This is a genomic window from Rhodopirellula maiorica SM1 (assembly GCF_000346295.1).
Lineage (GTDB): Bacteria > Planctomycetota > Planctomycetia > Pirellulales > Pirellulaceae > Novipirellula > Novipirellula maiorica.
Genome location: NZ_ANOG01001062.1, coordinates 1 through 47,732 on the forward strand (window position 1 = coordinate 1; position 47,732 = coordinate 47,732).

30 protein-coding genes, 1 pseudogene and 1 riboswitch are annotated in these 47,732 nt (G+C 55.1%); of the genes and pseudogenes, 19 read left to right on the forward strand and 12 right to left on the reverse strand.

Annotation, left to right across the window (positions count from 1 at the left end):
- Nucleotides 1–155 precede the first annotated feature (155 nt).
- Nucleotides 156–1,034: a hypothetical protein gene (locus RMSM_RS34370; RefSeq protein ID WP_008708608.1), complete on the reverse strand. Its 879-nt coding sequence runs from the start codon at nt 1,032–1,034 to the stop codon at nt 156–158.
- Between the two features lie 369 nt (nt 1,035–1,403).
- Between RMSM_RS34370 and RMSM_RS37705 the strand changes: the two genes are divergently transcribed.
- From RMSM_RS37705 to RMSM_RS34400, 5 genes are all read left to right on the forward strand, one after another.
- Complete coding sequence (locus tag RMSM_RS37705; protein WP_008708610.1) at nt 1,404–2,036, forward strand: DUF4332 domain-containing protein; 633 nt, start codon at nt 1,404–1,406, stop codon at nt 2,034–2,036.
- Nucleotides 2,037–2,119: 83 nt separating this feature from the next.
- Nucleotides 2,120–2,884, forward strand: a complete 765-nt coding sequence (locus tag RMSM_RS34385) for a (Fe-S)-binding protein (RefSeq protein ID WP_008708612.1) — start codon at nt 2,120–2,122, stop codon at nt 2,882–2,884.
- 20 nt (nt 2,885–2,904) lie between these two features.
- A complete protein-coding gene (locus RMSM_RS34390; RefSeq protein WP_008708615.1) occupies nt 2,905–4,290 on the forward strand; it encodes a lactate utilization protein B in 1,386 nt (461 codons plus the stop codon).
- 2 nt (nt 4,291–4,292) lie between these two features.
- Entirely contained in the window at nt 4,293–4,910 is a 618-nt protein-coding gene (locus tag RMSM_RS34395) for a LutC/YkgG family protein (protein WP_008708617.1), read from the forward strand.
- Between the two features lie 30 nt (nt 4,911–4,940).
- Complete coding sequence (locus RMSM_RS34400; RefSeq protein WP_008708619.1) at nt 4,941–6,317, forward strand: MATE family efflux transporter; 1,377 nt, start codon at nt 4,941–4,943, stop codon at nt 6,315–6,317.
- A 13-nt stretch (nt 6,318–6,330) separates the two neighbouring features.
- Here the strand turns inward: RMSM_RS34400 and RMSM_RS34405 are convergent, their stop codons facing one another.
- Nucleotides 6,331–7,335 (reverse strand): transglutaminase-like domain-containing protein, encoded by a 1,005-nt coding sequence (locus tag RMSM_RS34405; RefSeq protein ID WP_008708621.1) that lies wholly within the window; start codon nt 7,333–7,335, stop codon nt 6,331–6,333.
- A gap of 197 nt (nt 7,336–7,532) precedes the next feature.
- A complete protein-coding gene (locus RMSM_RS34410) occupies nt 7,533–8,063 on the reverse strand; it encodes a hypothetical protein (RefSeq protein ID WP_236622420.1) in 531 nt (176 codons plus the stop codon).
- A gap of 224 nt (nt 8,064–8,287) precedes the next feature.
- Between RMSM_RS34410 and RMSM_RS34415 the strand changes: the two genes are divergently transcribed.
- From RMSM_RS34415 to RMSM_RS34450, 8 genes are all read left to right on the forward strand, one after another.
- Nucleotides 8,288–9,349: an alpha/beta hydrolase gene (locus RMSM_RS34415; RefSeq protein ID WP_160168437.1), complete on the forward strand. Its 1,062-nt coding sequence runs from the start codon at nt 8,288–8,290 to the stop codon at nt 9,347–9,349.
- A gap of 262 nt (nt 9,350–9,611) precedes the next feature.
- The gene (locus RMSM_RS34420) at nt 9,612–10,571 is read left to right on the forward strand and encodes an aminotransferase class IV (RefSeq protein ID WP_144058167.1); all 960 of its coding nucleotides are present in this window, start codon (nt 9,612–9,614) and stop codon (nt 10,569–10,571) included.
- Between the two features lie 157 nt (nt 10,572–10,728).
- Nucleotides 10,729–11,751, forward strand: coding sequence for an ABC transporter substrate-binding protein (locus RMSM_RS34425; protein WP_081614447.1), 1,023 nt, complete (start codon nt 10,729–10,731; stop codon nt 11,749–11,751).
- Nucleotides 11,752–13,263 (forward strand): sugar ABC transporter ATP-binding protein, encoded by a 1,512-nt coding sequence (locus tag RMSM_RS34430; RefSeq protein WP_008708635.1) that lies wholly within the window; start codon nt 11,752–11,754, stop codon nt 13,261–13,263.
- 65 nt (nt 13,264–13,328) lie between these two features.
- Nucleotides 13,329–14,384, forward strand: coding sequence for an ABC transporter permease (locus RMSM_RS34435; protein ID WP_008708637.1), 1,056 nt, complete (start codon nt 13,329–13,331; stop codon nt 14,382–14,384).
- A gap of 196 nt (nt 14,385–14,580) precedes the next feature.
- Nucleotides 14,581–15,891 (forward strand): hypothetical protein, encoded by a 1,311-nt coding sequence (locus RMSM_RS34440; protein ID WP_008708640.1) that lies wholly within the window; start codon nt 14,581–14,583, stop codon nt 15,889–15,891.
- On the forward strand, nt 15,888–17,510 hold the full coding sequence (locus tag RMSM_RS34445; protein WP_236622421.1) for an ABC transporter permease: 1,623 nt from the start codon (nt 15,888–15,890) through the stop codon (nt 17,508–17,510). Before RMSM_RS34440 ends, RMSM_RS34445 begins: the two co-directional genes overlap by 4 nt.
- A gap of 52 nt (nt 17,511–17,562) precedes the next feature.
- Nucleotides 17,563–18,279, forward strand: coding sequence for an ankyrin repeat domain-containing protein (locus RMSM_RS34450; RefSeq protein WP_008708645.1), 717 nt, complete (start codon nt 17,563–17,565; stop codon nt 18,277–18,279).
- Nucleotides 18,280–18,306: 27 nt separating this feature from the next.
- Here RMSM_RS34450 and RMSM_RS34455 read toward each other — a convergent pair whose 3' ends face one another.
- Nucleotides 18,307–19,509: a S1C family serine protease gene (locus RMSM_RS34455; protein WP_144058168.1), complete on the reverse strand. Its 1,203-nt coding sequence runs from the start codon at nt 19,507–19,509 to the stop codon at nt 18,307–18,309.
- A gap of 227 nt (nt 19,510–19,736) precedes the next feature.
- Here RMSM_RS34455 and RMSM_RS34460 point away from each other — a divergent pair, with 227 nt between their 5' ends.
- The gene (locus RMSM_RS34460; RefSeq protein ID WP_040771072.1) at nt 19,737–21,017 is read left to right on the forward strand and encodes a thymidine phosphorylase; all 1,281 of its coding nucleotides are present in this window, start codon (nt 19,737–19,739) and stop codon (nt 21,015–21,017) included.
- Between the two features lie 225 nt (nt 21,018–21,242).
- Here RMSM_RS34460 and RMSM_RS34465 read toward each other — a convergent pair whose 3' ends face one another.
- A complete protein-coding gene (locus tag RMSM_RS34465) occupies nt 21,243–22,445 on the reverse strand; it encodes a DUF1559 domain-containing protein (protein WP_008708650.1) in 1,203 nt (400 codons plus the stop codon).
- 475 nt (nt 22,446–22,920) lie between these two features.
- On the opposite strand from RMSM_RS34465, the gene RMSM_RS43925 reads away from it, so the two are divergent.
- Both RMSM_RS43925 and RMSM_RS34475 read left to right on the forward strand, forming a co-directional pair.
- On the forward strand, nt 22,921–23,106 hold the full coding sequence (locus RMSM_RS43925) for a histidine kinase (protein WP_008708653.1): 186 nt from the start codon (nt 22,921–22,923) through the stop codon (nt 23,104–23,106).
- A gap of 294 nt (nt 23,107–23,400) precedes the next feature.
- Entirely contained in the window at nt 23,401–25,905 is a 2,505-nt protein-coding gene (locus tag RMSM_RS34475; RefSeq protein WP_160168438.1) for a right-handed parallel beta-helix repeat-containing protein, read from the forward strand.
- Nucleotides 25,906–26,108: 203 nt separating this feature from the next.
- Here the strand turns inward: RMSM_RS34475 and RMSM_RS34480 are convergent, their stop codons facing one another.
- The 3 genes from RMSM_RS34480 to RMSM_RS34490 form a co-directional block, all read right to left on the reverse strand.
- Nucleotides 26,109–26,552 carry a TadE family protein gene (locus RMSM_RS34480; RefSeq protein ID WP_144058169.1) on the reverse strand — a complete coding sequence of 148 codons (444 nt, stop codon included), beginning with the start codon at nt 26,550–26,552 and terminating at the stop codon, nt 26,109–26,111.
- A 6-nt stretch (nt 26,553–26,558) separates the two neighbouring features.
- Nucleotides 26,559–27,719 carry a pilus assembly protein TadG-related protein gene (locus tag RMSM_RS34485; protein ID WP_081614448.1) on the reverse strand — a complete coding sequence of 387 codons (1,161 nt, stop codon included), beginning with the start codon at nt 27,717–27,719 and terminating at the stop codon, nt 26,559–26,561.
- A 26-nt stretch (nt 27,720–27,745) separates the two neighbouring features.
- A riboswitch (cyclic di-GMP riboswitch) is annotated at nt 27,746–27,821 on the reverse strand.
- Nucleotides 27,822–28,077: 256 nt separating this feature from the next.
- Complete coding sequence (locus tag RMSM_RS34490; protein ID WP_144058170.1) at nt 28,078–29,844, reverse strand: hypothetical protein; 1,767 nt, start codon at nt 29,842–29,844, stop codon at nt 28,078–28,080.
- A gap of 467 nt (nt 29,845–30,311) precedes the next feature.
- Between RMSM_RS34490 and cdd the strand changes: the two genes are divergently transcribed.
- On the forward strand, nt 30,312–30,728 hold the full coding sequence (gene cdd / locus RMSM_RS34495) for a cytidine deaminase (protein ID WP_008708664.1): 417 nt from the start codon (nt 30,312–30,314) through the stop codon (nt 30,726–30,728).
- Nucleotides 30,729–30,734: 6 nt separating this feature from the next.
- Here cdd and RMSM_RS34500 read toward each other — a convergent pair whose 3' ends face one another.
- The 4 genes from RMSM_RS34500 to RMSM_RS34515 form a co-directional block, all read right to left on the reverse strand.
- Nucleotides 30,735–32,981: a site-2 protease family protein gene (locus tag RMSM_RS34500; RefSeq protein ID WP_008708666.1), complete on the reverse strand. Its 2,247-nt coding sequence runs from the start codon at nt 32,979–32,981 to the stop codon at nt 30,735–30,737.
- A gap of 103 nt (nt 32,982–33,084) precedes the next feature.
- Nucleotides 33,085–34,473, reverse strand: a complete 1,389-nt coding sequence (locus tag RMSM_RS34505) for an efflux RND transporter periplasmic adaptor subunit (protein ID WP_008708668.1) — start codon at nt 34,471–34,473, stop codon at nt 33,085–33,087.
- Nucleotides 34,470–35,462: an efflux RND transporter periplasmic adaptor subunit gene (locus RMSM_RS34510; RefSeq protein ID WP_008708670.1), complete on the reverse strand. Its 993-nt coding sequence runs from the start codon at nt 35,460–35,462 to the stop codon at nt 34,470–34,472. The genes RMSM_RS34505 and RMSM_RS34510 overlap by 4 nt, the downstream gene beginning before the upstream one ends.
- Before the next feature lie 2 nt (nt 35,463–35,464).
- Nucleotides 35,465–37,402: a TolC family protein gene (locus tag RMSM_RS34515; protein ID WP_008708672.1), complete on the reverse strand. Its 1,938-nt coding sequence runs from the start codon at nt 37,400–37,402 to the stop codon at nt 35,465–35,467.
- A 584-nt stretch (nt 37,403–37,986) separates the two neighbouring features.
- On the opposite strand from RMSM_RS34515, the pseudogene RMSM_RS34520 reads away from it, so the two are divergent.
- Nucleotides 37,987–43,983 (forward strand): annotated as a pseudogene (locus RMSM_RS34520) (DUF4347 domain-containing protein); the annotation flags it as partial.
- A 470-nt stretch (nt 43,984–44,453) separates the two neighbouring features.
- Nucleotides 44,454–47,732, forward strand: a 3,279-nt coding sequence (locus RMSM_RS43250; RefSeq protein WP_144058171.1) for a LamG-like jellyroll fold domain-containing protein, incomplete at its 3' end; no start/stop codon positions are given.

Sequence of the window (47,732 nt, forward strand, 5' to 3'; positions counted from 1 at the left end):
ACCTTAAAAAAAACGATGCGAGTTGTTAGAGTCACCCTAAGCCGGACGTTCTCTTACGGCCCACGGCTCACCGTTGTGATTTGGATTTCAATTAAATCAACAAGCCGTTGGCGATTTTTCTCAACCGTGGCCGGTTAGAAGGACTCGCCGAGAAACTAGATATACCAGCGCTGCGAGATCGCACTGTTTTGGCTTTCGGTGTGCCGTATTGGAAACACATGGTGCTTGCCATGAACCGTCGCACTGGTGGGTTGCAGATCAGCTCGCCCGGCGTTGTTTTCGAGTTCGCGTAGCCATCGCGATTTCATCGTCCCCACGCTATCGAATAGATCGTGGCGGAACAGCGACATCACCGCATCGGCGACCCGTTGGTTCGCTCGCGGCAATCCCGGTTGATCCGACGTTCGTTGTCGTAACATGTCGTGCATCGCCGTGTTGAACAACCAACAAGCGGTTTCTCGTTGCGCCAAGGTTTCGTTCTCGGCACTCTCTTCGGCGTACGCAGACGCTCGCGTCGGATCCACCGCATAAGCGATCGCCGTGTCGCTGTAGGGGATCATGCGTCCCAGCAGTGCATCCGTCCACCGTTCAATCCCTTGACGCAATCGATTCAGTCGAACGGTGTTGCGAACCGAGCTGCCGCGTCCAAACAGCATCAAGTGATGGACGCGTGCCGAGACTTCGAGATGGGATCGAAACACGGTATCGGTGACCGGCGAGATATCATCGATCCCTTTTTCGGCATCCATCGCCTTGCCCAGAGCAGCAACAACACGGCAGAGGATCTCGCTGACCAAAATCTCTTCGAGCACGACGCTGTGTCGATTCCACCAAGCACGGATGGCGACTCCCTCGTTCCCTTGTTCGGCGCGGCGATAGCGGCTGATCACATGGTGCCAAAGTTCGAAGCGGCCGCGTGATTGCGTCCAGTATCTGGTCACCGCCGAGCTCATTTCATCGTTGGGTCGAAATGCGATGGCCGAAGCGTTTTGCGAAATGATGGCAGCAAGGTCGGCGAGCAGAACAGCATGCATAAAAATCAGTCCCTAAGCATCACGAGTGAGTTGTTTGAATGGGAATTGCATCCGCCGTGCCAGCCCTCGTTCCGGCCATGCAAAGCAACCGCTAACTCATTACGACAACGGCAGTTGCGTCCACGAGTCGGATGCGGCGACACGTCCGCGGCGATGACTGCAGTGGAGAATCCACATCGTGATGTTGCACCGAAGCAACAGCGAGGTTGGGTTGGTGCGACGGGGGGCGTGGAGGGACATCTTGTGGCGTTCCAGTCGCGACTTCCCGCATAAAACGAAAAATCTCTCTAGCGACGAAGTCCCGCGGTTGGCTAACACCGGTTTATCGCGTGCTTGGCGTCTCTTCTCTCTTCCACTCGGAAAAATGCTATGCTGAAAACCCTCTTCAAACTGCTCTCTCGCACACCACAGCAACCCGTTCCTGTTGACCCGCAATCGCAAAAAAACGCGGCGTTGTTTGCCTATCTGCAACAACCACCGCCGCCACTGAATCACACACCGACATCCAAACCGGCCATGGTCGCCGCTCACCCGGTCCCTAAAGCGAGTCACCGTGAACGACTCTTGAGCATGCGAATCGAACACCTCCAGATTTGTTCAGAGAGCCGTGCGAATCAATTTTCCGAGTTTGGAGTCGATACCGCTGGCGATTTGATCTCGGCCAACCTGCGAACGTTGGCCGAAAAGTACCCATCGCCTCGCAAGGCGGTTCGGGTGCTGAAACGTTACCGTCAAGCGATTCGTTTAGCGGCCCGCGTTCCCGGCATGATGCCGCGTGACGCGTTGTTGTTGATCAGCATCCATCGCCGCAGCGTTCGTGGATTGGCGATGGAAACGCCGATGTCGCTGTATCGCGATTTGCAGCGGTATGCGGAAAGCACGCCTGGCCGAAAACAGCTGCGGGGGCGTCGTCTACCCAGTGTCAAGCGAATTCGCCGCTGGATCACGGTTTCAGCGAGCGAATTGAGCGTTACGGGCAATATCTACGCCGACGCCGCTTAACTAATCGCCTCGAGAGTGACTATACTGCCACCATTCCGCCGTCCATAGGTTTCGACGGCTAACGCACGTTCGTGGCAAGTTGAATGTCTGTCGCTCTGTTTATCCCCTGCTATCTCGACCAATTTTATCCCGATGTCGCCATCGCTACGCTTGAGCTGCTTGAGCGACTCGGAGTGGATGTTGTCTACCCCGATGGACAAACCTGTTGTGGGCAGCCGATGGCGAACACCGGTTGCACCGCCGATTGTGCTCCGGTAGCGAAGCGGTTTGTCGAATTATTCAGTGAATACGATTCGATTGTTTGCCCGTCGGGATCGTGTACCGCGATGGTACGCCATCACTACGACGAGTACTTTGCGGACGACGATCCGAAATTCAATCACGTCAAAAGCCGGACGTTTGAGTTGTGCGAATTTCTGCACGACGAACTGCAGATCAAAGAGCTCGATGTGCAATTCCCGCACAAGGTGTCCGTTCATCAAAGCTGTCATGGATTGAGAGAATTGCGGCTCGGATCGTGCAGCGAAAACATGACGGTTCGCGAAGACAAGGTCCGCAATGTGTTGAACCTTGTCCACGGAATCCAGTGGTGCACGCCGACGCGGTCGGACGAATGCTGTGGATTCGGGGGCACCTTTGCCGTCAACGAAGCCGACGTGTCTGCGGCGATGGGGCGTGATCGCGTCGCCGACCATGTCGCATCGGGCAGCAGCGTCCTAGCGTCTGCCGACATGAGTTGTTTGATGCATTTGCAAGGCATCATCCGTCGCGAATCGGCTCCGATCGAAGTGATGCACGTCGCACAGATCCTGGCGGGTCGCAATCCAAAACGAGTTGCCAACGCGTAACAAAATTTCGCATTAAAACTATGAAAACGCTTCCCATCGTCGATCATCCGACCAAGGCACGTCCGTTTGTCGCCGACACCGAACGCTTCCATTGGCACGACCAAGCATTGTGGTTTGTCCGCAGCAAACGTGACAAGCAAGCCGCATCGGTCCCCGAATGGGAATACCTCCGTTCGCTCGCTTCGCAAATCAAAACCGAAACGATCGCTAATCTCGGCGACTATTTGACCGAGTTCGAACGCAACGCCACCGCATTAGGGGCGACCGTGCACTGGGCCGCCGACGCCGCCGAACACAATCAAATTGTGCTCAAAATCCTGCGTGATCACGAAACGCTACGGATCGTCAAAAGCAAATCGATGCTGACCGAGGAATGTGGGCTGAACCACTTTCTCGAAGACAACGGCATCGAAGTGGTTGATACCGATTTGGGAGAACGGATCGTTCAGCTGCGAGAAGAAACACCGAGTCACATCGTTTTGCCCGCGATCCATATCCGTAAAGAAGAAGTCGGCGATACGTTTCATGAACATCTCGGAACGGACGCGGGTGCATCGGACCCGCAATACCTGACCGAAGCCGCACGACAACATTTGCGTGACAAATTCCTTGCCGGCGAAGTGGGAATTACCGGAGTCAATTTTGCGATCGCGGAAACCGGCGGCTTTGTCGTTTGCACCAACGAAGGCAATGCGGATCTCGGCGTTTCGTTGCCTCGCGTGCACATCGCTTGCATGGGGATCGAAAAATTGGTTCCCCGTTTCCAAGACTTGTCGGTCTTCATCCGTTTGTTGGCACGCAGCGCGACGGGACAACCGATCACCACGTACACCTCGCATTTTCACGGACCTCGCGATCCTAACAGCGAGTTGCATATCGTGTTGGTCGACAATGGCCGCAGCCGACTGAGAAACAGCAACGAGTTTCGCGAAGCACTGCATTGCATTCGCTGCGGTGCCTGTATGAACACATGTCCGGTCTATCGTCGTAGCGGTGGACACAGTTACAGCGCCACCGTGCCAGGACCGATCGGTTCGGTGTTGTCGCCCACACGGGATTCGTCGCGATACAAAAGTCTGCCGTATGCGTGCAGTTTGTGCGGATCCTGTAGTGACGTTTGCCCTGTGAAAATTCCGCTACACCATCAATTGCTGGCTTGGCGAAAGGAATTGGTCGGCGAAAACCTGCTGCCGTATTCCAAACGGATCAGCATGAAGGCGGCTTCACTGCTGTTCCGTAGCCCTCGTTTATTTTCGATGGCCGGTTGGATGGGACGCAAATCGCTCAAGATCCTGCCGCACTGGGCAACCCATAATCGATTGAATACTTGGACGATCGCACGCGAATTGCCCGAACCTCCGCGCGAGAGTTTTCGTCATTGGTATGCAGAAAACCGGAAACGTTAACGATGCTAAAAAAGACTCCCGCTACCACCACCAGCCGCCAAGCCGTCCTCGATCGATTGACTGGAAAACATGTCGTCGGTCCGGGATTGCCAACGGTCGCGTTTGACCAGACGGTGCAATTTGACGATCCGGTAGCCAAGTTTATCGAGGTGTTGTCCACCGTGGGTGGTCAAGCCCATGTGATCGATGATGTTGAACAAATCGGCCAAATCCTGGGTGAAATCCCGGTCTACGCCAACGCGAAACGGGTCGTTTCGTTAGTGCCCGAGGCGATCGCAGGAAGTTTGGACGTAGCCACGATCGATGATCCGCATGCATTGGCATCAGTCGATTGGACGATCGCAAGAGGCGAATTCGCGGTCGCCGAAAACGGTGCGATTTGGGTCGAAGGGGCGACGATGCCGCACCGTGTACTGTTATTTATCGCTCAATATTTAGCCATCGTGGTGTCTCGTAGCCAGATGGTTCACAACCTGCACCAAGGTTACGCGCGAATCGGTACGCCGAAATCACCCTTTGGTGTTTTCGTCTCGGGCCCCAGCAAAACTGCTGACATCGAACAGTCGTTGGTGCTAGGGGCCCACGGTTGTCGCGCGCTGCAGGTGTTTCTGACACCGTAGTTCATCCGCAGCAACGGACTGCATCGCATCGTGAACCAGCACAACCTGCCACCTTCGGAACACTCCTTTCGCTTTATCTTTGCGGAACTGCTGGTCATCGCCGTGCCCTTGATGGTCAGTGCGGGGACTTTTTCGTTGGTGCTGTTTGTCGATCGCACGTTATTACTGTGGTACGACGGCGCTTCGATGAGTGCATCGATGGCGGGTGGCAATTTCTTTTGGGTCAGCATCTGTTTGCCGATCGGGATCGCTTCGATGACCGGTGCGATTATCAGCCAATACGTCGGGGCGGGCGAAGAACACAAGATCGGTCGCTTCCTTTGGCAATCCGTTTGGTTGACACTGCTTTCCACTCCGTTTTTTGCCTGGGTCGCCTACCAGGCTGATGATTTGTTCCGCTTGACCGAGCAACCAAGTGAGCTGATCGAGGCCGAGACGACGTATCTGCGTTGGCTGATGGTCGGCGGCGTCGGTGCGGTATTGGAGAACGCGCTGAGCGGTTTTTTCAGTGGTACCGAACGTACTCGCGTGATCATGTGGGTCAGCCTGTTATCGGGGCTGCTAAATGTGATCTTAGACTTGTTGTTAATTTTTGGGGCAGGCCCGATTCCCGAAATGGGGATTGCCGGCGCCGCGATCGCCAGCTCGCTGGCATTTTGGTTCAAAGCAATCTGCTTTGGGCTGTTGATCTTTTACTACGACCGAGACAATCGATACCAAGTCCGCAGCAGCATTAGTTTCAGCGGCGCGTTGTTGACCAAACTGCTCTTTTTTGGCTTCCCCACGGGGTTGATGTACGTCACCGAAGCGGGTGGATTCACAGCAATTGTGTTGCGGATTGGTCGACTCGGCGACATACCGTTGCGAGCCACCACGATGGCGATCAATTTTAATATGGTCGCCTTCATTCCATTGGTCGGCGTGTCGATCGCCGCTTCGGTCTTGGTCGGCCGTCACTTGATCGAAAGTGGGCCGGGTCGTGCGGCCAAAAGCGTTTTCGCAGCGTTATTGGTCGGCTGGGGCTATTCGCTGCTGTGGTGCGTCGCCTACCTAATTTTCCCCGGCGTGATGATGCAGTTGTACGAGTTCAACACGCCCACCGCCGATTCAGCGTTGGCGATTTCGATTGCCAAAGGGCTGTTGAAATTTGTCGCCTTTTACGTCGTGATGGACGCGACCCAATTGATCTTGGCGGGCGCATTGCGAGGTGCCGGGGACACCTGGTTCGTGCTGGGCACCGGTTTGATGTCGTCGGTGTTGGCGTTTGCGATTGGCGTGGGCAACGAACCGAGCGAAGGGCAACTGCATTGGTGGTGGTGGATGATCACGATGTGGGTATGGCTGTTGGCCGTTTGCATGGCTGCACGTTTCCTGCATGGCAAATGGAAAACAATGCGGATGGTGTAGCCGCGACGGAATACTAGCCTTCGATCTGTTCGCGGACGAACCCAGGATCGGGATTGCCTTTGCCCTTGCGATCGCACTTGAAGTACTCGGCGACGTACCGTACGGGTTGTCGTTTTTCAGGAACTTTGAATCGGTCACCTTTTTGCAAGACAGGGCGGTATTCGTCCATGCGACCGAATTGCCGAGTGCCGGCTGCTTGGCAGGGGAACCAGAAACCATTGCCGTCGCCGTCTTCGAGATAGAATTCGGGATAACAGTGGCCTGGGATCCAAACCATCCGCGCGGGCACACGGGCGTTGCGGCACAGCGCCACCACTAGGCTGGTCATTTCTTCGCAGTCGCCCTTGCCATCGCGAAGTGCCACCGATGCGTTTTTCAGCGGACCTTCGACATACTCGACTTTGTCTCGCACAAAGTCATAGATCTGCTCGACGCGTTGCCAATCATTCTCGGCTTCCATGGCGGCCAATTCACGAGACGCCGATCGGATGGTGGAATTGCTGGCGTCGATATTCGGGCTGTTGCCAAGGTAGTTACGCAGCTCACGTGACGGACGCTGCGGGATGACCAAATCATCGGTCTGCGTCGGAGGCAAGATCCGCGAACGTTCGATCTGGAACACAAACGTCATCTCGACTCTCGCACCGGCCGGGACTTGGGGAATTCGCAGTGCGACTTGCTTCGCGCTGCTGGCCAGATCACGCACCTCCCAAAAACGGACGATCGGATCGATCACTTTGCTGACGAGGGTGACCTTTTGTTCGGGCCATTCGGTCGGTACCGGGAACGTCGCAATCACGTTGGTACACGTCACCGGAGTGGTTAACACCATCCCGATCCGCCACTGTTGGGTTTGCGGTGAATCAAAGCTTAGTCGCGAAGGGACCGCATCCGATTCGTCCGACGGATCGGGCGTGTCCGTATCGTCGGCGAATGCGAGTTGTGAAAGAGCGAGTCCCCCCACGCTGCAAGCCCCGACTCGGTGCAACGTTTGTCCCAACCAACGTCGGCGATTCAATTGCAGGGAACTCGGAGGGGGAAGTTTCTTATTCATATCTAATCAAAACGCTGAAAAAGGGGTAACCGAAACGATCGCAGAAGCACCTGGTTTTGACACCGGCACCTCTGCGATCGTCGCTCACTTTTGTTTCATTGTAGTCCGCGAATCGGACTATTTCTGATTGCCAAGACGATTCCGCTTGGTGCTGAGGGGCCCTAGTTAGCGGGTACGGCACCAGGTGGCAGCGGATCGCGGCTGATGATGCGGTCGCCACGTGCATCGAAGTCATCCGAGATAATGTTCCCAGAGTCTCCGTAGATCGAACTGCCGACAATTTCCCCTTGCAAATAGGGGTCATTCACGACATTCCCGTACTGATCGAGCGACGTTCCATAACCAAGATTTCCGCCATAACCACTGCTGACCGAATTGCAGCTGGGACATTTTGCGGCAACTTCCGAACCACATCCCAGCTCAGGACCGGTATAGGTGTTGCATTCGCACCCTGGCGTGGGTGCCACAGCCAATGGAACTTGCGGCTGAGGAGCCACCGGTGCATAGGGCGTTTGGGTACATGGCGCAGGCTGAGGCAACACTCCAAGATTACCTGGCAAAACCGACTGAGTGCGATTGCATAAACCGCATCGAGCGCCACGTCCAAACCAAAATTGTTTTAGCGTTCCACATCCAGAACTGACAAGTAGCAGCGTCATAGCTGCGACAACCGACATAAAGCGAGTATTCATTTCTTTTTCCTTCACGTGCATAGCGAGCGTATTCGGAGTTCTCGATAGGAGAACCAGTTAAAAGTAGGACGCTATTTGTGATGTGCAAACGCAACATCGTTATTTTTCGGCAACAATTTGTTGCACCAAGTCAACACATCACGCGAACACGCCCCCAATCAATTCAAACCGAGATGCAAAATACAGCCCGATCCTTTTGTTCTTGTTTGACCATCGTTTTATTGGTGGCATCCCCGTGCTCGTTTGCTGCGGACGCTGTCGTCGTGGATGCGATCGATTCCGCATCGGTCAAATCCTCGTTATTAAGCAGTGCTTCAGTACTTGTCGATTCAGTACCTAGTGATTCGGTACTCATTGAAACTCCGCTTACTGCGGACATCGCCGATTCGTCCTCGATCGAAGAATCGCTCGAGCAGGATCGTATTTGGCTGGTAAGTACGCGGCGAATTTCACGCAGTGTTTGCTGCGCCGATTTCGAACAACCTCAGTTCTCGGTATCACGTTTGTCGCCCAATGGATGCCAAACCCCGTCGTCCATGGATGAATACCTTGGCGAACTGCTGCCGGGTCGCCCCACCGTCGTGTATGTCCACGGTTACCGATTCACGTCGACCGAAGCAATTCGCCGAGGGTTGCGAATCCATCGCGAGATTGCATGCCGCCGCTCTACGGGCCCGATTGATTGGGTGATTTGGAGTTGGCCTAGTGCAAAGGAGAAATTCATCAGTCACGATATTCGCGAGAAAGCGAAATTCACTGACACGCAAGGGCTGTATTTAGCGTGGATGTTGAAACAGCATCTTCGCAGCGGTGTGCCATCGACTTTGATTGGTTACAGCTTTGGCGGTCGTGTCGTGACAGGTTCTCTGCATGCGTTGGCGGGCGGTTCGTTGGGCGGACGTTCGCTGCCATGCGAGCCCGTCGTCGACGCTCGCATCGACGTCGGCTTGGTCGCCCCGGCGATCGAAAACGATTGGTTGGCTCCGCACGACTATCATGCTTTGGCAACAAGCAACATGGATCACCTGTTGCTGCTGTACAATCAAAAGGATTCGGTGCTTAAACGTTATTGGTTGCTCGATAAGGTTCGAGGCGCGATGGCGATCGGTTTTGGGCGTTTGCAGTCCTTTGCCCCACGTGCGGACGGCAGCCGAATTTGGCTGCGAGCGCGTGAGTGTTCATCTTGGATCGGGCACACTCACGACGAACTGGACTATTATGAATGTCCTTGCCGTGCGGGCTCCGAGATGGCTCAGCTTGTCGAGGACGCATGGGTCCATCACTGATGCAAAGGACCTTTGCAGGGGTGCGTCAGATCAATGCCCATCCACAATGACACTCGATACGGTTGGCATTTATCGCGACGCGGCGGAGTCCTGTTACCTCTGCCAAACGCAGTTTGGCAGAGGTCGAGCAGAGCCTTCGGCGATGCTCGGGTGAGGGCTGACCGAGCACGTCCGCGACACGCAACACTAGGGTGCGCGGTCGCCCCTCAACGGAACGCGGCCTCACACACACATTCCACGGACATTCACAACTTGGTGATTGGTGAGTTCAGCTAACAACACGACCGTGGATTCACTCGGTAGCGGCGATTGCGTCGCCTATTTTTGTGGCGATTGGATTCCCGCCCATTCAATGAAACTTTCGATCCATGACGTCGGATTTCGCCAAGGGGTGACGGCGGTCGAGCGGATGCGGACCTACGGCGGGCACGTCTTTCGTCTGGCGGATCATTTAGAACGGTTTGACGCCACGACCAACTTTCTCGCAATCCATAAGCTTCCCGATCGAGCGGCGATGGTCGATTTGGTCTGTGAACTCTTAGCGAGAAACCGTGAAGCGATCGCACGACAACGCGACGTCGGCATCACGATCTTTGCGACGCCGGGAGCCGTCGGCTCGGCCGACCCCACGTTGGCATTGCATCTGAACCCGCTGAACCATTCGCTGAATCAGCAACGACAAACCCAGGGCCAATCATTGGTGATCACCGACGTGGTGCAACCTCCGGCCGCCTCGTGGCCTCGGTCGATCAAAGTCCGAAACCGTTTGCATTATTATCGTGCTGACATGTTGGCTCGATCTGCCATCCAAAAAGTCTCGTCGTATGCCGCAAATTCGGACGTGATCGGTGTCCTGGTTGACGATGACGGCAGCGTGACCGAAACGAGCATCGCCAACGTCGCGATCGTCGAAGGGCAGACGATCATCTCGCCCGAACCAGACCAGGTACTCGGCGGCATCACTCAGACGGTGATTGAGGAATTGGCTGCATCGGAATCGCTGACGTGGAAAAAAGAACGTCTATCGCCCGACCGATTTGCTGCGGCGGACGAGATTCTGTGTATGGGGACCGATGCCGGACTGTGGTTTGCCAATTCGGTGATCGTGGCTGGAAAAAAAATCGAGTCGAAAATGACTCGCAATCCTGCGAAAATCTACCCTCTTCTGCTCGCCGGATTCGCAAAACAGACGAGCGAGCCAGCGTCGTTTGATGTATCTTAACGGGCCTGGCTTACTTAACAGACATGGCTTAAAGGATCGCCGATCCCCCTTGCGGCTTCCCGGCGGGCGTGGACTCCGCAATCCCAGCCGGTATGGCGGTTGTTTTTGCCAGCGGGTGCCCTTCGTTTCCATTTTCAATCAAAGGACGACTTTTCCGATGTCATCGTTTCCAAGATTCGGTTTCCCCAGATTTGGCTCGCTTGCCGCGATCGTTTTGTTATTGATTGCCGGATGTGGACGAAGCGACACACAAACCGCTGGAAATTCGTCTGGGAGTGGCGATCAAGAAACGCTTCGAATCGCGGTCATTCCTAAAGGGACGAGTCACAAGTTTTGGAAGTCCGTGCATCTCGGGGCCAAACGGGCGGCGGACGAAATCGGCAACATCGAAATCATTTGGCGCGGCCCGGTGGTAGAAGATGACACCGGCAGCCAAATCGAAGTCGTCAAAAATATGATCACGATGCAGGTCGACGGGATCGCGTTGGCGCCGAATCAAAAAGGGGGATTGGTCGATGCCGTTGATGAAGCGATTGGCGAAGGCATTCCGGTGGTGATTTTCGACAGCGGTTTGGATGAAGGCCCCGAAATCGTCAGCTACGTCGCGACCAATAATTTTAAAGGAGGCGAACTCGCCGCCGACCAGATGGCCAAAGCGATCGGCGAAAAAGGAGACGTTATCCTGCTGCGTTACTTGGCGGGCAGCGAAAGCACGGAACGACGTGAAGAGGGATTTTTGCAGGGGATCAAAAAATATCCCGACATCAAGGTCGTTTCCTCCGACGAATTTGCCGGCGCCAATGCGACCGGGTCCAAAGAAAAGGTCGACCAATTGCTGCAAATCCATGGCAAAGATTTGAGCGGTATTTTTGCCGTCTGTGAGCCGAATGCCAACGGGACTCTCGAATCGCTTCGAAATGCGGGTTTGAACAAAAAGGTCAAACTGATTGCCTTCGATCCAAGCGACGCATTGATCGAAGGACTGCGTGACGGATCCTGTAGCGGGATCGTGTTGCAAGACCCGATCGAAATGGGCTACCAATCGATCATGTCGTTGGTCAAGAGCATGCAAGGCGAAGAGGTTCCGGAATTTCAATCGACGGGCGAATACGTGGCGACGCCGCTGAACATGGACGAACCAGAAATCAAAAAACTCTTGAATCCTGAAATGGTCCAGTAGATGACCGCGCCGCTGCTAGAAATCCAAGGAATCAGTAAACGCTTTGGTCCCACGATTGCGTTGAACAATGTATCGCTGTCGGTGTATGGCGGTGAAGTGTTGGCGTTGATCGGCGAAAACGGTGCCGGCAAAAGCACGCTGCTGAAAACGCTCAGCGGTGCCCATCTTGCCGACAGCGGAACGATGTCGATCGATGGCAAACCGTATTGTCCGAGCGGTCCGCATGACGCTCGCACACGCGGTGTGGCGATGATCTATCAAGAGCTGAATTTGGCGCCCGACTTGAGCGTCGAAGACAACATCTTGTTGGGACATCGCGGCAGCGGCGGCGGTTTGCTGATGCGGTCGACGCAGCGCGACAAGGTGACCAAGATCCTGGCGACGGTCGGATTGTCAGGATTGGATCCCAAAGCGATCGTCGGCGAACAATCGGTTGCGACGCAACAATTGATCGAGATTGCACGGGCCTTGGCCAGTGATGCGAGAATCATCCTGTTCGACGAACCGACCAGCTCGCTGCCGCAAAAAGACGTCGCTCGGTTGTTCGAGATCATCAACACACTGAAGCAATCCGGCTACGGGATTGTTTACATCAGCCACTTTCTCGAAGAAGTTCGCGAGGTAGCCGATCGCTACTCGGTGTTGCGTGATGGTAACAATGTCGGATCGGGGATGATCGACGACATCACGGACGATCAAATCATTTCGCTGATGGTCGGCCGCGACGTCGAGGATCTCTATCCGGTCGTTCCGCACACGATCGGCGAACCGTGGGTCGATGTCAACGAATTGACAGGATCGCCGTATCCGCAGCAAGTGAATTTGTCACTTCGGCGGGGCGAAATTTTTGGCGTGGCCGGTTTGGTCGGATCGGGTCGCACTGAACTGCTGCGGTCGATCTTCGGGCTGGATGTCATGGATGCCGGATCAGTCTGTGTCGCCGGAAAAAAAATCAAAGACACCATCCCGGCTCGGATGAAAGCTGGTTTCGGGATGCTTTCGGAAGATCGCAAACGAGAAGGACTGGCCCAAGAACTATCGATCATCGAAAACACGACACTGGGTTCACTTGCACCGTATACCACGTTCGGCTTTCTGAATTTGCGGCGGCGGTCGGCGGTGGCAACGGAATTGATGAAACGGGTCGAGGTCAAGGCGGTTTCAGGGCACCAACAGGTCTCGGATCTTTCCGGCGGCAATCAACAAAAGGTCGCGATCGCACGGATCCTGCATCAAAAGGCCGACATTCTGTTGCTGGACGAACCGACCAAAGGGATCGACGTCGGGACCAAGGCCGAGATTTATCGTATGATGGGGGAATTGGCGGCAGCAGGCAAAACGGTGGTCTTTGTCAGTTCGTACCTGCCCGAGTTGTTGTCGGTTTGTGACCGCATCGGAGTAATGTCTCGAGGCGAGCTTCGCGAAACTCGCGACGCCAAAGATTGGACCGAAGACGATATCATGACCGCCGCGATCAGCAGCGACGAATCGCACGAAGCGCCCGCTAGCTAGTAACAACGCTAGCTAGAAATCATTGCCGCGCGTCTTATTTACCAACGTCTGAACATTTTCTGCAAATGCTTAAAAAGTTATTCCGCTCTCAACTTGGTCCGCTCTTCGCCCTGTTGGTCATCGTCCTTTTATTCACGTTGGCGGACTACGCGTTCAGCGAAGGCTATTTCTTTTCGGCACGCAACTTTCGCGTGATCATGAGCTCGGCGTCTTTGATTGCGGTGCCCGCGTTCGGAATGACCATCATCATCATCGCAGGCGGTATTGATTTGTCCGCTGGCACGGCGTTGACGCTGAGCGGCACCGTGTTGGCACTGTTATTGAAAAACTCGACGGTTGCCGCGGGTGATCCCGGATTTGCCTGGACCATGTGTCTGGCGTTGGCGGCAACGGTATTCACCGGCGCTCTCTGCGGATTTCTCAATGGCGGTTTGATCAGCGCGACCAAAGTCGTCCCGTTCATCGTCACGCTTGGCACGATGACAATCTTTCTAGGCGTCGGCCAAATCATTGCCAGCGAATCGACGGTGTACGCGCCGAAAGAAAATATTCCGGTTTGGTTGCGGTATCTGTGTTACACCGGATCCAACGGCGACAACTATTTGATCTCGGGGCTTCCGATTTCGACCAGCGTTATCATTGCCGCCGTGCTGGCGATCTTGGTCGATTTGTTGATGCGGTTCTCAGTATTTGGACGCAATGTGTTTGCCATCGGTTCGAGCGAATCGACGGCTCGATTGTGTGGCATCAATGTGCCATGGACGGTGGTCGCGGTTTACACGCTGTCGGGTTTCTTTGTTGCGATTGGCGGGCTGCTCTATTTTGCCGACGTCAAAAATGGCAACCCCAGTGACGGCAGCGGCAAAGAACTCGAGATTATCGCCGCGGTGGTGCTTGGCGGAGGAAGTCTTAGCGGCGGACGAGGCTCGATTTTTGGAACGTTGGTCGGCGCGTTGATCATCACTGTGATCCGCAGCGGATGTTCGCAATTGTCGATCCCAAATACCTACACGCACATCATTATCGGCGGCATCATCATCGTAGCGGTGATCGTTGACCAACTGCGTCATGGATCCCCCGAGTGGTTTTTCCGAATGTTGCCAAAATCCGATGATCGGTAAAATAGAGATGGCGTCGATGGGTGAATAACTTTAGCGCGCCCTGAGTGGGTCGAGAGTGTGCCGTGGTTTCTGAGCGTTAGGCCGGAGGCCGACACAGTGGCAGCGAGTGTGTCGCCCGCTGGCCTGAAAAAAAAGAACCGCTCGCAACTTCGATACGATAACCGCGTGTTCCTCTTCAAAGGCAATTTTCAGCTCCGTGAATCGAACCCGCAAACGCATTGCTGGAGTGTTGTTTTGGATCGCCACATCGGTGGTGACGGTGGTTGCGATCGCGCGGGTCAATTCGCCAATACAAACTCGCTCGGACGAACCTCATCGGACTCCGCTTGTTCGTTATCTCACATCGAACCCCACTCGAGTCAGCGCGATTGACCTTTCTGGTCGATTGCGACAATACGATCCCGTTTTCTTGATGGGCTCGAGCGGTGAGTACCGGCAAGTCGGGCATGTGGTTGATCGCACCCCCGATCCCTCGGTCCCGATCACGGAACCGCCGAGTGTTACGATCGCTTGGTACGATCCCCGTTTTGCCGCCCACGAAGTTCAATTTGTCCAACATCACAACGACGGACGACTCGAGGACGTTGCTAAATTGATGTTGCCTGAACAGAAACGAGAACGGATTCGTCAACAACTCGCTGACGCGATGCGGTTGTATGGAGACGAGTTTTCGCTTGCCTTCAAACCATTGGTTCAACAGTCGATTCAGCAATCATTGCCGGTGATTGAGTCCGAATTGCAACGGTCGATCGCTCGTCATCGCGGTGACATTGATGCGTTGGCAAAACGTTGGAACGACGAAGTGGTCCGCCAACGATTGATTCCGTTGGCACGGCAAGAGATCATGCCGATCGTCAAAGAACACGGCGGTCCGACAGCGGAAAAGATTGGCCACGAGGTTTGGGAACGCGCGTCGCTGTGGCGGTTTGGTTGGCGTGCCGTCTATGATCGTACGCCGCTGCCCGAACAAAATTTGCTGAACGAAGAGTGGCAACGGTTTGTACAAAAGGACGTCGGACCGGTGCTGGAGCGAAACATGGACGAAATTGTTGCGTCCGTGCAAAAAATTCTGGTACAAACGGCAGCCAACCCAGTCGTCCGAGGCGAGTTGGCGGATGTTGCCAATGACATTGCCCGAGACCCCGAGGCACAGCAACTCGTCAAAGATATCCTTCGCGAAACTCTGGTCGACAACCAACGTCTGCGTCAAGTTTGGTCCGAGGTTTGGCAGAGCGAAGAAGCACGCCGCGCGATCGATATGGCGTCGCGACGAATGGAACCGGTCCTGCGAAAAATCGGTGATGAACTGTTTGGCACGCAAGACGAAGGGATCGATCCCGCGTTTGCCTTGGTGCTGCGAAATCAAATTTTTGGCAAAGACCGCCGCTGGATCATTGCGACACCAAATCAAGCTCCTCAGGATGCTTCACAACCACGCGTGATTCCGGTCTCGAGTCAATGGATGGCGTATCCGATCGTGTATCTTGCGGAAAAGGACGCCAAGTGAGTCTCGACATGGAAACCGATCCGCTCGCGGAATCCGACGATGGATTGCCGCTGCGATTGATCGATCTGCAGATCCAAGTCGCCGATCGCGTGTTAATTCGCGATACATCGTTGACGATTCCTGCAGGAAAAATCACCGTCATCGTTGGCGCCAGCGGTGCGGGAAAATCGGTCTTGCTGCGAACACTGGCCGGATTGATCGGTCGCGATCACGAGGCGATTTCATGGCAAGGCAGCATTGCGATTGGACACGACGATTCTCCACAAACTCGGCGTGCTGGGTTGTTAACCCGCGTCGGCATTGTGTTTCAACAATTTGCATTGTTCGACGAATTGTCGCCGACGTCCAATGTTCAATTTGCCATCGACCATCGCAGCGATCCATCGACACCGCCGTCGCAATCAGCTCGAGCTTGGGTCGACGAACTCGGCGTCCCCGCGCATACGTCGGTTGCCGCGCTCAGCGGCGGCCAGAAACAGCGTTTGGCGATCGCTCGGACGCTTGCCGCCGCGCCCGACATTCTGCTGTACGACGAACCGACCAGCGGGCTTGATTCCGCCAGCGGACGTAAAGTCGCCGAATTGATTCGGCATACTCAAACGATTCACCGCACCACCAGCATCGTCGTCACGCATGATTATTTGACCCTGCTGCCGATCGCCGATGAAGTGCTGTTGCTCGATTCGCAAACCAGTCGATTGGTGCGAATTGAAAAGGAACAATGGGATCAAATCCCCACGCGGATGCAGCCGGTTGCGCTTGCCGATACCGCCGTCGACGACGAAACAGCGACACGAATGTCACGCTTGGCAAACCTCGCTCGCCGAAGCGTGGACGATTTTTTTACCACGACCGGATCGGCGATTTGGACTGCGATCTGTTTGCCGTTTGAGCTGCGTCCCTATTTCCCCCACTTTCGCTGGGGGATGCGTTTTGTCCTGCACTACTTGCGTCTGGTGGGCGGTCCGTCGGCTTGGTTTTATCTGATCTTGGCAGGGATGATCATCGGATTTACCAGCACTTATTTCACGTTTGAATTCCTGCCTTTCCAAGCCTACACGCAGCCGCTGTTGATCGATGAATTACTGGCTTCGATTGGTTTTGCGTTGTACCGTATTCTGGTGCCTGTGTTGGCAACCATTTTGATTGCTGCACGCTGTGGTGCCGCTGTCGCCGCCGACGTCGGGGTGAAGCGGTACGGCGGTCAAGTCGATGCACTGCAAACGCTCGGTGTCAAACCGCGAACGTATTTGTTGCTGCCAATCGTGATCGCGTTTGTGATCGCCACGCCGATGTTGGAATGGATGTCGCTAAGTGCCGCGAAGATGATTAGTTTGGTGACGTTCCTGGCTACCCATCCCAACGAAGGTCCCTATTTCTGGCAGCAGAACTTTTATCGCAATCTCGTCCCGATCGAAGGTGCGTTGCTGCGAGGTTGGCGATGGGTGTTGGCCAAGAACCTGATCTGTGGATTTGGGATCGCCTGTATTGCCTATTATCAGGGTCTGGCCCCCAAAAAGTCGGCCAACGACGTCAGCGGCGCGATCACGTCGACCGTGCTGTGGACGACGCTGTATGTGTTGATCGTGCATTTCGTGACAGCGTTGATCGAATTTTAGGATCCCAAGGGCTCGTTTCCCGGCGACTGGATTTTCGATTACAATTCGCAACATGAAAAACACACAACGCTTCGCGATTTCTCTTTCGTTGACACTTGCCTCCCTTGCTGCAATCAGCGGGTGTAGTCCGGCGCCGCAAGAGGCGGAACCAACCGCCAAGACGGAGACCCCGGGCGCGGAGAACCGGGCTCATGAGAACGCAGCCTCTGAAACAGCGGACACCGAAAAACTGCCGGTTCATCAACCGAAGTTCAGCGATGACGCATTCCTGATGGCGGCACACGACGGCAACATGCAAGTGATCGAGATGGCGATCAAATCCGGCACCGAAATCGATGTCAAAAACGAACGAGGCCACAACGCGCTGCACCTGTCGGCCTACAACGGGCACAGCGAAATCGTAAAGTTCTTTTTGCAAAACAAGATTGACATCAACGAGCGAGATTCAGAAGGCAAATCCGCTCTGATTCATGCCGCCTCGGGCGACTTTCCCGAAACGGTCGAACTATTGATCGACAATGGGGCCGATGTGAATCTGAAGGATGAAACCGAAGGCTTCACGGCGCTGATGATGGCGGCAGCCGAGGGGCAAATGGACGTCGTCAAAGTGCTGTTGAAACACGGTGCCGACAAAACAATGAAGGATGTCGATGGCGACACCGCCGAAGTCTTTGCCCGCAATAACGGCCATTTTGAGATCGCCGATCTGTTGGCGGACAAAGACGAAGAAGCGACCGACGAAGAGAAGGGATCAAAGGATTCCGAGTAGGGCGAACGAAACTCTTGGCGAGTTTCGCTACTGAGCTTCTGCTTCGCTCTCGGAATTGTCGCTCTCGGATTTTTCACTCTCGTCATCTTCACTTTTCTGTAACGTCGGATCTTCGATCGACGCCAATTCGACTTGAACGGTCATCTCTTTCCCGGCTCGGTAGATTTTGACTTCCTGCATCGAACCGATCGGTTTGCGTTCAACGACTTCTTGCAAGCTGCTTGGTTTGCGAACGCGTTCGCCTGCGAATTCGAGAATCACGTCCAGCGGTTTCAAACCGGCGCGTTCGCCTGCGGATCCCGAGATTACTTGATAGACCAACACCCCTAGCCCGACGGGCAAATTGACTTTCTTGGATACTTTCGGGTTCAGCTCGGCCAAGCTGATCCCCAACGCAGCACGTCGAACGCGGCCATATTCAGCGAGTTCATCGGCGATCCATTTGGCTTGATTGATGGGAATGGCAAACCCGATGCCTTGATAGCCCCCGTTGCGAGTCGCGATCGCGGTGCTGATCGCAATCATTTTCCCATCCAAATCGACGAGCGGACCGCCCGAGTTGCCTGGATTGATTGCCGCATCGGTTTGCAACAGCCGGCCGCGGCGAATCCGTTTGATCGTTCGATTCTTGGCGCTGATGATTCCTGCGCTGACAGTGGCTTCCAATCGAAACGGGCTGCCGATGGCAAGCACCCAATCGCCGATGTCCATTTGATCCGAATCCCCCAGCGTGGCGACGTCAAACGGTTCGTCACGCTCGATTCGCACGATCGCCACGTCGCTGTCGGGATCCCCATGCACCTCAACCGCCTCGATCTCGGTTTCATCGGCCAGCTGGACCACCACTTTTTTTGCCCCGGTGATGACATGATTGTTGGTGATGATCAATCCGGTTTCGCTCAGAATCACTCCGGAACCTAAACCGGTCAAAGGAATGGCGTCGCCGTTGACGCTTTCTTTCTTGGGCGGAGTGGGTCCAGGACGCTCGGTTTCGGCTTCTTCCTCGTCCGTTTCGACGTTTTGGCCGTATGCAAACACAGTGACGACCGAGGGCGTCGCACGCCGCGCAGCAACACGAAATGCCTTGGACAACGCCCGTGGTCCGGCTTGAATTTCGCTGCTCGACTGCGTGTCCTCGGACGCAGCCGCGAGCTCGTCGGCCAGCACGGGATTGGCTAGAGAAGCGAACAAATAGCCAAGAAAAACAAGACAGGCAAATCGATGGTTCATCGCGTTTCTTTGACGTTTTGTGGGGGAGAGAGAGGTTTTGGCAGAGACCAACGGGGAAAACAACCCAAACGGCGGGCACAAAGGCACCCATTGTTTCAGCGTCGCAAATCGATTCACCCAAAGCGATGCAAATCGAAACCCCGCAGCCAGTATCCTACACCTGCTGGATCGTCTATTGTCACTATAGCGGTTTGCAATCTTTTTCGTCACCAAGAAGGTTTTTGGCAATGCTACCTGCAACCCTATTGGCAAAAAAACGTGACGGCCAAGCGTTAAGCGATGCCGAAATCCATTATTTGGTGGATGGATTCTGCAGCGGCAAAGTCGCCGATTACCAAATGGCGGCGTTTGCGATGGCGATCTGTATCAACGGCATGCAGTCAGGTGAGGTCAGTGCGTTGACCGAGGCGATGGTGCGCAGCGGCGACAAGCTGCCGCGCTGCAGCGACCGGCCACGCGTCGACAAACACAGCACCGGCGGACTGGGCGACAAAGTTTCGCTGATCCTTGCGCCGCTACTAGCGACCTGTGACGTCGACGTGCCGATGATCAGCGGACGTGGACTTGGGTTAACCGGAGGCACATTGGACAAGTTGGAATCGATTGCAGGATTCCAAACTCAGCTGTCCATGGATGAATCGACCAAAATTCTTCGCAAGACTGGTGCGTTTATCATCGGTGCGGGACCCGATATCGCTCCCGCCGATCAACGACTGTACGCACTGCGTGATGTCACCGGGACGGTGGAATCGGTGGCGCTGATCACGGCCAGCATCCTTAGCAAAAAGCTTGCCGCACGACTGGACGCCTTGGTGATGGACGTCAAAGTCGGTGCGGGCGGTTTTATGAAAACGTTGGACCAAGCGAGAATCTTGGCCGATTCATTGGTCCGCGTCGGTGCTGAATCCGATTTGCCGATCTCTGTGATCCTGTCGGACATGGATCAACCGCTCGGTGCAGCAATTGGTAATTCGATCGAAGTCAATGAAGCGGTCGATGTGTTGCAAGGTATTGGACCGCCGGAAGTCCGTGAGTTGACGATTCAGCTTGCCGCGAACGGTTTGGTCGCGTGTCACGAAGGCATGTCACGAGAGGATGCGATCAAAAAATTGACTAGCAACCTTGATTCAGGAATCGCGATGGAGCGGTTTGAACGGATGGTCGTCGCGCAAGGAGGACGCCCCGATTTCCCTCGGCCAATCGGCAGCGAGTTGATGATCGAAAGTCCCGTCGATGGCTGGGTCGAAAAAATCGACTGCGAATTGCTCGGGCAAACCGTCGTCGAACTCGGCGGCGGCCGACGTCAGAAACAGGACCGCATCGATCCGAGCGTGGGGCTGCAAGTGCATTGCCGCGTAGGGCAACGCGTCCGGCGTGGGACACCGATCCTAAGCGTGCACTGTGACAAACGTCAGCATGACGATTACAAGACGCCGTTACAAAACGCGGTGAAGCTTTCAGATCAAAGCGTTAAAAGTGTCCCGTTGATCATCGAACACATGTCGTGACTGGCAGCTGTCGTGGCGGGCAACTGTCGTGACTGGCCGCTGTCGTAAGCATCCGTAACGGAACCGACAAAGAGCTGGCGTAAAAGACGGTAAAAGAGAAAGGGGGACGTTGCCGAAAAGAGGTTGCTCTCTTCAACAACCGTCCCCCGTTCCATGTTTTCGTCATTTAACTTCGCGATCGACGCAACTTAGCGATCTGCGAATGGCGAACGAAGCAATGCTCGCTTAGAAATCGCTACTGATAACTTCTTTGCTGGCACGCGTTCCGAGCGAGCCCCACAAACCGTAGGGGCTTTGCTGGCCAGGAGCCGCCAATCCGCTTCCGCCCAAGCGAACCATACCGCCGCCGCCACCGGTGTTACGACTGCTTCCTGCTTCGATCGAATCGGTAATGAATTTTACTGCTCCGTCGCCCATTAGAATGTGGCATCCACCTTGGTGGTGGCTGCTTGGCGTCGCCACCATCTCTTTGAAGTGGTTCTCACCCGCAGGCAAAGTCGTTCCAAAGGTTGCTTTCGTTGGCGCTGGCAAGTCGCCACGACAGATTTCTTGGTTCGGCGGCAGGATCGTCGTAAATCCAGTGAACAGCGGTCCAAAGTCCGCCCAGCGGTAACCACGGGCCAAACCGTTTGCTGCTGGTGGCGAGGCCCAGAATCGAGGACGCGTTGCAGAGACCAATGGCAGACACATGCTTGGATTGTCGTACAGATCCGTTCCCGCGACTTCCTGAGCCTGCGTCGAGACGCTTCCGTCACCCAAGTCCGTCATAATTTCGCCAACGATGATGGTGTTCGCCAAACCGTCCAGAATGTCACGGAATCGAGCGGTCTGGTGCGCAACAAACGCACCGCGACAGGAAGCCCGTGCCTCTTGTGCAAAGTTGGAATTGGACACTCCATCTTCGTTGACGGGACCAAACGACATCATCACTGCGGAATCACCGAGACAGGCGGCAATGTTTGTCCGTCCCTTCGCTGGCAATCCCTGGCCCGGATCGCTGGGACAGCGGAGTGCCGGAATATCGTTGTTCCATGGGTCATAGTTTGTATTGGGTGTAGGTCCCATCGCATTGAAAGAACCTTGCGGGTTACTGATCTGTTCCCACAATGCTTGCTGCTCGAAAAATGGCAACAAACCAACCAGAAAACTCAGTCGCGAGTTATTTCTGAGATTCGAGTTGTTCCACACCTTCTGTCCGGCCCCCGTCCCCGTGCCCGAACCGTGCGTCGGAATTTGGTTGTACGCGGCGTGGTAGTTGTGAATCGCCAATCCGATCTGTTTGAAGTTGTTGCTACACGACATTCGCCGCGCCGCCTCACGTGCCGCTTGTACTGCCGGCAAAAGCAAACCGACCAGCACGCCGATAATGGCGATCACGACGAGCAGTTCCACCAACGTGAACCCTCGTTTGACTCGTAACTTGTTCATAAACACCCCTTTTGTAGATAAGCCAAACTGTAGAAAAGCCAAAAATGACAAATTCGAGACACATCGAAGTTTCCGTTTGGTAAACGGCAAGGCTCCCGATATCGTCAAGGTCGACCCAACTATGCTTTATGCAACCATCCTTTACGACTGTTTTTTGCGACATTCCATTGATAAATTGCGACAACCGATGCGGCTAATAAGGGGACAGTCCGCCATCCAACCATTCCAGCCGTCACAATCCCCAAAAAGAGAGCGATCAACGGCGTGATGACTAATCTGAGACAGGCCGCTTTAGCCGCCAACAAGGTGACAGAAATTAGTTGACAGACGCATTTTCCACCTGCCAAAGTACCACTCAGCGTCAAGCGATTTGCAATCGCCTTAAGTACAATGGAGATTCTAGAAATCACCATCCGTTGACAATCAAAACAAGGCCGCAGAACTGCAACGTGCCAGTCAACGCGAGGACGAGTTCATGGCGATGTTGGCGCATGAGCTACGTGGTCCCTTGGCGCCATTGACCTTTGCGGCGTCGCTATTGCAGATGGATCCGCTAGACCGAAACGTTTTGCAGGACGTGCGTGAGACAAGGCATCCAAATACTCCGACCAGCGGGGATCGATCTGGCTTTCCTCGGACCGAATTGACGAACATTTTGTAATCACGGTTCGAGACAACGGCATTGGGATCCGCCAAGGGCAGCGATCCAAAGGCCAGGCAAAAAGATGGGCCAGGCAAAGAAACGGCGGCAGCCGAAGCTAAGCCGAACGCGTCTGGTAGTCAATTAGCGACGCCAGACTTTGCATTGCAAACTGCTTCTAAGTCCCCAGCCTCCGCTCCGCAACACGAGCGCCATCGAATCGGCTACGATGGTTACCCAATGGCAACTGCCGCGCCATTCCCGCGGATTTAGCGAACCAAGACTCACCTTTAAGGGGGCAACTCGAAGATGACGATGTTTCAACGCAGCTCGAAATCCAAGCACAATAACCCATCGCAGCGAAAAAATCGCCGCAGAACGCTAAAGGCTGAATCCTTGGAAAAGCGGATGGTGTTGACGACCTATTTCGTGGACGCTGACTTTGCAAATTCGCAAAACGAGGGTACTGAAGAGAATCCATTTAATACCATCAACCGGGCAGTGGTGGCTGCCAGACGAAATGCTGGCGACGATGAAATCATCGTTGCGCCGCGAGCTAACGGTCAGCGATACGATCGGCAGATTTCGTTCGCAAACATCGGTGGTGACAATGGCGCCATCCTGATTCGGGGTGCTACTGGCGAAGCAAACGATGTCGTACTGACATCGGGAAATGGATACACTTTCTTGATCGACATGCCATTGGACATCACGATTCGCGACCTATCGATCGAAGACTCGTATCTAGCCGGCGTTCGTGTGACATCGCCTGCCAATGTCCTGCTGGAAAACATTCATATCAATGGACGACGCAATAGCAGCGGTGTCGTTCATCAAAGTGGTGACTTGGTCATTCGAGATAGCGTGCTTGAGAATCATCATCAAGGAATCTTTTCAGCTGAACTTCGCGCGTCTGGCGACTCAAGTGTCATTGTTGACAAACCGAGATCTCTTACCGTTGACAATGTGACCACAACGGGCAATACCCAGTTTGGCATTCTTACCCGTAACGCGACGGGTGCGGTACAACTGAATGATGTAACCGCGACGGAGAACGGCATCAGTGGCATACGTGTTTTTCAACAGGAGTCGATTACGATTTCTAATGCCATCTTAAATTCGAATGCCTCCCACGGATTATCGATGCAAGACACTGCAAACGCTTGGCTCGTGGGCGGAACATTTAGCAACAATGGTGAGTCTGGATTACATGCGTTGGCATCCCCCAATCTTGCTGTCAATGGCGGTTCATTCGCTGGCAACGGAGAGCACGGACTTCGCATCGAAGGAGCCGATGGATTGACAATTGCTGGCGTCCTTGCCACAGACAACGGCGACATGAATGGCACCACCCAAACCGGAGGCGGAGGCATTAGCATCGTCCCCGCTACATCCACCCCGATCACGATCTCGAACAGTGTTGTCAGCAACAACGAGACCCGCGGCACCGGAGGTGGCATCGATATCAAGGCGACCGCGTCGATCAACCGGGACTTCCCAGCTGACATTAGCATTGTGGACACAACGATTTCAGAAAATGTGGTCGCGACCGAATTGGCGATGCAGGGTGGCGGCATCGCATTTTTCGGACACGGCGACCTTCATTTGCAACGGACCACAGTATCAGACAATTCTGCTCGACGCTCTGCTGGCGTGCATGTCAACAACTATGGCTTTAGCACGGATGGCCTTCCTTCAACACTAAGAATCTCTGATTCCACGATCGCCGATAACACAGTGGTACTTGAGGGGTCAGAAAATACCGTGGGCACAGCGGGACTGTTGCATTTCGGAGGCATTCTCGAAATCAACAATAGTACGATCAGCGGCAATGTAGGTGGGAACACGGGTGGAATCTTGGCCATTCCCTACCTCGGAGGCAGCATCACGAATAGTACGATCACTAACAATCGCGGAGCCATTGTTGGAGGTCTGAACTCTCGCGGCGGTCAGACCGAGTTCAAGCTAACCAACGTGACGATCTCCGACAACGTTGGCGGTATCGTCGGAGGTTTACGTTCGGCCGATCGTGTCACGATATTGGCCAATACCGTTGTCGCGCGAAACCAGAAAGGAAACCTGAATGATCCAGCGGAAAATTTAGTGGTAAGCGACATTGATGGGACCGCAACGACTTTGGGTGGAAACTTTTTTGGCGAAGGCGATAACGTCACCTTGGTTGGAAATGGATCGGGACCGGTCACTGATTTCCAAGGCACTGTCGCGAACCCTCTTGATCCACGGTTAGGCGAGTTACAAGACAACGGCGGCGCAACATTGACGCGGGCTCCGCTCGCAGACAGTCCTCTGCTTGACGCTGGCAACGGTGACATCACGGAGCTTCCTTTGCTTGATCAACGCGGCGTGGATCGGGTTCTTGGCCAGGGTATTGATATTGGATCCGTCGAGAGGATCGCACTGAACTTCCAGGGCGAAACCGATGCCGGCAGCATCAATTTGAACTCCGCCGACAAGAGTGGAAAGTCACTTAGCATTGTTCTGTATTCAACGCCAACATCGGATGCGTCGCAAATTGAAGTCGAATCAATCACATGGGCCGGAGCGAGCGTGCATCGCAGCAAATTGGTTGACGTCGATGGCGACGGAAGGCTGGACTTGGTGTTGAAATTTCGATTGAAAGACACCGATTTACTGACGCAATACACCGAGGCTTTGCGGGAAGATCAAGATAACAGCGTTCAGCAGCTTGACATCGAACTAACCGGAAACACCCTCGATGGCACCGGCTTTTCCTCTCTGATATCAGTCGAAGCGGAAACGACGGGCAAGAAATTGCGAAACTTACTACGTTCGTTCTAGCAATTGAAGAAACGTCAATGAGCTAGCAACACTCAAGAGAAGCTAGCTCCGGTGGCGTCGTGCGAGAGAAGAGGATCTGAAAGGCACCTCGCTGGATGTCCGATCATTTGCCCGCCACTTGCAGCGCGACGTCACTTTGGAGTTGACCGTCATCGCGTCGTGTCGTTCCCCAACTGATTTCAGGACCGAGAGAGCTGTCGACACTAATCGAGTTTTTCCGATTTCATTGTCGTTGCTGCGCTTAGATTATCGTCATAGATCATCGGAGGCATCCAGCTGACATCAGAAAACTTGACCGCGATACTGACCGTGATTTCCTCGCGACTTTTCGCCTTGGACGGATCTGGGGATACAACGACATCATTGGCTCCGCTCTTAATCGAGCAGCCTTTGAGATAGTCTTTCACAATCTTCTGAACACTAGCCTGCGTGGCACCCTCGACTGCGGCGGCACGTGCCCCCTCTCGGCTTGCATTGACCAAGATCTGTTGCACCATGACGACGCGTCCGAATTCAATGATCCCGAAAACCAGCAATAGAAAGATGGGTACGACAAGTGCAAACTCGACAGCGGCGGCACCGACGCGATTGGGGCGGTTGCGAGCAGCAATAGGATTCACGAAGGACACCCGAGTTGTGTTAGACATGTTGAATCAGTGAACAATTCGCGGTGACGAAAAGACGCCCGCACTCGTTTGAGCGCCGTCGCCCTGGATCAAGCCCTCGAGCGTCAGCGACGCCGGCTGAACGTTAATCGCTTTTTCACCTCCGGTCAGTTTTACCGCCATGATACGTACCGCAACGAACTTTACGATCTCGAACATGGCGTTGTTGCCGTTGCCCCAAACACTACGATAGACCGGGACCACTCGCACTTCGCCAATGATGGATTCGAGATCGTCTTTCATGGCTGCGCTTAAGCCTGGGTTTCCCGAAAGATACAGGGTCCCCAATGGATTTAATTCAAGTGAGCCTCCATGAAACTGAAGGTCTGCACGACTAAGTCCATTACGAATCTGTTTTGAGATATACGAAGTCGAATTGTTGGTGACACCGATGTTGACCGTCCCTAAATTCCCTGAGCTTCCGGTCTCATTAGGGAATAGTCTCAACTCGGGAATTCCATCCGCCTCGGCGGTGACCTGCCCGGTCTTGGGATCGTAGCCCCAGACGTCAGCGTCCGATTCGTGCGATTGATCCCAATAATCTTCTTCGATGGTGATGGGAAGCATTGGAACGTTTTTACCCGAAGGAGGGATTTTGAATCCCTTGACATCACGCACGAGCGCCGCCGTGGCTTCCGCATCCACATCTTGTTCACTGCGATTTAAAATACCACCAAAGAAAAGGGGAACAGCCCCGTTCTGTGAGCTGGTTCGACGAATCCTTACTTTGACGGCATTATATTTTGTGGGGTCGTCGAATTTCAGTTCCGATTGCCCTGAACCAAATTCGTAGTGCCCAATACTTACGTCAACGTTTGGCGCGACGGACGCAACTTGTCCAAGCACGGGGTTTGATGACGTAAACTCCGAAGCGACACTACGAGCACGCTTCGTAATTTCATTGATGTCTTGTGAGCTGGCAAACTCGACGACAGCAGCGTGTGCGGTGGCATCGGCCGTACGCTGAGTTTCCGTTCTTGCCAAAGCTAAATAGCCTGTGTCGATGGCAAATGCCACCATGCCAAACATGATGACAATTAACACTGCGGCCAAAACCGCAATGGCCCCCTTACGGTTTCGGCGATTGCAGAATTTTCTTTGCGAGTTTGATAATTCCGACGCTGAGTTGTACCTATTTGTGGGCATCATACTACAGAGGAATGTTCGTCTTCACTGTTGGCGGCCTGGCGACCTCGCGTGAGGCCCATGGCTTTGCGAACCAATCTCACGATTGGGTTGCCGGGGTCTTTGAAAAGACGTGTAAGGAAAGTGTTGTTATCAATGACATAGCTTTCCTATCCCCCCCCTGCTTGAGTTTTTCTGCTTCGAATCCGCCTGATCCAGATTTAGGCGTGTGCAAAATCAGCACACTTAGCACAACCATACGCGCAACAACCAGGAACAACCATACGCGCAAGCCATCTAGACGAAGAAGCCAGCGTACGCCAAACCAAAGTTAGCGTGGCGAATTGCACCACCGGCGTGACGCGTGATGCATCGGACGGTTTCACCGGTGATCGTCTTCATCGCAAACCTGGATGGTGGCCAACTTTGCCTCTAGCACGACGAGTTTCTTTCGCAGAGATTCGACTTCCGTCTGGACTTGCACAAGCCGCTCGTGGACCGCTTTGGATTCTTCTGCGGTGACGATTCCATCGGCTTGTAACCCGAGTAACCTGCGGTATTCTCCCTTTCGCAGTGATTCGATCTGCGTCGCCGTCATCCACTGCGTTCGCACGCTTTCGGTTTGCAACCGCAATCGATCTCGGTCCGCTTTGGCTTTCGCCAGCAAGTCGTGGTATTGCGCTAGGGCGACTCGAGCTGCCGTGCGAAGATGATAGTCGGGACTTCTCCAATTCGCTCTTGGCAGATCGGCAGCATCAACGAACGCCGAAAGAGCATTATCGAGTCGTTTGTCGTCGTGTTTTTCCTCAAGAGCTTCGGCCACCATTTCGGCCAGAAATTGTTTTGCTGCACACGACTTCCAATCGCCAAGAGTGGAAAAGACCAAACTGGAATTGGAGGTACGATCTCTTTCGAACAACCGTTTGATTTTGGGAAGTGCCGCATCGGGCTGGGATTCGCGGAGTGCACAGGCGGCCGCGATTGCGACTTCCACATTGGGATCATCGATATGATCCAACAGCAAATCCGTCGCTTGATCACTAGCCCCTTTGTTACCGGCCCCTTTGTTACCGGCCCCTTGTCCACCGGCCCCTTGTCCACCGGCCCAGCGGAGCGACAGCAATAGGATCAAACGCCGCTGCAATCGTGTTTCCGATTTCAAAATTTCGATCAATGACTCCGCACGTAATTCTCCGCCCGCCCGAAACAGCGAATAGATACACACCATACGGACCGTCGCGTTTTGTCGTTTGTCCTCGGCGATCTTCGCGATTTCGTCGCGTTGGCCGTTGTTGGCCAGATCCGCCAGGATTGGAATCGCTTCGTAGGGAAACATGTCAACGACAAGCGTATTGTCCGTGCTCGGCGTTACCTGCTTTGCATTGATATCGGATTGGTAACCGAAGGGTTCAAGCAAATAGGGTACGATGCCTTGGTGCAATTCATTGATTGGCAACCGGTGCTCGGATGAACTGGACGAGCGAATTCGATAGTAGACGTTGTGATAGGCACGATACGCAGTGTCACGTCCTCCCCCCGATCCACTGAAATCACCATTTCGGCGTGACTCTTCGAGCAAAGTCTTTGCGATGACTCGCAAATCGTCTTCAGTGGTTTCTTTCGTTTCTTTCCATGCCTCGTCGGCCCAGTATCGATCGACAAAAGCTTGAACACGGAGCCGAACCGCGGCTTCGGAGTAGTCTCGCGAGTCGGGTTTGGGATTAAACACTTTTCCGCTGATCAACATCAGCGTTTTCTCGTATTCAGGCACCATGATGTGCCTAGAGCTTCGCTTGGTATGCAGCACCATGTAACGCAGCAGCAACGGGATCGCTGCTTTGTCCGGCGCCAGACGGATAATCGACGTGGCCTTGGAGTAATTAGTCCAATGCGTGTTGTCGTTGGTCTCTGCAAGTAACGATTCTGCTTCGAGCAATCGGTCGGGATGGCGAGCTGTTTTCAGCAACCGAACGAAGTCGGATTCCAGCCGGTAAAGCAATTCGTCTTCGGCCGAGGTCCTTAGTGTTTGACGTTCCTCCACCGCGCTGCGGGTACCAGAGTCCTCGGCGGGGGACTCTCGAGCGACAAGGATTAGCGCCGCACCAAGTCCACACAGTAGGAGAACCGCAGAAAGAAGGGTCGTTTTCATCAGTGGCTCCCAAATGTTCCCGGCTTGCCTTGCGATTCAATCGCGGACTTATCGGACAACGATCCACGACGCGTTTTCTTAGCCGAAAACCTTAAATTAACGCGAAACCGTGATTCGATGGGGATGCGAGCGAATAAAAGACGCTCGATAGATCAAAACCGTTATCGCGGTTATCAGGATGCGAACAACGCCATGGTGTAAGTGGGGGGGTGAGGACGAAGCAACGCGGCATGCTGTACAAGTCAGGAAACATTTTCCATCGCCGGGTCAACGGGAAGCGTTGCGTTTGGCAGACATTTGCTTGCTTTACATCCCCAAACCGTCTAAAACATGAGCAGAGTCCAAGGTGTCAGCATTGCCCTATAGTCAAGCAAAAACCGACACGAATCTTATCTTCTCCTTGGTCACTCGTCCGACATTGCTGCTTTTCACGACTAAACACTTTTCACGACTAATCGAGCACAACGATGGTGGATCTAAAGACCAAAGAGATTGACCGACTGATCCTGTCCGCGACCACAGCGCGTGACCAGGCGTATGCTCCCCACAGTCACTTTTACGTCGGCGCCGCACTGCTGATGAATGACGGCACGGTCGTGATCGGATGCAATGTCGAGAACGCCAGCTATTCGATGTGCTTGTGTGCCGAACGCGTCGCAGCATCGTCGGCAATCGCCGCGGGTTACCGCGAGTGGCGTGCGATTGCCATTGCCAGTGTGGGCGGCGTGGCCCCCTGTGGTGCATGCCGCCAATTTTTGTCCGAGTTCGGATTGGATCTACCGGTGATCACCACCGATATCCTGGACGGCAGCTACAAGATTCGAAATCTGAAACAGCTGTTCCCCGAAGCGTTTGACGAATCAAGTTTGCCACATCACGCGTAGACGCGGCTATTGCGAACGACCGAGCCGGCGAAAGTCGGTTGCGATGGCATCGTAAACGCGTGCGAGTACCGGACGATTGTCGCGAATCGTCATACTGCCGAGCTGACCCGATCGCACCTCGGCACTGGTGATTGGATCCAATTTGGTGATGCTTTCCAAATAGGGTTGTGCCAATCGCATCTCACCGGAACCATCCAACGTCGGTTCCACCACCAATGGGCCGCCGACATTGGCCGCCAGCGCGGGATGCACCAGCATGCGAGAGGCGCGAGGACGCAGCGATGCCGGTTTGGCTTTGATTGTCAAACCGCCTCGTAATCGGACGCGCGACGATGAATCGTTTTGGCAGGCCAATTGGTACGCATCCACGTCTTGTTCGGGAACCACGGCAAGCAGTTCCTTTTCTTGCGGATCCGATACTCGCAACAACTCTTGTCCCGCGGCAACAAAACGTCCTGGCAGCGACTCGACTTGATTGCCAACGATGTACCCCGAGCGATTGGCAACCACCGTCAATTGAGCGATCTGTTCATCCATTTCGGCAATTTGGCGTCGCAGGGCATTGGCGTTTTCGAGAGACGTGGCGGCCTTGGACAATTCGCCTTGTCGACGATATTGAATCGCTTTCAGCTCGGCGATCTCGAGGTCGTCTGCTTTCTTTTCGCGTTTGATCCTTAGTTCAGGATCCTTTAGCCGCATCAACAATGTTCCCTGCTCGACATGTTGGCCGCGCTCAACGAACAGCGACTCGACGAACGCGTCACTCGGTGAACGGGCGATTTGTTCGTCTTGGAACCGAACGACCACGGGCACGCGACGATCAAACGGCGAAGACACCGTACTGAGCTGTTGGAACAGAGCGATCAGTAAACTGGCGTAGAACAGCATTCGGCGACGATAAAAATTCAGTCCGAACCGTTCGCCCGGTTCCAGCATCCAAATCTTCCACACCCAGCGAACTGCCGGAATCAGGAACCACATTAAGACACCGGCGATGGCAAGCAGGATCCCCAATCCACGCGCCCACATCGCAACCCCTAAAACCAGCCCGCCCATCCAAAAGACTTGGAAAACAACGCTGCAAGCCGCGTGAATCGACGCAAACCATACTCGCCATCCCGACAACAATTGACGCGTTTGCGGGATACCAAAGAACAACCGCTGCAGCACCGACCCTAGTTGCCGGCGTCCGTGCATCCGTAAATTTGGGATCTCGGTCAGATCCGACAATACGTAGTATCCGTCGAGTCGCAGCAGTGGATTGGCGTTGACCAACAGCGTGGCGGGACCGGAGATCAAAAAGAACTGAGCGGTGATATGTTTTGCGTAACCTTCCGGTAAAAACCACCATGCCCAAGCCGCAACGGCGGCCACGGCAAGTTCGAAGTAAACTCCGCCAAGTGCAATCTGAACTCGATAGAACCGTCGCCGCAGTTTCCAGGCGTCGGTGACATCGACGTACGCCAAGGGTGCGAGCAGAAAGAACATGATGCCAACCTGGCCAACTCGCACACCATGGTGTTTTGCCGCGACCGCATGGCCCGCTTCGTGGACCAGTTTTGCAACAATCCAAATCAAAAACAGCATGGGCCAAAGCCCCGGATCAAACATCCGTCGCAATTCCGCAGCAAATGCTTCGAAGTGTCCATAGACCACGCAGAGACCGCTAAAAACGAGCAGCATCCAAATCGAAAAACCAATCGGTTCGAACGCAGGCCCCAGATACCGGGTCAACCGCGTCGCGATGCGGTCACCGCGAAACAGTGGAAAGCGTTGGCTGATCAACCACGGCAAAAAACGCAGCAGCATTGTCAACAAACCAGGCCGAGGCGGTTCCGGTGATCGGGGTGCTGCGTCGGTGATCGCGTCGTACGATGCGGGATCGGTTGAGGCCTGATCTGGATTTTCACCGGTCGCCGCCGCGTCCTCTATGGGTGATTCGGTCGGCTCGGCCGATCCCTGTTTGATCACCGCGACATTGGCTTGGACCAATTGAGCGATGAATTTCGCTAGATCTTCGGTCGTCCACTCGACCCCTTCGCTATGCAGCGCATTGAACAATTCGGGAATGCCTCGAACACCATCCAACAATGATGCGACGCGATATTCCTCGGGCCCAAGCTGAAAGAATTTTCCCGTCGCTTCGTGATGCGACACATAGGTCGTGCGTCCGCCGATCTCGCGCGCGATGAAAGTCACCTCGGGATCCAGGATTACGGTCGGTATCGAAGGAAGATCGGCGTCACTGCTCATGATTTCACTAATAATGTGGGATAGGCGTCCAGCCTGTCATCGTCGCTGCTGTTTTCGAGTAGCGACAACACGCACTCAATTACCTGTTCTTCTCTGTCTAATACTAATACCCAACCCACCACAACACGCGTTCAAAACCGCCTCGAATCCAAGACCAGATCCAGGGCCGCAAGGGGCCATAGGTGGTTGCGTCTCCTTGCATCCCTGGTCGTAATTTGCCGTTGGTATTTTCAACTTCCACCCGTCCGATAAACACATTCTTGTCGTCACGGATCACCGATGACGGATAGAGGTCGTCGAGTTCTTGTTGGATCGAACGGCCGCCGATCGAACCAAAGCGAATCCGTGTGGGTGAATGAGCGCTGACAAAATCAATTTCGTGTGCCGGTATTTCAATTTCAATCGCCATCTGATCCATCGGCGAAATCTCGAACATCGTCTGTCCCAGTTCCAGTGGGGATCCGATGTATTGGCTCAGATCGCCGCTGATGATCACGCCATCGATGGGGCTGACCACTTCAAGCCGTTGCAGACGATCCGAAAGTAACTGCAATGTGCGGTTGAGTTGCCGTTCGCGCAATCGTGCTTGTTGGGCATCCGCGATCCGGCCGGTGGCAAGTGCCGTGTCATGCTCTTTGGATGCTTGTTGTATTTCCGCCAAAATCGATTCGCGTTCAAGCCGAAGCGGACGCCCATCGAGCGTGACTAACAGTTGGCCCGCCTTGACCGTTTCGCCGGGTTTGACATGGTTGGATAACAACGTCGCTTCGAACGGGGTCGCAACCAAACGCTGTTGAATCGGTTGCACCCGGGCCGTGCAAGCGACGCGGTAGTGGACGGGCCAAAACGCCGAAAGCAGCCCGACGAGCATCAGCCCACCGACAATCGTTAACGTACGGCGGGTCACATTTCGTATTGCTTTGGGCGCGGCATATTTTGGACGACTCCAAAACACGTTGGACAGCGTCCGGATGATCGTCCGCAACCATTCGCCAAAGACCGACTTGTTGGCCACGGGGTAAATCCAAAGCAAACAGCGTTGGTCCGAGTCGGTTTGCGGCATACACAAAATCATCGCCTGATCGTTGATCAAAACACCACATTCGGCGTCGACCAGTTCTGTCCACTGCTGGGCTGCGGCGATGCGAGGACCGCTTTCGGGGCCGAGCCATCCCAGTCGTTGATCATACAAACGTTTGAGCTGAGCGTTACCGATGCCGCAACGAACGGTGGCGTCGGGAAATCGACGCGAAATCTCTTGGGTCAAAATCCGCATCGCATCGACGCGAGTTCCGGCCGAGGCGATCGCGCCAATGATTTCGAACAATTTCCCCAATTGTTCAGGTGGACTAGCTTTGGATTCCGAACCTGAGTCGGGTGAGTTTTGGCTCGCTTGATCAGCAGCAGGCCGCGGTTTGACCTTATTTCCGGTCAACGAGACGTGCAGCATTGCATCGGGATTTAACGAATCGGTGGGCGGTACAATGCTCATCTTGTCGCTCCCTGCGGCGACAACAGATCGCTTCGGTCTGGCCGTTGAGAAACCGATTGCTTCGCCTTGGCATGATTTCGTTGCGAGCTCGACAAAATGCTCAGAGTGCAACGATCACCGGCGCGTAATTGGTGCTCGATGTTATCCAGTTCGACTCGCACTTGCACGGTTCCACTTTCGCCATCGATGTCCGGTGCAATCGAACTGATTTTGGTATCGATCGTGTTGCCGTTGCTGCGCAAGAAAACGCGTGCGGGTGTCCCCACGCTTAGCCGCCCAATTTCTTCGGCGGGAACATTAAAGACGCCAATCAATCGATCCATCACGAGCAATCTCGCAATCACCGGATCACTCGGTGAAACATATTCGCCGGGTTCGCGGAAAAGTTCGGCAATCACGCCACTGACCGGAGCCACAATTTTTCGCCGCTGCAATTGCAATTGATACCGTTCCAATTCCAAACGACGCAGACGCGACTGCTCTTGCGCCGCCACCAATCGGGCTTCGGCGATCTCCAAGTCAGCTTCGGTGCGACGCAGTTCATCGGGTCGAGCCATATCCTTGGCTGCCAATGTACGCACCATGCCGACGCGTTGTCGCTGCAATTCGGCTTCGACTCGCGCCGCGTCCTCGTTGCCTCGCATGTTGGCCTGCAGTTCCGCCAATTTGACGGCCGACACCTGAACGTCTTCATCCAGACGTCCTATGATTTGCCCGGCTTTGATCGCATCCCCAATCTCGACTTCCATTGACAACAACAATCCAACTTCGGCCGCAGCCACCATGATGTCATGCTGGGGTTCGGTAAAACCGTCATAGATCAATGTTTGCGGCTGCGAATAGGCAGGCGATTGCGAAAACGCTCGGGGGGCATCGACAATCGAAATGATGCTGACGCTGCAGACCAAGGATGTCGAAACGACGAAACACTTCATGTGATGTCTGAACATGGACATCATCCCCAATTCGTCTTTGTTTGATTGTGTCATGCTTAGGGCCCCTTATTGTCATTGGTTTCGATCAACCCCGAATCTCGATTCCCGAGTCCGAGCCGTGTCGGACGCGGAGGTGTCGCAGGTGAGGCGACACGAATCTCTACCGCGGCGGCGTTCGGGATCGCCGGTCCTGGTGGTGCGGTCCGCCATGGCAGGATCATCTCGCCCACCGATTCTTCGGACGACAAGATCGCAGCACTCGCGGGGGCATCGTCCGATGGATGCTGGAACGAGCCAAATTCGCCACGTGGGACCATCGCGCCGTCACCGTTATCGGATGTACGGACAATATCGATATCGGTGCGTCCCGGAACTCGCATCGTCTCGATGTTTTCGTGAATCAATAGATTGCCCATTGCACGCTCGAGCTCAATCAACGACACCAAGTAATTGACCTGCGTCGACACCCACTCGCGTTCGGCATCCGAGCGGCGTTGTTGAGCATCAAGCAGATTTTCAAGCACCACCCCGACACGCGTGCCATCGCCGCCGAGCATCCGGTAGCGTTCGGTTAACACATCTTCTTCGTCAATGGTGGCCATCACGGTTTGGCGTTTGCTTTGATGCTGGGCAATCGAGGTGTCGACATCGATCAGCGCGGTTTCGATCTCGGCACGTGTGACCTGCATGGTTTCACGCAGTTCTTCTGATTTTTGACGATACCAATGAACGGCTTCACGATGACGGGCGCGGGCATAGCGATTGCCTTGAGGCATTTCGTACTGCAGGGCCGCACTCAACCCTGGCCCTCCTGCGGTAAACTGTTTCCCAAAGGAACCGAAGACGTCGTTATGTCCATTCAAACCTGCCAAGTAGGCATCAAACACGGCGTTCAGTTCGGGCAGCAATTGGTTTCGTGTGATCCGCATCGAAAGGGCTGCCGATTCCAACTCTTTCGCCGCGGCACGGACCTCGGGTCGGTTCTCTAGCCCTTTGATCACCGCATCGCGAAGTGTCCACTGCAGCGATGCTGCCAACGGCGGATCCAAGGGAATCATCTCAAGCGTGTTTTCCGACGAAACAAGCTCGGGGCGGCCGATCAACATCGCCAACCGGGCTTGTTGACGCCGCACATTGGCTTCGGCCGAGATGATTTGGTCCATCCGGCGTGCTAAGCGTCCGCGGACCTTGGCCAACTCGATTCGGCTGGAATCAAAATCAGCACGTCCAACAATGACACGCTCGATCTCTTGGCCACGCTCAAGTAGCTTTTGCTGCTGCAAGAAATGACAACGCGCTTCATAGAGATGCCAATACGCCGTCATCACGTCGGCGATTCGTTTCTCGACCTGCCGCCGCATCTCTTGCCACGAAACGCCGGCATCAATTTGGGCCTGAGTCAACAATCGCTCGGTATAGACCTGTCCGCCACGCGCCAACAACGGCCGGGTCAGACTGAGACTTAGTCGCGAATTGCCTTGATGCTTGGGATCAAAGAACAAACTATTGCTGTTCAGCGTGCCCAATTCTTGCGACAAATCCCAAGTCGATCCACCTCGTGTCGTCCGGGCAACGCCCGCCGAAACGCCAAACGTATCTTGCTGCAGCCGGCTTGGCCCCCCGGTGGTCAACGTGTTGCCGACCGGATCGTTGGTCATTCCCGCATTGGATTCCAACAAGATCTTGGAATCGAATGCTGCATCCTGCTGGGTGACCTTTTCCAACGCCACACTGGTTCGACTCGAAACACTCTTGATTCGCGGACTATGCGTCAACGTGTCGAGCAAAACGGTGTTCAGATCGAACGAAACCCAATGTGGTTGGGGCATGATCGGACTCGCGATCGACGCATTCCACCACTGAAAGTCATAGGGATCCGCTGGGATGGCGGGATCGGCTGGGGCGGCCGTGACGGACGTCGCTTCGCTGTCCTGCTCGGCCTTGGCAACAGACAGAGTGCCAGCGAACGTTGCGTAAGCAACGATAGCTAGCACAAGGCCCAGCGACCAGGAAAAGCGACTACGAAACATGTCTTGTCTTAAATACCATCAGAGGGGCAATCGGGTACCGGCGTACACATGCCGTATGCGTTGTATCGGACAGACAGCGGGTCACGTTGTGATGACTAACGCGAAAAATGTGGCGTCTTCATCGTTGCAATCGGGTAATCGTTGCGGCCGAAAAACTTGACGCAATCGTCAAACTCGCCCCATTCGCAATAGGCGGTCTATCTTGATGAGATTTTGGGGGAAATACGAAGGCACGTAGCAGATTACGAACGCATACTTTTATTGCGAATCTGCGGGTTTCCGCACAGCATGAACGCAGAACACCGCGAAACTCGCCTGTGCCTATCCGGACACCTTTCTGGGGATACGTTTCCCAAACATCAGCCACCGCGCAACCGGTACGGGCAACGCAACCGTCATATTTTCAAGCGGGAATGAGTGTGGATAGCCAATAGACCGATGACAGCAATGCAGCATTCTCGGAGATGCGGGAGCCATCCGGGGTGCCCACACCTTTTCCACGGGAATCTCCGTCCAGTGCAACTCAATGTGCAAGTTGGTTTAGTTTCATGGCTCGCGAATTTGATTTCTATCCTTTAGAAGACCGCATCCTCCTTAGCGGCGACGGTCTTGATGCGAGCGACGGCGGCGGTGAGATCGATCTCGATTTGGCAGCCGCACTATTGCAACAACTCGATGACGCGGATGGCGAAGCCATCGATCCGACGACACAGGTGGCGTCACAGCCAAGTAATAATGACGACACTCAGGGAACCGAGTCAACTCATACGATCATCGATGCGCCGGACCTTGATCCCGCCAATCCAATCGAAGTGGTTTTTGTTGATGCGAGTATCGAAGATGCGGACACCCTGATCGCAACTCTTCGCGATGGTTCGCAAGAGCAAACGCAGTGGTTGATCATTCGACTCGATGCAGACCGTGATGGTATCGAGCAAATTAGCCAAACCATGGCATCGCTGTCGGGCGTCGACGCCATCCACTTGCTCAGCCATGGCGATGGCGAGAGCATTGCACTGGGATCGACGCGGCTTGATGCGCAAACAAGCCAAGCTTATGTGAGCGACATTGCACGCTGGGGAGTTTCGCTCGATGCAGATGCGAGCATTTCAATTTACGGATCCGATCTAGCCAGTACTGAGTCGGGTCGCGAATTAATTGAAGTGATGGCAGCGGTGTGCGATTGTGACATTGCGAATCGCGACGGATCGCTATCCGGCCCAGAAACGGTGATCCCGCGTCAGGAAGTTGCCTTTGTCGATACATCGATTCAGGGGTACCAACAACTTGTCGACGACCTGCTGAGCAGTTCCGGTGCATCGCGACAAATCGACGTGTTCTTGCTTGACGCCACACGCGATGGTATTTCACAAATCAGCGAAGTGCTGAGAAGCTATGACGGTTTAGACTCGATTCACGTCGTCTCACACGGACTTGATGGCGGGATCCAGCTAGGCAACACTTGGGTTGGTAGCGACACCTTGGCGATCCAAGCGGAACAGGTCCGCAATTGGGGCAACGCACTGACTGCCGACGGCGACTTGTTATTCTATGGCTGTGATTTCGCGAGCAACGCCGATGGCCAGTTGTTGGTGGGGCAGTTTAGCCAGTTGACCGGCGCGGATGTCGCTGCCAGCGTCGACTTGACGGGGCACCAATCGCTCGGTGGCGACTGGGATTTGGAATACCATGTCGGTGCGATCGAAACCAACGTCGCGTTTAGCTTGGACGTGCAACAAGCGTGGACCGAGGTGTTGGAAGCCGCAGTGGATACAACATCGACGGGAACCAGTACCGGCGGAACGGTGACCGTATCGCACGCTACCTCGGGGACCAACCGTTTGATGTTGGTGGGGGTTTCACTAAATCAAGCTGCCGGCGAAACGGTGACATCGGTGACCTACGGCAGCCAGAATCTGACGCTGGTGGGTGTTGAGGAAAATGGCGATGCGAGAATCGAGATTTGGTCACTCGTCGCGCCGGATATCGGTACTGCAAACGTCCAAGTGAATTTTAGTGGCACGACCGACGGCAACACGGTTGGGGTCACCACGTTTACCGGGGTCGATCAATCCACCCCGCTGGGAACGTTTGCATCAAACTCGGCAGCGAGCGGCGGGACGGCGACCACCACCGTCACTTCGGCTGCCGATGAAGTCGTCTTTTCCGTGGTCGCGGTTGACGACACTGTCGACTACAACTTGATTCCCGGCACCGGGCAAACCGAGCGGTGGGATTTGCTGGGCGGTGGTGACATCAGCGGCGGGGGCAGCACGCAAACCGGTGCTGCGTCGACCAACGTCGAGTGGACTTGGAGCGGCAATGATAATTGGGCACTCGGTGGCGTTTCCATCAAGAGCGTTGCCAACACCAGCGGATTGCAAGGTCACTGGACGTTTGACTCCGGCGTCGGTGCATTGGACAGCAGCGGGAACAGTTATGACGGCACGTTGGTCGGCAATGCCGCCGTCGATACCACGACATCGACCAACCAAATCGGCGACGGAAAATTAACACTTGACGGTACGGGCGACTATGTCGACGTGTCGGCGCATGTGTCGAATTTTGCGTTGCTTAGCGAGGGCACTTTGTCCGCGTGGGTCAACGTGTCGTCGACTGACTTTGAAACGATTTTTGACATCAGCAACGGTGGCACGAGCGACTTTGCAACGCTGGGGGTTGAAAATGGCCAATTGACTTGGACGCTAAACGCATCGACGGTATCGCTGGTGCGTGCCACATCGACGGCGCAAATCAACGACGGCAATTGGCATCATGTCGCCGTCAGCACATCGGCCAGCGGCACGTCGCTGTACATCGACGGCGTCGAATTGACGGGGTCAGCGGTCACCTACGCATCGGGATCGGCGGCATCGACGCAGTTCCTAGATGATTTGACCGGTTTGACCTCGATGCAAATTGGTGCCTTCAACACCGGTTCGCTCGGTGGCGAATTCAATGGGTTCATTGATGACGCTCGTGTCTATGACAATGGCTTGACCGCCAGCGATGTGGCGGCACTTGCATCGGTCACCACCAATACCTCGTTCCAGCAAAACGTTGGTGGCTACACCGGCACGCAAGATACAGAAATTCGGCAAGCCTCCGCGACCAGCAGCTATGGTTCAGCCACATCGATTGCGATCGACACCGAAAATTCGGGGGCGAATTCCGAATCGCAAGGCTTGCTCCGCTTCGACAATCTGTTTGGCAGCAACGGGGGCCAAATCCCCTACGGTGTCCAGATTGTATCGGCGTCGTTGACCGTGGAAACCACCGGCGACACGTCGGGCACCATCAGTCTGCACCGGATGCTGAACAATTGGAATGAGAGCTCGACATGGGACTCGGTGTCCGGCGGATTGTCAGCCAATGGATCCGAATTGGCATTGGCCGCTGACAGCCAGCTGGTTCCGCCCAGCTCGGGTGCCACGACATTCACCGGTTTGGAGGACACCGTTCAGGCATGGGCCAACGGCGACAGCAACTACGGATGGGGGATTCTGAGCGACAGCAGCAACGGCTGGGATTTTGATTCTTCCGAAGGCACCACCGTTCCGCTGCTAAGCGTCCAGTACATCATGCCGGGATCGCAGGCGTCGGTCGCGCATACGTTGACGGTCGATACCACCAGCGACGTCAGCGATGGTAATACCACGTCGATCGATGCGTTGTTGGCGGACAAGGGTGCCGACGGATTCATCTCGCTGCGTGAAGCGATCATGGCCGCCAACAATACCAAGAACCTCGATGCCTCGACGGAGGATGTCATCAACTTTGGTATCGCTGGGACCGGGGTGCATACATTTTCCTTGACAGCCGCCCTACCGATGATCACCGACGCGGTGATCATCGATGGTTACTCTCAGTCCGGCGCCTCGGTCAATACGCTTTCGGTTGGCAATGACGCGGTGCTGACGATCGAACTGGATGGTTCGAGCGCCGGTAATGCCAACGGGATTTATCTGGGCGAAGGCAGCGATGGCAGCACCATCAAAGGTTTGATCATCAACCGCTTCGCGTACAGCGGAATCCAGATCAGCAGCACCGGCAACTCGATCGTCGGTAACTTCATCGGTACCGATAGCACCGGCAGCTCGGATCTTGGCAACTCACGTGACGGGATCACGATCAGCGCCAACAACAACTTGATCGGCAGTGCGTCGGCGGCCGACCGCAACGTCATCTCCGGTAACAATGACGAAGCGATCGATGTGGACGCGGGTTACAGCGGCACGATCATTCAAGGCAATTATATCGGCACCAATGCCGATGGCACGGCGGCCGTTCCTAATGGACAAAACTCATCAGGTACCTGGGGCGGCGTCTTGCTCGACGGAGGCGGGAACACCGTCGGAGGTTCCGGCGCAGGCGAAGGCAACTTGATTTCTGGCAATTATGAATTCGGCATTTTGATTCATAGCAGCGGCAATACAATTCAAGGCAACTTGATCGGCACCGACGCGGCGGGAACGTCAAGCCTGGGCAACCAAGGCGAAGGCATCGGAGTGGGCTCAAACGCCTCGAACAACACGATCGGAGGCACCGCGGATGGCGCTGGCAACACGATTGCCTATAACACCGGCGTCGGCGTCGAGCTGACCACGTCGGGAACGGGCAACTCAATCCTCGGTAACGCGATCTATTCCAATGGCGGGCTTGGGATCGATTTGGGCGGTGACGGCGTAACGGCCAACGACGGCCAGTTCGACGACACGCCCGATCAAGACACCGGCGCCAACAACCTGCAAAACTTCCCGGTGCTCTCGTCGATCACGGCGGGGCCCACCCCCGTCGTCGTCGGTTCGCTGAAATCAACCCCCAGCCGCACGTTTCGTATTGAATTCTTTGCCAACGCTAGCGGTGATGCCAGCGGTTATGGGGAAGGCCAACGCTATGTCGGCTACATCGAGGTCACCACCAATGCCACGGGCGACGCCACGATCGGTCACTATTTGGACGGTTTTATCGCCACCGGTGAAACGGTCTCGGCAACCGCCACCGATCTGACCACCAACGATACGTCGGAATTCGCCGCCAACATTACCGCGACCAACGTTGCCCCAGTTCTGGACAGCGGTCAAAGTCCCGTGTTGACTGCTCAGAATGAAGACTCTGGGGTTCCATCGGGCGCCGTCGGCACGTTGATCTCATCGCTGGTCGATTTCGCGTCGCCGACGGGCCAAGTCGACAACGTCACCGATTCCGACCTTGGCGCCGCACTGGGTATCGCGATCACCGCGGCCGATACGACCTATGGCAGCTGGTACTACAGCACCGACGGTGGCAGCAGCTGGAACTCGCTGGGCGCCGTCAGCGACAGCAATGCCCGATTGCTGGCCGCGGACGCGGATACTCGGCTCTACTTCCAGCCCAATGCGAACTACAACGGGTCGGTTGCCAATGCGATCACGTTCCGGGCCTGGGATCAATCCACCGGCACCAATGGCGACACGTCGACGATCACGCTCGCTTCGCAAAATGTACTGGACTCGTTTAGCAGCGTTTCCTACGGCAACAACAACGGCTCGCAGTCCTGGAGTGCTAATTGGGTCGAATCCGACAGCTCGGGAGGTGCTGCATCGAGCGGACGTTTCCGAGTCTCCGGTGGTGAGCTCAGCATCCAAGCCGCCAATGCCAACGATTACATCTATCGCGAAGTCGATCTGTCGGATGCCGCCAACGCGACGCTGTCGTTCTCTTACTCCAGCGGCCTGGGATCTTCGGCGACCGTTCACGCTCAAATTTCGGACGACGGAGGAGCCAGCTACACCACGTTGTCGGGAGGGGTATTCAATTCGAGTACCAACACGGGCAGCGGAACCAAGAGCTTCGATATCAGCGGCCAAATGTCAGCGAACACAAGAATTCGCTTTCTCGTTGCCGCGGGTGAAACCGGCGCAGGCGTCAATAACTTCTCCGTCGACAATGTCGAAATCACTTACGACGTACCTGGCGGTGGAACCACGGCGTTTTCGAGTGAAACCGACACTTCATCTTTGGTGATCAATGCTGTCAACGATGCCCCGGTATTGAGTAGCGGTGCGCCAGCCGCAGTCAACGTCAGTGAAGACAGCGCGAACTCATCTGCGGTTTCGCTGGGAATGAGCGGGCTGACGTACGGCGTGGGTGGCGGCAGTGATGAGTCGGGTCAGTCATTGACCTACACGATCACCAACATTCCGTCGCACATCACGCTGTGGAAAGCCGATGGGACCACGCAGGTCAGCAACAACGCCACGCTAACACTTTCCGAACTGCAAGGTCTGATGTACAAGACCGTCGCGGATGCGTTCGGAAGTGGCAACCTGACGTGGACCGTTCAAGACGATGGCGGCACCGCCAACGGTGGTAACGATACGCTGGCACAGAGCATGTCAATCACGGTCAACGCGGTCGACGACGCTCCCGTCGCCGTGGACGATTCCTATTCGGTTGACGAAAACGGGACCTTGGTGGTCGGACCGAGCACCGACAATTTGGTCAACCACTGGGAAATGAACGAAGGCGGCAGCAACCAAACGACGGTGGACTCGGGCAGCGCAGGCAATGACGCCACGTTAGGAGCCGACGCCAGCGCCAACACCGACGACCCCGCCTGGAGCAGCGGGCATATCGGTTCGGGTGCACTTTCGTTCGACGGTTCGAGTGACTATGTCGCTACCTCCAGCACGGTGCTAAAAACCGCGACCAGCTTCACCCTCTCGACCTGGTTTCAAACGGACAAGACGTCGGGACAGCAACACATCCTGTGGCAGGGATACAGCGGCGGTAACGGTTACGGCAGCAGCCCCGGCACCACTGCCCAGTCCGAGATGGGCTTGACCATCGGCAGCTACGATCAAGCCAATAAGCTCGTTTTCTTTATGGGCTACGACGTACCAGCAAATGGCGCCGATGCGATCATGATCGTCTCGGATTCGGACTTCACCGACACCACTCAGTTTCACAACGTTGCCGTCGTCGTGACTGACATGGGGGGCGTACCTATAGCGCGTCGCTGTACGTCGATGGCGTGCTCGAAGGGACCGACACAGGAACGCAGAACGACCGCTCGCAATGGGGTGCCCTGCAAATCGGTAAACCGGGCGCCGACACCCGCTATTTCGATGGACAAATCGATGACGTCCGTATCTACGACACGGCGCTGTCGGAAACCGAAGTCCAAAACATCGCGCATTCCGGTGTCCTGCAAAATGATACGGACGTCGATAGCAATTCACTCAGCGTGAACACCAGTTTGGTGGCGGGTCCGAGCAACGGCACGCTCAACATCAACGCCGATGGATCATTCAGCTACACCCCGAATACCAATTTCAGCGGCACCGATACGTTCACGTATCAAACCAGCGACGGCAACCAGGACTCGAACGTTGCAACCGTCACGATCACGGTCAACTCGGTTAACGACGCGCCAGTGACCTCCGCGACAGGGGGTACCACCGCCTATACCGAAAACGCGGACCCTACCCTCATTGATTCTGGTTTGACGATCACCGATGCGGACCTCGGCGATTTTGATAGTGGATCGCTGAGCGTCACGATCTCCGCAAACGGTTCGGCAAACGATCGGCTGACCATTGTGCCTGGCGGCAACATCACGATGACGGGCACCAACGTCTACCACAGCGGCGTGTTGGTCGGCAGCGTCAGTGGCGGCTTGGGTACCAATCCCTTGGTGATTTCGTTCAACACCAACAGCACCCCGGCGATCGCACAGGAAGTCGGACGGCAAGTGGGCTACTTCAACGTTTCAGACAATCCATCCACCACCGCGCGGACCATCGATTTTGTCGTCACCGATGGTGATGGCGGCACCAGCAACACCGCTCAGAAACAGTTATCGGTGGCGGCTGTGGCCGATGCTCCGATCGCGGTCGATGACCATCATGGATTGAGCTTCGATGGCGTTGACGATTACGTCAATCTAGGCAGCGATCCCGTTCTTGAATTCACCAACTCGATGACGATGGAATTGTGGGCGCGGCCAACCGCGTATCCAGCCTCCTCGAGTGTTTTGCTGAACAAAGAGGGCGAGTACGAGATTGGAATCTCATCGACAGGCAGCTTGATGTGGGCCTTTGACAACACCGATCCAAACTGGACGTGGCATGACACCGGTTATGTGTTGCAACTGAACGAGTGGGCACACATCGCGGTCAGCTACGACAATGGCACCATCAACACCTATGTCAACGGTAACATCGTTGAAACCTATTATGGTTCCGGCCCCATCGGTGATGCGCATGCGGACAAAGACGACTTACGAGTCGGCGGCCGCGAAAACAACCCGGCCGGCAACTACTTTACCGGCGAAATTGACGATGTTCGCGTCTGGAGCACCGTTCGAAGCGATTCGGAAATCCAAAACAACCTTGATCGGACGCTGGACGGCAACGAAACCGGTCTGGCGGGATACTGGAGTTTTAATGAAGGTAGCGGCACGACCGCCAATGACCTGACCAGCAATGCCAATCACGGAACGCTGACCGGCGGCCCGGTTTGGAATGGGTTTTCCACCGATCAAGATACGCCGCTGAATGTGGGTGCGGCCTCCGGAATCATCGACAACGATATCGATGGCGAAGGAGACACATTGACCATCACCCAGGTCGAAGGGGTGGGTGCCAACGTTGGAAACCTGTTGAGGCTTAGTTCGGGCGCGTTGGTCACGGTCAACGCCGACGGCAGCTTTAACTACGACGCCAACGGGGCTTTTGACGGTTTGGCTGCGGGCGAGACCGGCACAGACTCGTTCACCTACACCCTCAGCGACGGCAACGGCGGCACCGATACCGCCACGGTCACGATCACGATCAACGGCACCGACGACGCACCCACCATCGTGGCCGACTCGGATTTCGATGACGCCGGCAATAGCGTGATCGATTTCCAAGGCGGCGACGACACGATCTTGCTGTCGGGCTTGCCGGTCAATACTGCAGCAGGAACCGACGTCACGGTCGAATTTTGGATGAACTGGGACGGCACCGATAACGTGATGCCGTTTGGATTTGGATCGTACGACCTGTGGTTCTCCGGCGGGAATTTTGGATACAACTCCGGGGGCGGCGACCTGTATGGCATCAGCGCCGCCGGCTTGGAAACCGGTTGGCATCACGTCACCGCGGTGTTCCGCAACGGTGACGTCACCGGCAGCCGGTTGATCATCAACGGCGTCGAGCAGACATTGACACAACTTCTGAATTCGCCCAACAACGGCAGTGCGTACGCATCGTCGACCGCCAAAATCTCGGGCTGGAACAACAACACCAGCTACAAATTTGATGGCCAAATCGACCAAGTTCGCATCTGGAACGGCGGCCGCAGCGAGACGCAAGTCCGCGCCGACATGCACCAGGAACTCTCCGGACCCCAAACCGGATTGGTTGCCTCGTACTCCTTTACCGGTGCAACCACCGGCGCGGGTGGCGTGATCGACGACAGCGGCAACGGGCATCACGGCACGATGTCGGGGATCACCGGAGCGAACGTGATCGCCGGCAGCGGTTTTTCGAACCTCGGCGACCAAACGGTCAACGAAGACGACGTCGTCACACTCGAGGTCTCGGCGTTTGATCCCGAAAACGCCGCACTGACTTACACCTGGACCCAAACCTCCGGTCCCGCCGTCACGCTGAGTGATGCCAATGCCGAAAAGCCAACGTTCACGGCGATTGAGCAAGTCGGCGATTATCAAGTCGTCTTCACCGTGGACGCATCCGACGGAACGAACACCACGACCGAGACGGTCACGATCACGGTCAACGCAATCAATGATGCCCCCAGCGGCGTGGATAACACTGTCGGCACACTCGAAGACACCGACATTACGTTCACCGCTGCCGACTTTGGGTTCAGCGACGCGGCCGAAAGCCATAATTTCAACGCCGTTCGCATCACCAGCCAAACGTCCAGCGGAACACTTTACGTTGATGCGGACAACGACGGAGTGATCGACGCGGGCGAGACGGTGGTCGCCGGTAACTATGTCAGTATCGCCGACATCAATGCAGGAAGACTGAAGTACAAACCGCTGGCCGACGAGAATGGAACGGCATACACCGAGTTCACGTTCCAAGTGCAAGACGATGGGGGAACGAGCGGTGGTGGTCAGGATACCGACACAACCCCAAACACGATGACCATCAATGTCACCGCCGTCAATGATGCTCCGGTACTCGACAACACTGGCACAACGACCCTGTCGACCATCACCAAATACCAAACTGACAATGGTGGCCAATCGGTCGCTTCGATCATCGCCAGTGCGGGCGGCGATCGCCTTACCGAT

Coding starts and splice junctions, on each gene's coding strand:
- RMSM_RS34410 (WP_236622420.1), bottom strand. CDS start 8,063: ATGAATACTCGCTTTATGTCGGTTGTCGCAGCTATGACGCTGCTACTT.
- RMSM_RS34485 (WP_081614448.1), bottom strand. CDS start 27,719: ATGATGCCCACAAATAGGTACAACTCAGCGTCGGAATTATCAAACTCG.
- RMSM_RS34390 (WP_008708615.1), top strand. CDS start 2,905: ATGAAAACGCTTCCCATCGTCGATCATCCGACCAAGGCACGTCCGTTT.
- RMSM_RS37705 (WP_008708610.1), top strand. CDS start 1,404: ATGCTGAAAACCCTCTTCAAACTGCTCTCTCGCACACCACAGCAACCC.
- RMSM_RS34425 (WP_081614447.1), top strand. CDS start 10,729: ATGTCATCGTTTCCAAGATTCGGTTTCCCCAGATTTGGCTCGCTTGCC.
- RMSM_RS34430 (WP_008708635.1), top strand. CDS start 11,752: ATGACCGCGCCGCTGCTAGAAATCCAAGGAATCAGTAAACGCTTTGGT.
- RMSM_RS34455 (WP_144058168.1), bottom strand. CDS start 19,509: ATGAACCATCGATTTGCCTGTCTTGTTTTTCTTGGCTATTTGTTCGCT.
- RMSM_RS34505 (WP_008708668.1), bottom strand. CDS start 34,473: ATGAGCATTGTACCGCCCACCGATTCGTTAAATCCCGATGCAATGCTG.
- RMSM_RS34385 (WP_008708612.1), top strand. CDS start 2,120: ATGTCTGTCGCTCTGTTTATCCCCTGCTATCTCGACCAATTTTATCCC.
- RMSM_RS43925 (WP_008708653.1), top strand. CDS start 22,921: ATGGCGATGTTGGCGCATGAGCTACGTGGTCCCTTGGCGCCATTGACC.
- RMSM_RS34435 (WP_008708637.1), top strand. CDS start 13,329: ATGCTTAAAAAGTTATTCCGCTCTCAACTTGGTCCGCTCTTCGCCCTG.
- RMSM_RS34500 (WP_008708666.1), bottom strand. CDS start 32,981: ATGAGCAGTGACGCCGATCTTCCTTCGATACCGACCGTAATCCTGGAT.
- RMSM_RS34370 (WP_008708608.1), bottom strand. CDS start 1,034: ATGCATGCTGTTCTGCTCGCCGACCTTGCTGCCATCATTTCGCAAAAC.
- cdd (WP_008708664.1), top strand. CDS start 30,312: ATGGTGGATCTAAAGACCAAAGAGATTGACCGACTGATCCTGTCCGCG.
- RMSM_RS34395 (WP_008708617.1), top strand. CDS start 4,293: ATGCTAAAAAAGACTCCCGCTACCACCACCAGCCGCCAAGCCGTCCTC.
- RMSM_RS34460 (WP_040771072.1), top strand. CDS start 19,737: ATGCTACCTGCAACCCTATTGGCAAAAAAACGTGACGGCCAAGCGTTA.
- RMSM_RS34490 (WP_144058170.1), bottom strand. CDS start 29,844: ATGAAAACGACCCTTCTTTCTGCGGTTCTCCTACTGTGTGGACTTGGT.
- RMSM_RS34510 (WP_008708670.1), bottom strand. CDS start 35,462: ATGACACAATCAAACAAAGACGAATTGGGGATGATGTCCATGTTCAGA.
- RMSM_RS34465 (WP_008708650.1), bottom strand. CDS start 22,445: ATGAACAAGTTACGAGTCAAACGAGGGTTCACGTTGGTGGAACTGCTC.
- RMSM_RS34475 (WP_160168438.1), top strand. CDS start 23,401: ATGTTTCAACGCAGCTCGAAATCCAAGCACAATAACCCATCGCAGCGA.
- RMSM_RS34480 (WP_144058169.1), bottom strand. CDS start 26,552: ATGTCTAACACAACTCGGGTGTCCTTCGTGAATCCTATTGCTGCTCGC.
- RMSM_RS34450 (WP_008708645.1), top strand. CDS start 17,563: ATGAAAAACACACAACGCTTCGCGATTTCTCTTTCGTTGACACTTGCC.